The organism is Paracoccus angustae (genome assembly GCF_042648745.1).
GTDB lineage: Bacteria > Pseudomonadota > Alphaproteobacteria > Rhodobacterales > Rhodobacteraceae > Paracoccus > Paracoccus angustae.
Window position 1 is genome coordinate 111,860 of the sequence record NZ_JBHRXY010000007.1, and the last position, 53,764, is coordinate 165,623.

The 53,764-nt window shown below is 65.4% G+C and carries 63 protein-coding genes and 1 tRNA gene (1 of these 64 only partly in view); 7 read left to right on the forward strand and 57 right to left on the reverse strand.

Annotated elements, in window-relative coordinates; translation table 11 throughout:
* The 3 genes from yihA to ACFOM8_RS11025 form a co-directional block, all read left to right on the forward strand.
* A protein-coding gene (gene yihA / locus ACFOM8_RS11015) for a ribosome biogenesis GTP-binding protein YihA/YsxC (RefSeq protein WP_377761405.1) crosses the window boundary here: on the forward strand, positions 1–615 show its 3' portion. 36 nt of this gene lie to the left of the window's left edge; the window shows 615 of its 651 coding nt (coding positions 37–651); the start codon falls outside the window, past its left edge; the stop codon is at positions 613–615.
* A gap of 76 nt (positions 616–691) precedes the next feature.
* On the forward strand, positions 692–1,591 hold the full coding sequence (gene argB, locus ACFOM8_RS11020; protein ID WP_377761469.1) for an acetylglutamate kinase: 900 nt from the start codon (positions 692–694) through the stop codon (positions 1,589–1,591).
* A gap of 79 nt (positions 1,592–1,670) precedes the next feature.
* The gene (locus ACFOM8_RS11025) at positions 1,671–2,189 is read left to right on the forward strand and encodes a SixA phosphatase family protein (protein WP_377761406.1); all 519 of its coding nucleotides are present in this window, start codon (positions 1,671–1,673) and stop codon (positions 2,187–2,189) included.
* A gap of 63 nt (positions 2,190–2,252) precedes the next feature.
* Here the strand turns inward: ACFOM8_RS11025 and ACFOM8_RS11030 are convergent, their stop codons facing one another.
* The 11 genes from ACFOM8_RS11030 to ACFOM8_RS11080 all read right to left on the reverse strand — a co-directional run bounded on the left by ACFOM8_RS11030 (position 2,253) and on the right by ACFOM8_RS11080 (position 12,493).
* Complete coding sequence (locus tag ACFOM8_RS11030; protein ID WP_377761407.1) at positions 2,253–3,041, reverse strand: amino acid ABC transporter ATP-binding protein; 789 nt, start codon at positions 3,039–3,041, stop codon at positions 2,253–2,255.
* A gap of 12 nt (positions 3,042–3,053) precedes the next feature.
* Complete coding sequence (locus tag ACFOM8_RS11035) at positions 3,054–4,508, reverse strand: amino acid ABC transporter permease (protein WP_377761408.1); 1,455 nt, start codon at positions 4,506–4,508, stop codon at positions 3,054–3,056.
* A gap of 1 nt (position 4,509) precedes the next feature.
* The gene (locus tag ACFOM8_RS11040; protein ID WP_377761409.1) at positions 4,510–5,766 is read right to left on the reverse strand and encodes an amino acid ABC transporter permease; all 1,257 of its coding nucleotides are present in this window, start codon (positions 5,764–5,766) and stop codon (positions 4,510–4,512) included.
* Positions 5,767–5,873: 107 nt separating this feature from the next.
* A complete protein-coding gene (locus ACFOM8_RS11045) occupies positions 5,874–6,890 on the reverse strand; it encodes an amino acid ABC transporter substrate-binding protein (protein WP_377761410.1) in 1,017 nt (338 codons plus the stop codon).
* A gap of 163 nt (positions 6,891–7,053) precedes the next feature.
* Positions 7,054–7,767, reverse strand: a complete 714-nt coding sequence (locus ACFOM8_RS11050) for an ATP12 family chaperone protein (RefSeq protein ID WP_377761411.1) — start codon at positions 7,765–7,767, stop codon at positions 7,054–7,056.
* Positions 7,764–8,420, reverse strand: coding sequence for an HAD-IA family hydrolase (locus ACFOM8_RS11055; RefSeq protein WP_377761412.1), 657 nt, complete (start codon positions 8,418–8,420; stop codon positions 7,764–7,766). Before ACFOM8_RS11055 ends, ACFOM8_RS11050 begins: the two co-directional genes overlap by 4 nt.
* Positions 8,417–9,469, reverse strand: a complete 1,053-nt coding sequence (locus tag ACFOM8_RS11060; protein WP_377761413.1) for an RluA family pseudouridine synthase — start codon at positions 9,467–9,469, stop codon at positions 8,417–8,419. Before ACFOM8_RS11060 ends, ACFOM8_RS11055 begins: the two co-directional genes overlap by 4 nt.
* Positions 9,466–9,831 carry a fluoride efflux transporter FluC gene (locus tag ACFOM8_RS11065; protein WP_377761414.1) on the reverse strand — a complete coding sequence of 122 codons (366 nt, stop codon included), beginning with the start codon at positions 9,829–9,831 and terminating at the stop codon, positions 9,466–9,468. Before ACFOM8_RS11065 ends, ACFOM8_RS11060 begins: the two co-directional genes overlap by 4 nt.
* 31 nt (positions 9,832–9,862) lie before the next feature.
* The gene (locus tag ACFOM8_RS11070; RefSeq protein WP_377761415.1) at positions 9,863–11,179 is read right to left on the reverse strand and encodes a replication-associated recombination protein A; all 1,317 of its coding nucleotides are present in this window, start codon (positions 11,177–11,179) and stop codon (positions 9,863–9,865) included.
* A gap of 48 nt (positions 11,180–11,227) precedes the next feature.
* Entirely contained in the window at positions 11,228–11,818 is a 591-nt protein-coding gene (locus ACFOM8_RS11075) for an acyl-homoserine-lactone synthase (protein WP_377761470.1), read from the reverse strand.
* A gap of 63 nt (positions 11,819–11,881) precedes the next feature.
* On the reverse strand, positions 11,882–12,493 hold the full coding sequence (locus ACFOM8_RS11080) for a helix-turn-helix transcriptional regulator (RefSeq protein ID WP_377761416.1): 612 nt from the start codon (positions 12,491–12,493) through the stop codon (positions 11,882–11,884).
* A 97-nt stretch (positions 12,494–12,590) separates the two neighbouring features.
* On the opposite strand from ACFOM8_RS11080, the gene ACFOM8_RS11085 reads away from it, so the two are divergent.
* On the forward strand, positions 12,591–12,767 hold the full coding sequence (locus ACFOM8_RS11085) for a hypothetical protein (RefSeq protein ID WP_377761417.1): 177 nt from the start codon (positions 12,591–12,593) through the stop codon (positions 12,765–12,767).
* Positions 12,768–12,803: 36 nt separating this feature from the next.
* Here ACFOM8_RS11085 and rplQ read toward each other — a convergent pair whose 3' ends face one another.
* The 7 genes from rplQ to rplO all read right to left on the reverse strand — a co-directional run bounded on the left by rplQ (position 12,804) and on the right by rplO (position 18,050).
* The gene (gene rplQ, locus ACFOM8_RS11090; protein WP_377761418.1) at positions 12,804–13,217 is read right to left on the reverse strand and encodes a 50S ribosomal protein L17; all 414 of its coding nucleotides are present in this window, start codon (positions 13,215–13,217) and stop codon (positions 12,804–12,806) included.
* Positions 13,218–13,325: 108 nt separating this feature from the next.
* Positions 13,326–14,342: a DNA-directed RNA polymerase subunit alpha gene (locus ACFOM8_RS11095; RefSeq protein WP_377761419.1), complete on the reverse strand. Its 1,017-nt coding sequence runs from the start codon at positions 14,340–14,342 to the stop codon at positions 13,326–13,328.
* Between the two features lie 116 nt (positions 14,343–14,458).
* Positions 14,459–14,848, reverse strand: a complete 390-nt coding sequence (rpsK, locus tag ACFOM8_RS11100; protein WP_089386342.1) for a 30S ribosomal protein S11 — start codon at positions 14,846–14,848, stop codon at positions 14,459–14,461.
* A 12-nt stretch (positions 14,849–14,860) separates the two neighbouring features.
* On the reverse strand, positions 14,861–15,229 hold the full coding sequence (rpsM, locus tag ACFOM8_RS11105) for a 30S ribosomal protein S13 (protein ID WP_103173012.1): 369 nt from the start codon (positions 15,227–15,229) through the stop codon (positions 14,861–14,863).
* A 157-nt stretch (positions 15,230–15,386) separates the two neighbouring features.
* On the reverse strand, positions 15,387–16,058 hold the full coding sequence (locus ACFOM8_RS11110; protein ID WP_377761420.1) for an adenylate kinase: 672 nt from the start codon (positions 16,056–16,058) through the stop codon (positions 15,387–15,389).
* A gap of 35 nt (positions 16,059–16,093) precedes the next feature.
* Positions 16,094–17,464, reverse strand: a complete 1,371-nt coding sequence (gene secY, locus ACFOM8_RS11115; protein WP_377761421.1) for a preprotein translocase subunit SecY — start codon at positions 17,462–17,464, stop codon at positions 16,094–16,096.
* Positions 17,465–17,573: 109 nt separating this feature from the next.
* A complete protein-coding gene (rplO, locus tag ACFOM8_RS11120; RefSeq protein ID WP_377761422.1) occupies positions 17,574–18,050 on the reverse strand; it encodes a 50S ribosomal protein L15 in 477 nt (158 codons plus the stop codon).
* 216 nt (positions 18,051–18,266) lie between these two features.
* Between rplO and ACFOM8_RS11125 the strand changes: the two genes are divergently transcribed.
* A complete protein-coding gene (locus ACFOM8_RS11125) occupies positions 18,267–18,875 on the forward strand; it encodes a hypothetical protein (RefSeq protein ID WP_377761423.1) in 609 nt (202 codons plus the stop codon).
* A gap of 2 nt (positions 18,876–18,877) precedes the next feature.
* Here ACFOM8_RS11125 and ACFOM8_RS11130 read toward each other — a convergent pair whose 3' ends face one another.
* From ACFOM8_RS11130 to ACFOM8_RS11260, 27 genes are all read right to left on the reverse strand, one after another.
* Positions 18,878–19,588, reverse strand: a complete 711-nt coding sequence (locus tag ACFOM8_RS11130; protein ID WP_377761424.1) for a hypothetical protein — start codon at positions 19,586–19,588, stop codon at positions 18,878–18,880.
* A gap of 141 nt (positions 19,589–19,729) precedes the next feature.
* Positions 19,730–19,915 (reverse strand): 50S ribosomal protein L30, encoded by a 186-nt coding sequence (gene rpmD, locus ACFOM8_RS11135; protein WP_207101248.1) that lies wholly within the window; start codon positions 19,913–19,915, stop codon positions 19,730–19,732.
* A 12-nt stretch (positions 19,916–19,927) separates the two neighbouring features.
* The gene (gene rpsE / locus ACFOM8_RS11140; protein WP_377761425.1) at positions 19,928–20,506 is read right to left on the reverse strand and encodes a 30S ribosomal protein S5; all 579 of its coding nucleotides are present in this window, start codon (positions 20,504–20,506) and stop codon (positions 19,928–19,930) included.
* Positions 20,507–20,616: 110 nt separating this feature from the next.
* Positions 20,617–20,976, reverse strand: a complete 360-nt coding sequence (gene rplR, locus ACFOM8_RS11145) for a 50S ribosomal protein L18 (RefSeq protein ID WP_207469473.1) — start codon at positions 20,974–20,976, stop codon at positions 20,617–20,619.
* Positions 20,977–20,988: 12 nt separating this feature from the next.
* On the reverse strand, positions 20,989–21,522 hold the full coding sequence (gene rplF, locus ACFOM8_RS11150; protein ID WP_377761426.1) for a 50S ribosomal protein L6: 534 nt from the start codon (positions 21,520–21,522) through the stop codon (positions 20,989–20,991).
* A 12-nt stretch (positions 21,523–21,534) separates the two neighbouring features.
* Positions 21,535–21,933, reverse strand: coding sequence for a 30S ribosomal protein S8 (rpsH, locus tag ACFOM8_RS11155; protein WP_207469478.1), 399 nt, complete (start codon positions 21,931–21,933; stop codon positions 21,535–21,537).
* 9 nt (positions 21,934–21,942) lie between these two features.
* Positions 21,943–22,248, reverse strand: coding sequence for a 30S ribosomal protein S14 (gene rpsN, locus ACFOM8_RS11160; RefSeq protein ID WP_207101251.1), 306 nt, complete (start codon positions 22,246–22,248; stop codon positions 21,943–21,945).
* A 17-nt stretch (positions 22,249–22,265) separates the two neighbouring features.
* Entirely contained in the window at positions 22,266–22,826 is a 561-nt protein-coding gene (rplE, locus tag ACFOM8_RS11165; protein ID WP_377761427.1) for a 50S ribosomal protein L5, read from the reverse strand.
* Positions 22,826–23,131 carry a 50S ribosomal protein L24 gene (gene rplX, locus ACFOM8_RS11170; RefSeq protein WP_377761428.1) on the reverse strand — a complete coding sequence of 102 codons (306 nt, stop codon included), beginning with the start codon at positions 23,129–23,131 and terminating at the stop codon, positions 22,826–22,828. The genes rplE and rplX overlap by 1 nt, the downstream gene beginning before the upstream one ends.
* Positions 23,131–23,499 carry a 50S ribosomal protein L14 gene (rplN, locus tag ACFOM8_RS11175; RefSeq protein WP_010400243.1) on the reverse strand — a complete coding sequence of 123 codons (369 nt, stop codon included), beginning with the start codon at positions 23,497–23,499 and terminating at the stop codon, positions 23,131–23,133. The genes rplX and rplN overlap by 1 nt, the downstream gene beginning before the upstream one ends.
* A gap of 76 nt (positions 23,500–23,575) precedes the next feature.
* The gene (gene rpsQ, locus ACFOM8_RS11180) at positions 23,576–23,821 is read right to left on the reverse strand and encodes a 30S ribosomal protein S17 (protein WP_377761429.1); all 246 of its coding nucleotides are present in this window, start codon (positions 23,819–23,821) and stop codon (positions 23,576–23,578) included.
* A gap of 12 nt (positions 23,822–23,833) precedes the next feature.
* The gene (rpmC, locus tag ACFOM8_RS11185; protein ID WP_377761430.1) at positions 23,834–24,040 is read right to left on the reverse strand and encodes a 50S ribosomal protein L29; all 207 of its coding nucleotides are present in this window, start codon (positions 24,038–24,040) and stop codon (positions 23,834–23,836) included.
* A 191-nt stretch (positions 24,041–24,231) separates the two neighbouring features.
* Complete coding sequence (rplP, locus tag ACFOM8_RS11190; protein ID WP_268941449.1) at positions 24,232–24,645, reverse strand: 50S ribosomal protein L16; 414 nt, start codon at positions 24,643–24,645, stop codon at positions 24,232–24,234.
* A gap of 12 nt (positions 24,646–24,657) precedes the next feature.
* Complete coding sequence (rpsC, locus tag ACFOM8_RS11195; RefSeq protein ID WP_377761431.1) at positions 24,658–25,374, reverse strand: 30S ribosomal protein S3; 717 nt, start codon at positions 25,372–25,374, stop codon at positions 24,658–24,660.
* A complete protein-coding gene (gene rplV / locus ACFOM8_RS11200) occupies positions 25,374–25,754 on the reverse strand; it encodes a 50S ribosomal protein L22 (RefSeq protein WP_154763378.1) in 381 nt (126 codons plus the stop codon). The genes rpsC and rplV overlap by 1 nt, the downstream gene beginning before the upstream one ends.
* 5 nt (positions 25,755–25,759) lie before the next feature.
* Positions 25,760–26,038, reverse strand: coding sequence for a 30S ribosomal protein S19 (gene rpsS, locus ACFOM8_RS11205; RefSeq protein ID WP_142664074.1), 279 nt, complete (start codon positions 26,036–26,038; stop codon positions 25,760–25,762).
* 3 nt (positions 26,039–26,041) lie between these two features.
* Positions 26,042–26,881, reverse strand: coding sequence for a 50S ribosomal protein L2 (gene rplB, locus ACFOM8_RS11210; RefSeq protein ID WP_377761432.1), 840 nt, complete (start codon positions 26,879–26,881; stop codon positions 26,042–26,044).
* Between the two features lie 96 nt (positions 26,882–26,977).
* A complete protein-coding gene (locus ACFOM8_RS11215; protein ID WP_207469503.1) occupies positions 26,978–27,274 on the reverse strand; it encodes a 50S ribosomal protein L23 in 297 nt (98 codons plus the stop codon).
* Entirely contained in the window at positions 27,271–27,891 is a 621-nt protein-coding gene (rplD, locus tag ACFOM8_RS11220) for a 50S ribosomal protein L4 (protein ID WP_377761433.1), read from the reverse strand. Before rplD ends, ACFOM8_RS11215 begins: the two co-directional genes overlap by 4 nt.
* A complete protein-coding gene (gene rplC, locus ACFOM8_RS11225; protein ID WP_377761434.1) occupies positions 27,891–28,754 on the reverse strand; it encodes a 50S ribosomal protein L3 in 864 nt (287 codons plus the stop codon). Before rplC ends, rplD begins: the two co-directional genes overlap by 1 nt.
* A 10-nt stretch (positions 28,755–28,764) precedes the next feature.
* Positions 28,765–29,073 carry a 30S ribosomal protein S10 gene (rpsJ, locus tag ACFOM8_RS11230; RefSeq protein WP_089386317.1) on the reverse strand — a complete coding sequence of 103 codons (309 nt, stop codon included), beginning with the start codon at positions 29,071–29,073 and terminating at the stop codon, positions 28,765–28,767.
* A gap of 296 nt (positions 29,074–29,369) precedes the next feature.
* Positions 29,370–30,545, reverse strand: a complete 1,176-nt coding sequence (gene tuf / locus ACFOM8_RS11235) for an elongation factor Tu (RefSeq protein WP_377761435.1) — start codon at positions 30,543–30,545, stop codon at positions 29,370–29,372.
* A 64-nt stretch (positions 30,546–30,609) separates the two neighbouring features.
* Entirely contained in the window at positions 30,610–32,733 is a 2,124-nt protein-coding gene (gene fusA, locus ACFOM8_RS11240; RefSeq protein WP_377761436.1) for an elongation factor G, read from the reverse strand.
* Between the two features lie 18 nt (positions 32,734–32,751).
* Positions 32,752–33,222, reverse strand: a complete 471-nt coding sequence (gene rpsG, locus ACFOM8_RS11245; RefSeq protein ID WP_377761437.1) for a 30S ribosomal protein S7 — start codon at positions 33,220–33,222, stop codon at positions 32,752–32,754.
* A gap of 12 nt (positions 33,223–33,234) precedes the next feature.
* Positions 33,235–33,606 carry a 30S ribosomal protein S12 gene (gene rpsL, locus ACFOM8_RS11250; RefSeq protein ID WP_022705687.1) on the reverse strand — a complete coding sequence of 124 codons (372 nt, stop codon included), beginning with the start codon at positions 33,604–33,606 and terminating at the stop codon, positions 33,235–33,237.
* Positions 33,607–33,856: 250 nt separating this feature from the next.
* Positions 33,857–34,672 carry a glycosyltransferase gene (locus ACFOM8_RS11255; RefSeq protein ID WP_377761438.1) on the reverse strand — a complete coding sequence of 272 codons (816 nt, stop codon included), beginning with the start codon at positions 34,670–34,672 and terminating at the stop codon, positions 33,857–33,859.
* The gene (locus ACFOM8_RS11260) at positions 34,672–35,610 is read right to left on the reverse strand and encodes a DMT family transporter (protein ID WP_377761439.1); all 939 of its coding nucleotides are present in this window, start codon (positions 35,608–35,610) and stop codon (positions 34,672–34,674) included. The genes ACFOM8_RS11255 and ACFOM8_RS11260 overlap by 1 nt, the downstream gene beginning before the upstream one ends.
* Before the next feature lie 223 nt (positions 35,611–35,833).
* Here ACFOM8_RS11260 and ACFOM8_RS11265 point away from each other — a divergent pair, with 223 nt between their 5' ends.
* Positions 35,834–36,343 carry an AmiS/UreI family transporter gene (locus ACFOM8_RS11265; RefSeq protein ID WP_377761440.1) on the forward strand — a complete coding sequence of 170 codons (510 nt, stop codon included), beginning with the start codon at positions 35,834–35,836 and terminating at the stop codon, positions 36,341–36,343.
* Positions 36,344–36,410: 67 nt separating this feature from the next.
* On the opposite strand, the gene rpoC is transcribed toward ACFOM8_RS11265, so the two are convergent.
* From rpoC to secE, 9 genes are all read right to left on the reverse strand, one after another.
* Positions 36,411–40,622: a DNA-directed RNA polymerase subunit beta' gene (gene rpoC, locus ACFOM8_RS11270; protein ID WP_377761441.1), complete on the reverse strand. Its 4,212-nt coding sequence runs from the start codon at positions 40,620–40,622 to the stop codon at positions 36,411–36,413.
* A 49-nt stretch (positions 40,623–40,671) separates the two neighbouring features.
* The gene (rpoB, locus tag ACFOM8_RS11275) at positions 40,672–44,817 is read right to left on the reverse strand and encodes a DNA-directed RNA polymerase subunit beta (RefSeq protein WP_377761442.1); all 4,146 of its coding nucleotides are present in this window, start codon (positions 44,815–44,817) and stop codon (positions 40,672–40,674) included.
* A 230-nt stretch (positions 44,818–45,047) separates the two neighbouring features.
* Positions 45,048–45,422 carry a 50S ribosomal protein L7/L12 gene (gene rplL, locus ACFOM8_RS11280; RefSeq protein ID WP_207468144.1) on the reverse strand — a complete coding sequence of 125 codons (375 nt, stop codon included), beginning with the start codon at positions 45,420–45,422 and terminating at the stop codon, positions 45,048–45,050.
* Between the two features lie 64 nt (positions 45,423–45,486).
* Positions 45,487–46,002, reverse strand: a complete 516-nt coding sequence (gene rplJ, locus ACFOM8_RS11285; protein ID WP_275105599.1) for a 50S ribosomal protein L10 — start codon at positions 46,000–46,002, stop codon at positions 45,487–45,489.
* Between the two features lie 307 nt (positions 46,003–46,309).
* Positions 46,310–47,416, reverse strand: a complete 1,107-nt coding sequence (locus tag ACFOM8_RS11290; protein ID WP_377761443.1) for a glycosyltransferase family 8 protein — start codon at positions 47,414–47,416, stop codon at positions 46,310–46,312.
* Between the two features lie 107 nt (positions 47,417–47,523).
* Positions 47,524–48,222, reverse strand: a complete 699-nt coding sequence (rplA, locus tag ACFOM8_RS11295) for a 50S ribosomal protein L1 (protein ID WP_377761444.1) — start codon at positions 48,220–48,222, stop codon at positions 47,524–47,526.
* 3 nt (positions 48,223–48,225) lie between these two features.
* Positions 48,226–48,678 (reverse strand): 50S ribosomal protein L11, encoded by a 453-nt coding sequence (rplK, locus tag ACFOM8_RS11300; RefSeq protein ID WP_377761445.1) that lies wholly within the window; start codon positions 48,676–48,678, stop codon positions 48,226–48,228.
* An 89-nt stretch (positions 48,679–48,767) separates the two neighbouring features.
* Positions 48,768–49,304: a transcription termination/antitermination protein NusG gene (gene nusG / locus ACFOM8_RS11305; RefSeq protein WP_377761446.1), complete on the reverse strand. Its 537-nt coding sequence runs from the start codon at positions 49,302–49,304 to the stop codon at positions 48,768–48,770.
* 174 nt (positions 49,305–49,478) lie between these two features.
* Positions 49,479–49,673: a preprotein translocase subunit SecE gene (gene secE / locus ACFOM8_RS11310; RefSeq protein ID WP_377761447.1), complete on the reverse strand. Its 195-nt coding sequence runs from the start codon at positions 49,671–49,673 to the stop codon at positions 49,479–49,481.
* A gap of 150 nt (positions 49,674–49,823) precedes the next feature.
* On the opposite strand from secE, the gene ACFOM8_RS11315 reads away from it, so the two are divergent.
* On the forward strand, positions 49,824–50,972 hold the full coding sequence (locus tag ACFOM8_RS11315) for an HPP family protein (protein WP_377761448.1): 1,149 nt from the start codon (positions 49,824–49,826) through the stop codon (positions 50,970–50,972).
* A gap of 25 nt (positions 50,973–50,997) precedes the next feature.
* On the opposite strand, the gene ACFOM8_RS11320 is transcribed toward ACFOM8_RS11315, so the two are convergent.
* From ACFOM8_RS11320 to ACFOM8_RS11330, 3 genes are all read right to left on the reverse strand, one after another.
* Positions 50,998–51,073 (reverse strand) — tRNA-Trp (locus tag ACFOM8_RS11320).
* Positions 51,074–51,128: 55 nt separating this feature from the next.
* Positions 51,129–51,674 carry an outer membrane protein gene (locus tag ACFOM8_RS11325; RefSeq protein ID WP_377761449.1) on the reverse strand — a complete coding sequence of 182 codons (546 nt, stop codon included), beginning with the start codon at positions 51,672–51,674 and terminating at the stop codon, positions 51,129–51,131.
* Positions 51,675–51,781: 107 nt separating this feature from the next.
* Positions 51,782–53,632, reverse strand: a complete 1,851-nt coding sequence (locus ACFOM8_RS11330; RefSeq protein ID WP_377761450.1) for an ABC transporter ATP-binding protein — start codon at positions 53,630–53,632, stop codon at positions 51,782–51,784.
* Between the last annotated feature and the right edge of the window lie 132 nt (positions 53,633–53,764).

A 53,764-nucleotide genomic window follows, 5' to 3' on the forward strand; every position in this document is an offset into this window, starting at 1 on the left:
GCCGACGCCGCCGAGGCCGCGCGCCTGCTGTTCGCCGGTCCCGTCGAATTCCTGAAAGGGGTCGTCGCCATGGACGGCCTGCCCCCCGCCGACCGCCCCGAGGTCTGCTTCGCGGGCCGTAGCAATGTCGGAAAGTCCAGCCTGATCAATGCGCTGACCGGCCGCAAGGGCATCGCGCGGGCGTCCAACACGCCGGGCCGCACGCAGGAAATCAACTATTTCACCCTGGGCGAGCGCAGCTATCTGGTGGACCTGCCCGGCTACGGCTTTGCCAAGGCCCCGGTCGCGGTTGTCGCCAAATGGCAGGCCTTGCTGAAATCCTATCTGGCGGGCCGCCCGACCCTGCGCCGCGCCTTCTGCCTGATCGATTCGCGCCACGGCGTGAAGCCGGTGGACCACGAGATCATGACCCTTCTGGACAAGTCCGCCGTTCCCTTCCAGGCGGTGCTGACCAAGGCCGACAAGCTGGGGCCGAACGCCATCCAGCCCGTGATCGCCCAGGTCGAGGCGGAATTGCAGAAACATCCTGCCGCCTTTCCGCAGATCGTCGTCACCTCCTCGGACAAGGGCCAGGGCATCGCGACCTTGCGCGCGATCATCGCCGGGCTGGACTAAACGCGTCTGGACTGATCCGCCGATGCGCCCTAGGGTCCCCCGCGTCGACAAGGGGCCAAGGATGAGAAAGCAGAACATGAACCGGGACTGGACCGCCACCGCTCGCACCCTTTCCGAAGCCCTTCCCTATCTGCAACGCTATTCCGGCGCGGTGGTCGTCGTGAAGTTCGGCGGCAACGCCATGGGCGACGACGAGGCCATGGCGGAATTCGCCCGCGACATGGTGCTGATGAAGCAGGTCGGCATGAACCCGGTCGTGTGCCACGGCGGCGGCCCGATGATCAACGACCTGCTGGCCAGGCTGGGCATCGAAAGCACCTTCGTGCGCGGCAAGCGCGTCACCACCAAGGAAACCGTGGAAGTGGTCGAGATGGTGCTGTCCGGCCTGGTCAACAAGCGCATCGTCCAGGCCATCAACGACGCGGGCGGACGCGCCGTGGGCATCAGCGGCAAGGACGACGACCTGATGGTCTGCGAGGCGGACGATCCCGAACTGGGCTTTGTCGGCCGCCCGGTCGAGATGAACGTCCAGATCATCCGCGACCTTTACAAGGCGGGCATGATCCCGGTCATCGCCCCCGTCGCCACCGGCATGAACGACAACGAGACCTTCAACGTCAACGGCGACACCGCCGCCGGCGCCATCGCGGGCGCCCTGCGCGCCGACCGGCTGCTGCTGTTGACCGACGTGGCCGGCGTCAAGAACAAGAACGGCGAGGTTCTGACCCAGCTCCACCCCGATCAGGTGCGCGAGATGATCGCGGACGGCACCATCGCGGGCGGCATGATCCCCAAGACGGAAACCGCTCTCAAGGCGCTGCAAGACGGGGTGCGCGCGGTGGTGATCCTGGACGGGCGCGTTCCCAATGCCAGCCTTCTGGAACTGTTCACCGAACACGGCGCGGGCAGCCTGATCCGGTCCACCCCGCCCTCCACCCGGCCGCGCGGACTGCGCCAGGGCGACGCGTCGCTGTAATGCCACGCATCGCCTTGCCGAAGGCGCGGGGGAATGGCAGGCTGCGTTCACATCGGCTTGCAACGGGGGCTGCCTGCACATGACACCGCTTGGACACCGACGGCTGATCCTGACGCGCCATGCCAAGTCGGCCTGGGATGATCCGGCACTGGCCGATCACGACCGTCCGCTGAACGACCGCGGCCGCCGCTCGGCCCGGGCGCTTGGCGACTGGATGGCCTCGCGCGGCTACGAGCCCGAGGAGGTCCTGTGCTCCTCGGCGGCGCGCACGCAGGAAACCTGGGCCATGGTCGCGGGTGCGCCGCTGGAGGTGCGCCCCGTGATCAGGATCGAGCCGGGCCTTTATCAGGCAAGCCCCGAAAAGATGCTGACGATCCTGAAAACCGCCACCTATCCGACGGTGATGATGCTGGGCCACAACCCCGGCATTTCCGAATTGGCGGCGCTGCTGCCCGCGCGCCTGCCGCACGACCCCGACTTCCGCCGCTACCCGACCGGCGCCACCCTGGTGGTCGACTTCCAAGTGGACACCTGGTCGCAGATCGAGCCCGGCCAGGGCAGCGTGATGGATTTCGTCCGCCTCGACGGGCGGCACTAGGCCTTCATCTTCGCGCAAATATCCCACGGGGGACCGGGGGTGTGAAACCCCCGGCCTTGTTGCCTAGTGTCCCAGGATCTGGCTCAGGAACAGCTTGGTCCGTTCCGACCGGGGGTTGTTGAAGAATTCTTGGGGCTCGTTCTGCTCGACGATCTGGCCCTGGTCCATGAAGATCACGCGGTTGGCCACGGCCTGGGCAAAGCCCATCTCGTGCGTGACGCAGATCATGGTCATGCCTTCCTCGGCCAGCTCGATCATCGTGTCCAGAACCTCCTTGATCATCTCGGGGTCCAGCGCCGAGGTGGGTTCGTCGAACAGCATGATCTTGGGCTGCATGCACAGCGACCGGGCAATCGCCACGCGCTGCTGCTGGCCACCCGACAACTGGCCCGGGTACTTGTGCGCCTGGTCGGGGATCTTGACCTTTTCCAGGTATTTCATGGCCGTCGCCTCGGCCTGCTTTTTCGGCACCTTGCGCACCCAGATCGGAGCCAGCGTGCAGTTTTCCAGCACCGTCAGATGCGGGAACAGGTTGAAGTGCTGGAACACCATGCCGACTTCGGAGCGAACCTTGTCGATGTTCTTGATGTCGTTGGTCAGTTCGATCCCGTCCACGACGATGTGGCCGGACTGATGCTCCTCAAGCCGGTTGATGCAGCGGATCAGCGTGGACTTGCCCGAACCCGAAGGCCCGGCGATCACGATCCGCTCGCCCCGGTGGACGGTCAGGTCGATGTCGCGCAGGACGTGAAAGGTGCCGTACCACTTGTTCATGTTGCGGATGTCGATCGCGACCTCGTCGCTGACCCGCATCTGGCTGCGGTTGATGGGGCGGGTGGGGTTGTCGCTCATGCGCGGTGGTCCTTACCTGTGATCGCGTGCCAGGCGGCGTTCGAGATACATCGAATATCGCGACATGCCGAAGCAGATCAGAAAGAAGATGAAGCCGACGAAGATGTAGGGCTCCCAGTAGATGCCCTTCCAGCTTGTGGAGGCCCGTACCGCGTCGGACATGGATTTCAGCGGATCGTAAAGGCCCACAAAGGTCACAAGCGTGGTGTCCTTGAACATGCCGATAAAGGTGGACACGATGCCGGGGATCGAGATCTTCAAGGCCTGCGGCAGCACGATCAGCCGCTGCGCCTTCCAGTAGTCCAGGCCCAGGGCATCCGCCGCCTCGTATTGCCCGCGCGGCAGGGCGGCCAGACCGCCCCGGATCACCTCGGCCATGTAGGCGGCGGAAAACAGCGTGACCATGATGATCACGCGCAGGATGATGTCGAAGGTGGTGCCCGGCGGCAGGAAATAGTTCAGCAGCAGGGACGCCACGAACAGCAGCGCGATCAGCGGCACGCCCCGGATGAACTCGATGAAGATCACCGCCAGCGTCTTGACCAGGAACATGTCCGACCGCCGCGCCAGGGCCAGCACGATCCCCAGGGGAAGCGACATGGCGATGCCCGACACGCCGATGGTGATCGACAGCAGAAAGCCCCCGAAGCGGTCGGAATCCACCGCCGGGATCGACAGCGAGACGATGCTTTCCGCGTCCCGCGCGGCCTCTCCGGCCAGGACGATCCACCAGACCAGCGGCACAACCAGGGCCGCGACAACCGCCACCATGCCGGAAACGGGAACAAGCAGGCGCCAGGCGATCCAGCCCAGCACCGGCCCGGCCAGAACCATGATCGGCCCCCAGGCCGAGCCGCCCCACAGAAACCAGACGCCCATCAGCGGGTAAAGGACCGAAAACACCAGCAGCCAGGCCGGATGGCGCTCGGACACCAGGATCGCGCCGACCAGCACGACGGCGGCAAAGACCAGCCAGGCGGCGGGGGCGCCAAGCGCCACCATCAGCGCCAGCGTCAGCACGGTGGTCAGAACCAGGACCACGCGCCGGATCCCCGGCGCTTCCGAGAACAACACCGGCGCCAGAGCCACGAACAGCAGGCCGAAGGCCATGGTCGGGCGCCAGTAGAGTTCCGCCGGATAGAAGCCGTAAACGTATTGGTTCCAGCGTTCCCGGATCACCGCCCAGCAGGCGCCGCGCGCGCCTTCGCCCCAGGTTTCCGCGATGATCCGGCGGCAGTCGGCCAGGCTGTCCGCGTTCCAGACCGAATGGGCGAACCAGTCCCAGAAATGGCTGACCAGAAACCAGACGATCATTATTCCCAGGATCGTCAGAACCGTGTTCAGCGGCCCCGAGAACAGGTTTTCCCGCAGCCAGCGCACGGCCCCGGCCTCGCGCACGGGGGGATCGGCGGGCGGCAGCATGGTGTCGCGCACAAAGGAAACGGTCTGGGCGTGGGTGTCGCTCATCTCACCGCTCCTTCAGCTTGACGCGGGAATTGAACAGGTTCATGCCCGCCGAAATGATCAGGCTGAGCACCAGATAGACCCCCATCATCAGCACGATGGATTCCAGTTCCCGCCCCGTCTGGTTCAGCGTGGTGCCGCCCAGCGTGCCCTTGATGTCCATGTAGCCCACGGCGATCGCCAGAGAGCTGTTCTTGGTCAGGTTCAGGTATTGCGAGATCAGCGGCGGGATGATCACCCGCAGCGCCTGCGGCAGGATCACCAGGTTCATGGTGCGGCCCGGGCGCAGGCCCAGGGCAAAGGCCGCCTCGGACTGCCCGCGGCTGATGGCCAGGATCCCCGCGCGCACGATTTCCGCAATAAAGGCCCCGGTATACAGCGTCAGCGCCAGCCACAGCGCGACCAGCCCGTTCTGGACGTTGATGCCGCCGGTGAAGTTGAAGCCGCGCAGTTCCGGCGGGATCAGGTGCAGGCCGAAATACCAGATCAGCAGCAGGGACGGCACCGTCATCACCCCCAGGCTCATCCACCAGGTGGTGGGGCGGCTGCCGGTCTGGTCCTGGATCCGCTGCGCCCAGGCACCGATCATCCGCCGGACGATCCAGCCTGCGACCAGAACCGCCACGAAGGCCAGCGTGGCCCAGTTGATCGTGATGCGCGCGCCCAGATCCAGGCTGTCCGGGTCGTTGGTCATCCCCAGGGTGGGAATGGCGGTGTAGCGGTTCGTCAGCGCCACGTTGTCGAACAGGATCATGCTGGCCGTGGGATTGTCGCCCCGGAAGGCGTTCGGCGGCGGCATGACCTCGGTGAAGATCGCAAAAACGATCAGGATCCACAAAAGCAGGGGAACGTTGCGGAAGGCCTCGACATAAACGGTCATCAGCCGGGCGATCAGCCAGTTCTTCGACAGCCGCGCCACGCCCGCGACGATGCCCACCACCGTTGCCGCGATGCAGCCCAGGATCGACACGATCAGCGTGTTCAGCAGGCCCACGACGGCTGCGCGCAGATGCGTGTCGTTCGAGGTATAGGGGATCGGCGTCTGCGGGATGTCGTATCCCGCGCGCTGCCACAAGAAGCCGAAGTCGAAATCCTTGCCCAGGGCCGCAAGGTTGCGGATGGTGTTGTTGACCAGCCACCAGGCCAGCGCCATCACCAGGATGAACACGATCACCTGAAAGGTCATCGACCGATAGCGCCGATCATAGATCAGCATGCTTGGCCGAAACGGCGGATTCGCCGACGCCATAACGTCCGTCATTCTTCTACCCCTGCAGCCGGTCGTGCCTTGCTCTGGCGGCGTTTGCGGCACCCGGTCTTGTTATGCAAAGGGGGCGCATCCGCGCCCCCAAGCGTCGCGGCGATGCCTCAGCGGAAGGGCATCGCGTACATCAGCCCGCCCTGCGTCCACTGGGCGTTCAGGCCGCGGGCCAGGCCGATCGGGGTCTGCTCGCCGATGTTGGCCGCGAAGATCTCGCCATAGTTGCCGCTGGCGGAAATGGCGCGCTTGGCCCAGTCCTTGTCCAGCCCGATCATCGCGCCCAGATCGTCGGTCACGCCCAGAAGGCGCTGCACCTCGGGGTTCTGCGAGGATTTGGTCAGTTCCTCGATGTTCTTCGAGGTGACGCCGTATTCCTCGGCCGCGATCAGCGCGTAAAGCGTCCAGCGGACGATGTCGCCCCAGTTGTTGTCGCCGTGGCGCACGGCCGGCCCCAGCGGTTCCTTTGAGATGATCTCGGGCAGGATGATGTGGTTTTCGGGGTCCGCGAAGGCCGCGCGGGTCGCCGCCAGGCCGGAGGCGTCGGTGGTGTAGGCGTCGCAGGCGCCCGCCATGTATTGCTGCTCGCCCTCGGCATTGCTGTCGATGTTGACCGGCTGGTAGGCCATGTTGTTGGCCGTGAAGTAATCGGCCAGGTTCAGTTCCGTGGTGGTGCCGGTCTGGATGCAGACGGTCGCCCCGTCCAGTTCCTTGGCCGAGGTCACGCCCAGATCCTTGCGGACCATGAAGCCCTGGCCGTCATAATAGTTGACGCCGATGAAATCCAGCTTGAGGTCGGTGTCGCGCGAGAAGGTCCAGGTCGAGTTGCGGGCCAGGACGTCCACCTCGCCCGAGGACAGCGCCGTGAAGCGCGTCTGGCCGGTGGTGGGCACGTATTTCACCTTGGCCGGGTCGCCCAGAACGGCGGCCGCGACGGCCTTGCAGATATCGACGTCGAAGCCCGTCCAGTTGCCGTTCGCATCCGGCGCCGCAAAGCCGACGAGACCCGTGTTGACGCCGCAGTTCAGTTCACCGCGCGCCTTCACATCGGCCAGCGTGTCGGCCATGCCCGCCCCCGCCATCAGCGTGACGGCAGCGGCCGAGCCCAGAAAAACCGAAGTCTTCATGTCTACCCCTTTGTTGGTGCCGCCCTTGCGGGCATCCCGCGGACGGCGCCCGGACCTTGGCGCCCGGGCTTGTCTTGCGAAAGCCCCGGCAGGGCTTCCCATAGGCAACATAGTGCCGATCCTTCCCGGTGCGTCAAGCGCGCAGCCTAGCGGCCGGGCAGTTTCAACCGCGGCGGGACAGGTGCCAAAGCCGTTCGGCAAGCAGCATCGCCGCCTTGCGGCTTTCGGCGGCATCCCGCGCCTCGTCGTCCTGGCCCCAGCGTTCGATCTGGAAATCCTCGTCGATGCGGGACAGGCGAAAGGCGGTTTCCGCGTCGATCCGGCCGCGCACGACCGCCAGCCCCAGGATCAGCGATCCGGGCAGGGTCACAAGATCGTGCAAAGCCGTCAGGCCGAAAACGTCCAGGTCCGCAAGGTGCCGACGCAGCCGTGCCAGCGACTGCTCGTCCTGGTCCACCGGAATGACGCCATGGGTGATGCGCAGGGGCGCCCGCAGATCGGTTGCGGCCCAGTCCACCAGGGGATCCCAGGCTTCGGCCTGGCGGCGGGCCAGTTCCGCCGGCTGGTCGGCGCGATAGGACAGCAGATCCGTGCCGCCATATTCGGCAAGCATGTCCGCCACCCCGGCAAACTGAGGAGCGACCTTTTCCACCGCCGAATTGGCGGCGCGGGTCAGCGGCATGGTGCGCGGGTCGATCACGTCGGCCTGCGCGTCCCATTCCGCCGCGACGGCCTGCGCCAGGGCCGATGTCGGCAGCAGCAGCGGCAGCTTGCCGGGCGTGCGCAAGGGCCGGTCGTCCAAAGCCACCTCGAACTCCTCGCCCACCGGCCGGACCAGGGACGCCTTCCAGAACCGCCGCGCCTTCCATTCGCTCATGATGCCCACCTTGCCAGTGCCTGGCCCAAATCCATGAAATCCGCCGCCACAAGGGCCGCGCCCGAGGCGCACAGTGCCGCGGGCGCGTGATAGCCCCAGGCGACGCCGAAGCCCGCCATCCCCGCGGCGCGCGCCATCTCCATGTCGAAGCTGGTGTCGCCCACCATCACCGCGTCGCTGGCGTCCACCCCCCCATCGGCAAGGGCCGTCAGCAGCATCCCCGGATGGGGCTTCGAGGGGTGATCGTCCGCCGTCTGCATGCTGACGAACCGGCCGCCCAGGCCATGCGCCTCGATCATCGCCGCAACGCCGCGCCGCGACTTGCCCGTGGCAAGGGCCAGCAGGATGTCGTCGCGCGCGGCCAGACTGTCCAGGCACTCCACCGCGCCGGGATAAAGCGGCGCGGCCTGCACCATCCGGGCCTGCATGAAGGCCGCGCGATAGCCCTCGACGATGCGGGCCTGGATGGCGGCGTCGTGGTCCGGGGCAAGCCGCGCCACCGCAACCGGCAGCGACAACCCGACGATCTGCAACACGGTCTCTCTGGGCAGGGGGTCCAGCCCGGCGCCCTCGAAGGCGGCCGCCATGGCGCCGTGGATATGGTGCTGGCTGTCCACCAGCGTGCCGTCCACGTCAAAGACGACCAGCTTCATTCGGCATCCGCGAAGGGATCGTCGGGCACGTCGTTCTCGTGCCAGCCCAGCGTCTTCCAGGTCCGCGCCATGTGCTCCGGCAAGGGGGCGGTCAGGGTGACGCGCTTCTTGGTGATCGGATGGTCGAAGGACAGGCTGCGGGCATGGAGGTGCAGCTTGCGGCTGATTTCCCCGCCCAGCTGCGCCCCCCAGCCGTCGCCCAGGTTTTCCTGACCCGAGCCGCCGTATTTCCCATCCCCGACGATGGGATGGCCCAGTTCGGCCATATGGGCGCGCAGCTGGTGCGTCCGGCCCGTCACCGGCACCAGGGCGCACCAGCTGGCCCGCGTGCCAAGCGCGTCCAGCACGGCATAGTCGGTGGTCGCGCGCTTGGCCCCTTCGGTCGCGTCGATGTCGCGGGGGTGGACGGCGATCATCTTTTCGTTGTCGCCGCGCCCGCCGCCGCCCTTGACCAGGCCGAAGCGGATCGTGCCCATGCGGGGATGCGGCACGCCCGCCACGGCCGCCCAGTATATCTTGCGCGTGGTCCGCGCCCGAAAGGCCTCGGACAGGGCGCGGGCCACGCGGTCGGTGCGCGCCAACAGCAACACGCCCGAGGTGTCCTTGTCCAGCCGATGCACCAGCTTGGGCCGGTCCTTGTAGCCGAACATCAGCGCGGTGGTCAGCCCGTCCACATGCCGCTCGCCCTGCCCGCTGCCGCCTTGCGACGGCAGGCCCGGCGGCTTGTTCAGCGCGATGACATGTTCGTCCTTCCACAGGACCGCCGCCTGGATCATCTGCCCGTCGCTGTCGGACACGCGCGGTCCCAGCGGGCGGCCGGCCCGCGCGGGAACCGGGGCGGCATCGGGCAGCGGCGGGATGCGGACCTCCTGGCCCGCCTCGATGCGGGTCGCGGGCTTGACCCGCCCGCCATCGACGCGGATCTGCCCTGTGCGGCACAGCTTCTCGATGGCGATCTGGCCAAGCTGGGGAAACTTCTTCTTCAGCCAGCGGTCCAGGCGCTGTTCGCCCTCGTCCCCGCCCACGCGGATGATCCGAACGCCGCTCATGCGAAAATCCCCCGGCCGACGGCCATGCCGACAAACACCGCCGCAAGCGACAGCAGCACCGTTCCCCCGACATAGATCGCGGCCATCGCCCCCTGCCCGCGTTCCCACAAGGTCAGCGCGTCCAGCGAAAAGGCGGAAAAGGTCGTGAAGCCGCCAAGAATGCCGGTCAGCAGCAGCGGCGCCCAGGCCCCGCCCTGCCGCGCCAGCAGCGCAGCCATCAGACCCATGGCAAGGCTGCCCGCGACATTGACGGCGAACGTCGCCAGCGGAAAGCCCTGGGCGGGCATCGCGCGGTAAAGGCCAAGGCGCGCCACCGATCCGATGGCTCCGCCGATGGCGACCTGAAGATATGGGTTCATCATGGCGGCTAACTGTGGCGGCAGGGGGGCAAAGTCAACCGCCGCGCTTCAGCCGCTGCGACACGAACCAGTCCAGCCGCTTCTTCAGCTCCCGTTCGAAGCCGCGTTCCACGGGGGTGTAAAGCACCGGGCGCTTCATGCCCTCGGGGAAATAGTTCTGGCCGGAAAAGCCGTCGGCGGCGTCGTGGTCATAGGCATAGCCCGCGCCATAGCCCTGGTCCTTCATCATCTGCGTGGGGGCGTTCAGGATATGGGCGGGCGGCATCAGGCTGCCGGTGCGCCGCGCCTCGGCCCGGGCGGCCTTGTAGGCCACATAGCCCGCGTTCGATTTCGGGGCGAGCGCAAGATAGATCACCGCCTGCGCCAGGGCCAGCTCGCCCTCGGGCGAACCCAGGCGTTCATACAGCGCCCAGGCGTCCAGGCAATGCCGCTGCGCCGCCGGATCGGCCAGGCCGATGTCCTCGACCGCCATGCGGGTGATGCGGCGGGCGAGATAGCGCGGATCCTCGCCCCCTTCCAGCATCCGGGCCAGCCAGTACAGCGCCGCATCGGGATCGGACCCGCGCACCGATTTGTGCAGGGCCGAGATCAGGTTGTAATGCTCGTCCCCCCCTTTGTCGTATTTCGCGGCCCGCCGCATCAGCCGTTGCGCCATCGCGGGCTGGTCCAGCGGCGCATCCGTCCTCCACGCCGCCACCTGCTCGATCAGGTTGAGGGCGGCGCGGCCGTCGCCGTCGGCCATGTCCAGCAGCGCATCCCGCGCCTCGGCCGTCAGCGGCAGCTTGCGGCCCAGCTCGCGTTCGGCGCGCTGCGCCAGCAGTTCCAGGTCGCGCAGGGACAGGCGTTCCAGCACGATCACCTGGGCCCGCGACATCAGCGCGGCGTTCAGTTCGAAGGACGGGTTCTCGGTCGTCGCACCGACCAGAAGGATCGTCCCGTCCTCCATATGGGGCAGGAAGCTGTCCTGCTGCGCCTTGTTGAAGCGGTGGATCTCGTCCACGAACAGCAGCGTGCCGCGCCCCTGCCGGCGGCGCAGCTTCGCGGTCTCGAAGACCTTGCGCAGTTCGGGGACGCCCGAAAAGATGGCGCTGATCTGCACAAAGGCCAGGTCGGTTTCATCGGCCAGAAGCCGCGCGATGGTGGTCTTGCCGACGCCCGGCGGACCCCACAGGATCAGGGACGACAGGCTGCGGGACGCCAGCATCGAGCCCAACGGCCCGTCCGGGCCAAGCACCTTGTCCTGGCCGATCACGTCGCCCATGCGCACGGGGCGGATGCGGTCGGCCAAGGGTCGCACCGCCGGGGCTGGCGGTGGATCGGACAAGGGGCTGGCGTCGAACAGGTCGGGCATGATGCCATCAATGTAGGACGGTCCGATCGCCGCGAACAGCCCCCGCCGTCAGTGCATCTTCGGCGCCAGGTTGATCGCGACGCATTGGAAATGGCCGTCGTCGATCCACATGACGCGGCCGATCGCCTCGGCGTCAAGGCCGCAGCGGCCATACCAGCGCGGCCAGCTGGCCCCGGTCAGGGCGATCAGCCTGGTGGCGCCCAGTTCGCGGGCCGATCCGGTCATCGCCTCGACCATCTTGAAGTGGACCTTGCGGCGGTACATCTGCGGAATGTCGTGGCTGACGAACACGCGCGAGCATTCCCAAACCTGCTCATCGACCGGCGCCTCGCCGTCCAGCAGATCCTGCGGGATCGACCCGCCCAGGATGCCCTTTTGCGCATCGCGGATCATGTAGCTGTAGATCCCGCAGCGCGCGGTCGTGGGCGTCAGGCGGAAGCCCGCCAGGATCTCGCCCTTGTCGTGAACGGCGATCCAGCGGCTTTGCGGCGTGTCGTACTGGTCGAATTCCATGTCCTCGGCTTCCGGCAGATCCCAGTTCTTCTGGATGATGAAGCTCTGCTTGCGGGCGCGGAACAGCTTGGCGAACAGTTCGCCGTGGTTGTGAAGGTTCGAAAAGGAAAGCGTGGTCGTCTGCATGGTCATAACTCCTGGGGTGCGAGGGCGACCCTTCCCCACATCACGGTTCCCCTGGGCGATGGCCTAGAGCAGACGGTATTCCTTGGCCCTTTGCAGCGCCTCGGCCGTGGTGCGTGCCTTCAGTCTTTCGCGGACCGAAATCAGCCTTGCCTTGAACGCGCTTTCGGTGATGCCAAGTTTGGCTGCCGCTGCCGCATGACGATCGCCCTCCGCGACACAACGAAGGGCCTCTTTTTGAGCCTTTGTCAGGCTCGCCGGCGGCTCCGTTGAATCGTGAAGCCGACGTACCGTGGTCGAGATCTCGGCGATCTCGTCATCCGTGAATTCGCGGTCATCGCGCGCGAAGCTGGCGATGGTGCGTGAATTGATCGGGCCGCAGGACACCGTCAGGCCGAAGGTCAGGCCGTGGTTCGCTGCTTCCTTGAGAATGCTGAACGGATCCGGGATCGGCAGGTTGGACCAGCGGCAGGCGCCGGTTGTCGAGAAACCCCATGCAATCGTCGGGTCGCGCAGTGCATAGCCGTTCTGGGAATAAAAGTCCGACCATTCCTCGGCATAGGTCTGGAACTGCATCAGGGGGGCGGCGAAGCGGATGTGCAGACCGACAAAGTAGCCGGCCGGGGCAAGTTTCCCCAGTTTCCGCAAGCCTGCATTGATATCTGCGCGTGATGACATGACTTTTTAGACAAATTGCGTTCAGTACCGTCAACGTACAATCTAGTAGTGACGAATATTTCTTGCCATATCATTAACGGGATGGGAGATCCCACAGATGCGGCCACCCAGTGGAATTGCCGCGCTGCCAGCCGACCTTCGCCAGCAACTGCTGGCGATGCCCTTGACAGCGGATGAAAAAAGCGATGTCGCCTGGGCCTTGCTGAAGCTGGCGCTTCCCCCCCAAAACATGCGCGATTTGTCACAGCACCACGAAAAACGCCCCGCAGGTTGAAAACCGCGGGGCGTTTGATTCGGGGCCTGGCGCCGCTTATTCGGCGGCTTCGGCCTCGACGCGGGCGCGGTCGGCGGCACCTTTGGCTGACGTGTCGCGGTCGACCAGCTCGATGATCGCCATCGGCGCCATGTCGCCATAACGGAAGCCGGCCTTCAGAACGCGGGCATAGCCGCCCTGGCGGTCCTTGTAGCGGGCGCCCAGAACCTCGAACAGCTTGGCGACGTGCGCGTCCTGCTTCAGCTGGGCGGCCGCCTGACGGCGGGCGTGCAGGTCGCCGCGCTTGGCCAGCGTGATCAGCTTCTCGATGATCGGGCGCAGTTCCTTGGCCTTGGGCAGGGTCGTCTTGATCTGCTCGTGCTCGATCAGGGATCCGGCCATGTTGGCGAACAGCGCCTTGCGGTGTTCGTGGGTGCGGTTGAGGCGGCGATAGCCACGGGCGTGACGCATGATGATCTCCTTTGACGTCTTTTTGCTTTGTCCGGCGGCCCATGCGTGCGGGCCGCTCTCCTTGGGGCGGGATGCCCGATGGACGGGGGCCGGAGCCCCCGCCGAAACTCAGAACTGGTCGTCGAACCGTTTCGCCAGATCCTCGATGTTTTCCGGCGGCCAGTCCACGACATCCATGCCTAGGTGCAGGCCCATGCCCGACAGGACTTCCTTGATCTCGTTCAGCGACTTGCGGCCGAAGTTCGGGGTCCGCAGCATTTCGGCTTCGGTTTTCTGGATCAGATCGCCGATATAGACGATGTTGTCGTTCTTCAGGCAGTTGGCCGAACGCACCGACAGTTCCAGCTCGTCCACCTTTTTCAGCAAGCGCGGATCGAATTCCAGACCCTCGTCGTTGTCCTGGCGGTTGGCCGATTCCGGCTCGTCGAAGTTGACGAACACCGACAGCTGGTCCTGGACGATGCGCGCGGCATAGGCCACGGCGTCTTCCGGGGTCAGCGATCCGTCCGTCTCGATCTTCATCGTCAGCTTGTCGTAGTCCAGCACCTGTCCTTCGCGGGTCGGCGTGACCTCATAGCTGACGCGCTTGACGGGCGAGAAGATCGCGTCGATCGGAATCAAGCCGATGGGCGCGTCCTCGGGGCGGTTCTTGTCGGCGGCGACATAGCCCTTGCCGGTCTGCACCGTCAGTTCCATGTTCAGGTCGGCGCCGTCGTCCAGGTGGCAGATGACGTGATCGCGGTTCAGCACCGTGATCCCGGCGGTTTCCTGGATGTCGCCGGCCTTGACCTCGCCCGGGCCCTTGGCGGACAGGGTCAGGCGCTTGGGCCCTTCCACGTCCATCTTCAGCGTCACGCCCTTGAGGTTCAGGACGATGTCGGTCACGTCCTCGCGGACGCCGGCGACGCTGCTGAATTCATGCAGCACGTTGTCGATCTGGACCGAGGTGATGGCCCCGCCTTGCAGGGACGACAGCAGCACGCGGCGCAGGGCGTTGCCCAGCGTCAGGCCGAAGCCGCGCTCCAGCGGCTCGGCGACCAGGGTGGCGGTGCGGGTGGCATCCGCGCCCGGCTTGACGACCAGCTGCGTCGGCTTGATCAGCTCGGCCCAATTCTTGTGGATCATGCGTTTGCCTCCATTCTTGTCCCCGCCCCATGTCCTTGGCCGGAAACGCCCGAGGTTGAAAACGTAAAGACCGAACCGCGCGATGGGCGCGCGGTCCGGGCAAGTGTCATCTGAAATCAGACGCGGCGGCGCTTCGGAGGGCGGCAGCCGTTATGGGCGATCGGCGTCACGTCGCGGATCGCGGTGATGTTGAAGCCGACCGAGGCCAGCGCGCGCAGCGCCGATTCGCGGCCCGAACCGGGACCCTGGACTTCGACTTCCAGCGTGCGGACGCCGTGTTCCTGCGCCTTGCGGCCCGCGTCTTCGGCGGCCATCTGCGCGGCATAGGGGGTCGACTTGCGCGAGCCCTTGAAGCCCATGGTGCCGGCCGACGACCACGAGATCGCGTTGCCTTGCACGTCGGAAATCAGGATCTTGGTGTTGTTGAAGGAGGAGTTCACATGCGCAACGCCGGTGGCGATGTTCTTGCGTTCCTTGCGCTTCATGCGGGTTTTGTCGCGTGCCATATCCGTTACCCCTTATTTCTTCTTGCCGGCGATGGGCTTCGCCGGACCTTTGCGGGTGCGGGCATTGGTATGGGTGCGCTGGCCACGGACCGGCAGGCCGCGGCGGTGGCGCAGACCGCGATACGAGCCCAGGTCCATCATGCGCTTGATGTTCATCTGGGTTTCGCGGCGCAGGTCGCCTTCGACGGTCAGGTTCGCGTCGATGTATTCGCGGATTTGCAGCACTTCGGCATCCGACAGGTCGTTCACGCGGCGCGCGCGGTCGATGCCGACGGCTTCGCAGATCTGTTCGGCATACATCGGGCCGATGCCGTGGATATAGGTCAGGGCGATCGGGACGCGTTTCCCGGTCGGAATGTTGACGCCAGCAATACGAGCCACGCGTTATCCTTTATCGGTTGCGGTTCCGTAGCGCCGGAACCTTTTTTCACAACGTAAGGCCCGAAAGCCGTGCCTTCGGGCCGATGAATGATCCACCCGCCGAACGGGGGTGATTCTCTTGCGAGATGCCGTGACTTATAGGCGGTCGGCTGCCCCGTCAAGTGCCCGTGGCGATTTCGCTTGACACGGGCAGCACACGCTCGATCTGGGCCGCCACCTGGTCCATGTCGGCCAGCCCGTCCACCGGCGCAAGCTTGCCCTTGGCATAGTAATAGCCGATCAGCGGCGAGGTTTTCTTGTAGTATTCCAGCAGCCGGGTCTTCAGGCTGTCCTCGTTGTCGTCGGCCCGGCGGCGCAGGTCGGTCGATCCGCAGACATCGCAAACCCCGGGCCGGGCCGTGGGCTTCGTCTCGTCGTGATACACCTCGCCGCAGTTGCCGCAGGTGTAGCGGCCGGTGATGCGGCGGACCAGGGCCTGGTCGTCCACCTGCATCTCGATCACGGCGTCCAGCACCATGCCGGTTTCGTCCAGCAATTGCCCAAGCGCGTCGGCCTGGGCCAGCGTGCGCGGAAAGCCGTCGAAGATGAAGCCGTTGCCGCCTTCGGACAGTTTTTCGCGGATCAGGCCGATGACGATCTCATCGGTGACAAGCTGGCCCCGGTCCATCACCTCGGCCACGCGCCTGCCCATCTCGGTCCCCGAGGACCGCGCGGCGCGCAGCATGTCGCCGGTGGACAGCTGCACCAGTCCGCGGTCCTCGACCAGCTTGCGGGCCTGCGTTCCCTTGCCGGCACCGGGCGGCCCCAGCAGAATGATATTGATCGTCATCTTCGGTCTGTCCCCCTCGTCGGCCCGTCGGACCGTTAGCGGCGCGACGGCGCGCGACGCGGCTTTGCGCTTCCCTCTTTGCGTTTACCACGCAACTGGGATTTCTCAATCAGGCCTTCGTATTGATGGGCCAGAAGATGGCTTTGCACCTGGTTGATGGTGTCCATCGTCACCGACACCACGATCAGGACCGAGGTTCCGCCGAAATAGAACGGCACCGACCACTGGCTGCGCAGGATCTCTGGCAGCAGGCAGACCGCCGCCAGATAGGCCGCGCCGATCACCAGCACGCGGTTGACCACATAGTCCAGGTATTCCTCGGTCCGCTTGCCCGGACGGATGCCGGGCACGAAACCGCCCTGGTTCTTCAGGTTCTCGGCCACGTCGTCGGACTTGAAGCTGACATTGTGGGTATAGAAATAGGCGAAAAAGACGATCATCCCCGCGAAGAAGATCAGATACAGCGGCTGGCCCGGCCCGAAATAGGCCAGGATCGTGGACATGACCGGTCCCGTCTGGTTGCCCGAAAAGGTCGAGATGGTGACCGGCAGGAGCAGCAGCGAGGATGCGAAGATCGCCGGGATCACGCCCGCCGGGTTGACCTTGATCGGCAGGTGCGAGGACTGGCCGTCATAGATCTTCATGCCGACCTGGCGCCGGGGATACTGGATGCGGATCTTGCGCAGCGCCCGTTCCATGAAGACCACAAAGGCGATCACGGCCACGACCATCACGATCACGCCCAGGATCACCGGGGTCGAGATCGCGCCCGACCGGCCTTGGGCGAAGAAGTTCGCCAGCGCCGCCGGGATTTCGGCCACAATGCCCACGAAGATGATCAGGCTGATGCCGTTGCCGATGCCGCGGGCGGTGATCTGCTCGCCCAGCCACATCAGGAACATGGTGCCGCCCACCAGCGTGATCACCACGGAGGCCTGGAAGAACAGGCCCGGATCATGCGCCAGGCCGCCCGCCTCCAGCGATTTCGCAAGGCCGTAGGCCTGGAACAGCGCCAGCGCCACGGTGCCGTAGCGGGTGTACTGGTTGATCTTCTTGCGCCCCTGCTCGCCTTCCTTTTTCAGCTGTTCCAGCGACGGCACCATCGAGGTCAGCAACTGCACGATGATCGAGGCCGAGATATAGGGCATGATCCCAAGCGCGAAGACGCCCATCCGGCCAAGCGCGCCGCCGGTGAACATCGACAGGATGCCGCCGATCCCCGCCTGCGCCTGGTCCATGAAGTTGCGCAGCGCCGCGCCGTCGATGCCCGGCACCGGGATATAGGTGCCCAGCCGGTAGATGATCAGCAGACCGATCGTGAACCAGATGCGCTGGCGAAGTTCCGTGGCCTTGCCGAATGCGCTCCATGAAAGGTTCGCGGCCATCTGTTCTGCGGCTGACGCCATGTTTGTCCGTCCCGTGTCATGACAGCGCCGCCGTCTCCGTTTCCGGGGACCGGCGGCGCCAGGAAAACCTGTGGGCTATCTATGGGGCGCGGACGCCCCGATCAACAGCTTATTCCGCCGCCGCGGCCACGACCGGCAGCGTCACCTTGCCGCCCGCCTTCTCGACCGCCTCGACCGCCGATTTCGACGCGCCGGTGACGCGGATCGTCACGGCCGAGGTCAGCTCGCCCTTGCCCAGCAGGCGGACGCCGTCCAGCTTGCGGCGCACCAGGCCCGAGGCGACCAGCGCATCCTCGGTCACTTCCGCGCTGGCGTCGATCTTGCCCGCGTCGATAAAGCTCTGGAGCTGGCCCAGGTTGATCACCGCGAAGGACTTGGCGTTCGGCGCCGTGAAGCCGCGCTTGGGCAGGCGGCGGTACAGCGGCATCTGGCCGCCTTCATAGCCGTTCAGCGCAACGCCCGAACGCGAGGACTGGCCCTTGATGCCGCGGCCGGCGGTCTTGCCCTTGCCCGAACCGGGACCGCGCGCCACGCGCTTCTTCTTGCGGTTCGCGCCTTCGTTGTCGCGGATTTCATGCAGTTTCATGTCGCTTCTCCTAAGCCGGACGCGCCCCCGAAGCGAAAACGGGGCGGACACGGCATGTCGTGTTTCGTGAATCGGTGCCCGACGGCACCCGGCAGGGCGTATAAACGCAACGCCCGCCCGGGACAAGTGCCGCTTTCCCGGCTGGACAAGCGGATGTGAGTTGCCGTCGCCCGCCGTCCCCTTATCAGACGCGGCATCACCTCCCGGACATCCACCATGACCCGCATCGCCCTTTTCCTTGCCGCCCTGATCTGCGCCCCCCTTGCCGCCCGGGCCGAGCCGACCCTTTGCACCGCCCGCATCAACGGCCAGGACGCGCCCCTGGCCTATGACCCTGACGAACCGGGCCTGCGCGACCATTTCAGCCGGCGCGAGATCCTGTTCACCTCCTGGGGCCGCGACACCTGCCCCAGCTATGTCGTGCTGCGCAGCCTGACGCCGGACCTGACCGATCGGCAACGCGGCCCCTTCTGCCTGCGCCACGACAAGGCCAGCGATTCGATCATCGGCTATGACCTGGGACGCCGCGACGCCTATGGCCGCTGCGAGGCGCCCGCCAAGACGGTCTGCCAGCGCGTGAACCAGACCAGGAACGCGGCCGTCGCCATCACCGGCGCGGCGGCCAGGGGCGCGGTCAACGGCGCGCGGGCGCTGCCCGACGGATCCGGCGCGGTGATCCTCAGCGGATCGCAGGGCCATATCGCGGGCGCGCTGTCCTCCATTGGCGGGGCGGCGGCGGCCATGGCCTCCTCGCCCGCGATCGTCGCGGGGGCCGCGGTATCGGTGGTGGCGGTCGGCGGCGCGGTGTATGCCTGCCGCGAATAGGATCAGAACTCCAGCCAGGTGCCAACCTTGATCGCGGCTTCGCCCGGTCCGGTCAACGGGGCGATCAACCCGGCCTCCAGCCGCGCAGGGCCGGTCAGGTCGTAGACCACCGAACCGGCCAGCTTGGCCGAAAAGTCGCCGTCTTTGCGCGTTTCCAGCCGCAATTGATTGACCAAGGCCCAGGACGGCGCAGGGCGAACGCCGACCGTCAGGTCCAGCTTGCCGACGATGTCGGGGGTCAGATAGGCGTATTCGACCTGGCTCAACCCCTCGCGCACCGTCACCTCCTCGGTTTTGCCCGCCACCTTGACCCGCGCCTCGGCGGTCAGCCAGCCTCCGTCCCACAGGCCGGAAAACCCGCGGCCCCACATCAGCGCGGCCTGGCTCAGCGGCAGCAGCTCGCCATTGCGGCGGATGGCCCCGAAGCCCATGGAATAGGACAGCCGGTTCGGTCCATCCCCCCGATCCAGCGATTTCTGATACCACAGCATCGCGCTCGTCTCGCCGACATCGGTATGGCTGATCTCCAGCCCCAGGGTGCGGCGGCGCGACAAGCCGTATTCGGCGTAAAGACCCGTATAGGAATTGCCGTTCCGGTCGTGTTCCCCGGTCAGGGCGACAAAGGAATGCCCCGCTTCACGCGGCCAGGGACCGGCATGGGCGATCGTGGCGGCAAGACACCACGCCAGACATGCCCAGACAATCCGCGCCACCCTGTTTCCCCATCCGGTCGGCCTTGCCGGTCCAGACTTAAGGTCCAGAAGTTACGAAATGGTTAACGTCCGCATTGCCATCTTTGGCAAACGAAAACGCCCCGGATTCCTCCGAGGCGTCTTGTCGGCGATCCCTGCGGATCAGGCCTTTTCCTCGATGATCGTCACCAGATGCGGGATCTTGGCGACCATGCCGCGGATCGCGGGGGTGTCCTGCAATTCGCGGGTGCGGTTCATCTTGTTCAGGCCCAGGCCTTTCAGCGTCTCGCGCTGGATGGCGGGGCGGCGGATCGGGCTGCCGATCTGCTTGACGACGATGGTTGCCATGCGCCTGTCTCCTTACGCTACAGCAGTTTCAGCGGGCGTCTCGGCAGCCGGCTTGTTGTCCTGCGGCAGGATGTCGGCCACCTTCTTGCCGCGACGCTGCGCGACCGAACGGGGGCTGGCTTCCTTCTTCAGGCCGTCCAGCGTCGCGCGGATCATGTTGTAGGGGTTCTGCGATCCCTGCGATTTCGCAACGACGTCCTGAACGCCCAGCATCTCGAACACGGCGCGCATCGGACCGCCGGCGATGATCCCGGTGCCCGGAACGGCGGTGCGCATGATCACCTTGCCGGCGCCGTGGCGGCCTTCGATGTCGTGGTGCAGGGTGCGGCCGTCGCGCAGGGGGACGCGAACCAGCGAACGCTTCGCCTGCTCGGTCGCCTTGCGGATCGCTTCCGGCACTTCCTTGGCCTTGCCCTTGCCGAAGCCGACACGGCCCCGCTGGTCGCCGACAACCACCAGGGCTGCGAAGCCGAAGCGCTTGCCGCCCTTGACGGTCTTCGACACACGGTTGATCGCGACAAGGCGATCCTGGAATTCCGGGGTTTCCTCGCGCTCTTCGCGGCGGCCCCGGCGGTTCTCACGTTCTGCCATATGGCATTCCTTTTCAGGTGGCGCGGCAAGGCGCCGGTTGTGTCAATCCAGGTGGCTCATCCGACGACAGGCCCCGGATCATCGGGGCGGCGCAAACGCCGCCCGCAGGATCAGAACTTCAGGCCACCCTCGCGGGCGGCGTCGGCCAGGGCTTTCACCTTGCCGTGGAAGATGAAGCCGCCGCGGTCGAACACGACCTCCTCGACGCCCGCGGCCTTCGCACGCTCGGCGATCGCGGCGCCGATCTTGGCGGCGGCCTCGACGTTGTTCTTGCCGACCAGGCCGAAGTCCTTCTCCAGCGTGCTGGCCGAAGCCAGCGTCACGCCGTTCAGGTCGTCGATGACCTGGACCGAGATGTTCTTCGACGAACGGTGGACGGACATCCGCGGACGGCCGTTCGACATCGCCCGCAGTTTGTTCCGAACGCGCAGGCGGCGCTTCTGGAACAGCTCTTGCTTTTTCAGTGCCATTTCATGCGCCCCTTACTTCTTCTTGCCGTCCTTGCGGAAGACGAATTCGCCCTTGTAGCGGATGCCCTTGCCCTTGTAGGGCTCGGGGCGGCGCCACTCGCGGATGTTCGCGGCCACCTGACCAACAAGCTGCTGGTCGATGCCTTCCACAACGATTTCGGTCTGCTTCGGCGCCGTGATCGTCACGCCGTCCGGCGTTTCGAAGTTCACGTCGTGCGAATAGCCCAGAGCCAGCTTCAGGGTCTTGCCCTGCATGGTGGCGCGGTAGCCCACGCCCTGAATTTCCAGCTCTTTCTTGAAGCCTTCAGACACGCCGACCGTCAGGTTTTCCACCATCGAGCGGGTCATGCCCCACTGCTGGCGCGCGCGCTTCGAGGTGCCGCGCGGCTTGACCGACACGGCGCCTTCGTCCAGCACCAGATCCACATCATCGGTCGCCGTGAAGCTGCGGGTGCCTTTCGGCCCCTTCACCTCGATGGTCTGACCCTTGATCTCGGCCGTCACGCCCTTGGGCAGAGCGACCGGCTTTTTACCAATCCGAGACATCTGCTGCCCTCCTTAGAACACGGTGCAGAGGACTTCGCCGCCGACATTGGCATTGCGAGCCGCTGCATCCGACATGACGCCCTTGGGGGTCGAGACGATGGACACGCCCAAACCCTGACGGACCTGCGGGATTTCCTTGGCGCCGGCGTAAACGCGGCGGCCAGGCTTGGATACGCGCGACAGTTCCCGGATGACCGGGGCGCCGTCGTGATACTTCAGGCCGATTTCCAGCTCGGAATGGCCGGCATCGGTGGTCACTTCTTCATAGCCGCGGATGTAGCCTTCGGCTTTCAGCACGTCCAGAACCCAAGCGCGCAGCTTGGAGGCCGGGGTGCGCACGGTCGATTTGCCACGCATCTGCGCATTGCGGATGCGGGTCAGCATATCGCCGAGAGGATCGTTCATCGACATGGTGCCCCCTTACCAGCTGGACTTGACGAGACCGGGGATCTGACCGTTCGAGCCAAGCTCGCGCAGCATGATCCGCGACAGTTTCAGTTTGCGGTAATACGCGTGCGGACGGCCGGTCAGTTGGCACCGGTTGTGCAGACGCGTTTCCGACGAATTGCGCGGCAGTTCGGCCAGCTTGAGGCTTGCCTTGAACCGCTCCTCCATCGGACGGGACTGGTCGTTGATGACCTCCTTGAGGGAGGCGCGCTTGGCGGCGTATTTCGCGACCAGCTGCTGGCGCTTCTTTTCGCGCTCGACCATGGATTTCTTTGCCATATCTCTTACCTCCGCGATCAGCTGTTGAAGGGCATGTTGAAATGCTTCAACAGCGCTTTCGCTTCCGCGTCGGTCGGCGCGGTGGTGCAGATGATGATGTCCATCCCCAGAACTTCGTCGACCTTGTCGAAGTTGATTTCCGGGAACACGATGTGCTCCTTCAGGCCCATGGCATAGTTGCCGCGGCCGTCGAAGGAGGTGCCCTTCACGCCGCGGAAGTCGCGGACGCGCGGCAGCGCGATGTTGATCAGGCGGTCCAGGAATTCGTACATCCGGTCGCCGCGCAGCGTGACCTTGGCGCCCAGGGGCATTTCCTCGCGGACGCGGAAGCCCGCGATCGAGGTCTTGGCCTTGGTGATGACGGCCTTCTGGCCGGCGATCAGCGACAGTTCCTCGGCGCCCTGCTTGACCTTCTTGGTGTCCTTTACGGCCTCGCCGATGCCCATGTTCAGGACGATCTTGTCCAGACGCGGGATCTGCATGTCGTTCTTGTAGCCGAATTCCTCTTTCAGGGCGGCGCGGATCGACTCGCGATAGACCGCCTTCAGGCGCGGCGTGTACTTGGTTGCGTCCAGCATCAGATCACGTCTCCCGTGGTCTTGGCGAAACGGACCTTCTTGTCGCCTTCCATGCGGAAACCGACGCGGGTCGCCTTGCCGTTCTTGTCCAGCAGCGCCAGGTTCGACAGGTCGATCGGCATCGCCTTCGGCGTGCGGCCGCCCTGGGTGGTCTGGGTCTGGCGCTGGTGACGGATCGCGATGTTGATGCCGTCAACGATGGCCTTGTTGTCCTTGGGCATCACGGCGGTGATCTCGCCCTGCTTGCCCTTGTCCTTGCCGGTCAGCACGACGACCTTGTCGCCTTTTTTCAGCTTGGCAGCCATCACAGCACCTCCGGCGCAAGCGAGATGATCTTCATGAAGTTCTTCGCGCGCAGCTCACGGACGACCGGCCCGAAGATCCGGGTGCCGACCGGCTCGCCCTGGTTGTTCAGGATAACGGCGGCGTTGCGGTCGAAGCGGATGGACGTGCCATCCTCGCGCTTCACTTCCTTGGCGGTCCGAACGACCACGGCCTTGCGGACGTCGCCCTTCTTGACCCGGCCCCGCGGGATGGCTTCCTTGACGGACACGACAATGATGTCGCCCACCGACGCATAGCGACGGTGCGAACCACCCAGGACCTTGATGCACTGAACCCGGCGCGCGCCGGAGTTGTCAGCGACATCCAGATTGGTCTGCATCTGGATCATTTGGTTTCTCCCGACCTTTGGGGACCGCCACACGCGGCCCCAGGGTTTCGATCATTTCTGATCTGTGATGATGGACTTACGCGGAAACCGCTTCGTCCGTCAGGACAGTCCAGCGTTTCGTCTTCGAGATCGGCGCGCATTCGATGATGCGAACGACATCGCCGACCTTGAACTGGTTGTTCGCGTCATGCGCCCGGTATTTCTTGGACGAGCGAACGGTCTTGTGCAGAAGCGGGTGCTTGAAGCGACGCTCGACCAGAACGGTGACGGTTTGTTCGTTCTTGTCGCTGGTGACGCGGCCTTGCAGGATGCGTTTGGGCATGGGCCAGGCTCCTTAGTTCGAGGCCGCGGCGGCTGCCGCTTTCTGGTTCAGAATGGTCTTCACACGGGCCACGTCGCGGCGAACGGCACGCATCCGGGCGGTGCTTTCAAGCTGGCCGGTGGCCTGCTGGAAGCGGAGGTTGAAGGCCTCCTTTTTCAGCGCGATCAGCTGTTCCTTCAGCTGATCGGGCGTCTTCGACGTCAGATCCTGCGCTTTCATGGCGCTTTCCTTTCAACATCACCGGAGAGCCCCTGCATCGCAGGGCCACCCTGATTCCCGGTGGAGTTTCATGATGAAGGCCTGCCCATACAGGCAACGGCCCCGTCGTGCAACCCTTTTCCCGCCGGGAAAAGGAAAACCCCGCCAGTCACCCGGCGGGGCCATGCGCAGGGCGGGCTCGACCCCGCCGCTTACCAGTCTTCGCGCGCCACGATGCGGGTCAGCACCGGCAGCTTGTTGGCGCCGAGCCGCAGGGCCTCACGCGCGATCTCGTCGGACACGCCGTCGATCTCGAACATGATGCGGCCGGGATGGACACGGGCGGCCCAGAAATCAACCGAACCCTTGCCCTTGCCCATCCGCACTTCCGTCGGCTTCGAGGACACCGGCACGTCCGGGAACACCCGGATCCAGACCCGGCCCTGACGCTTCATGTGGCGGGTGATCGCGCGGCGTGCCGCTTCGATCTGGCGGGCGGTCACGCGCTCGGGCTCGGTGGCCTTCAGCGCGTAGGAGCCGAAGTTCAGGGCGAAACCGCCCTTGGCCTCGCCGTGAATCCGGCCCTTGTGCTGTTTGCGGAACTTGGTCCGTTTCGGTTGCAGCATCTTGTTTGCTCCTTAGCGCGCGTCGCGGTCACGGCGCGGACCACGGGGGGCCGGACCTTCCTGAGCCTCGGCGGCCTTGCGGTCGCGGGCCTGGGGGTCGTGCTCCATGATCTCGCCCTTGAAGATCCACACCTTCACCCCGATGATCCCGTAGGGGGTCGTGGCTTCGGCCAGCGCATAGTCGATGTCGGCGCGCAGGGTGTGCAGGGGCACACGGCCTTCGCGATACCATTCCGTCCGCGCGATCTCGGCGCCGCCAAGACGGCCCGACACGTTCACGCGGATGCCCAGGGCACCCATGCGCATCGCGTTCTGCACCGCCCGCTTCATGGCGCGGCGGAACGATACCCGGCGCTCCAGCTGCTGGGCGATCGATTCCGCGACCAGCGCGGCATCGACTTCCGGCTTGCGGACCTCGACGATGTTCAGGTGAACTTCCGACTTCGTCAGGTTCGCCAGCTTGTTGCGCAGCACCTCGATGTCGGCGCCCTTCTTGCCGATGATCACGCCCGGACGCGCGGCATGGATCGTCACGCGGCACTTCTTGTGCGGACGTTCGATGATCACGCGGCTGATGCCGGCCTGCTTGGCTTCCGTCTTGATGAAGTCCCGGATCTTCAGGTCTTCAAGCAGCAGATTGCCATAGTCCTTGTCGTCGGCGTACCAGCGGCTGTCCCAGGTGCGGTTGACCTGGAGGCGCATGCCGATCGGATTGACCTTCTGACCCATTACGCTTGCTCCTCGACTTGGCGCACCTTGATGGTGATCTCCGAAAACGGCTTCATGATCTTGCCATAACGGCCGCGCGCCCGCGGACGGCCGCGCTTCATCACCAGGTTCTTGCCGACCCAGGCTTCGGCGACGACCAGGTTGTCGACATCCAGCCCGTGGTTGTTTTCAGCGTTCGCGATCGCCGATTGCAGGCACTTCTTTACGTCGCCCGCGATCCGCTTGTGCGAGAAGGTCAGGTCGGCCAGGGCCTTGTCCACCTTCTTGCCGCGGATCAACTGCGCGACCAGGTTCAGCTTCTGCGGCGAGGTGCGAAGCATCTTGGTCTTCGCGAACGCCTCGTTCTCCGCCACGCGGCGCGGATTGTTTTCCTTACCCATGACGATTACTTCCTCTTGGCTTTCTTGTCCGCCGCGTGGCCGTAATAGGTCCGCGTGGGCGAATATTCACCGAATTTCTGACCGATCATCTCCTCGGTGACGGCAACGGGAATGTGCTTCTGCCCGTTGTAGACGCCGAAGGTCAGGCCGACGAATTGCGGCAGGATGGTCGAACGACGCGACCAGATCTTGATGACGTCGGATTTCCCCGACTCGCGGGCCTTTTCCGCCTTGCGAAGCACATAGGCGTCAACAAAGGGGCCCTTCCAGATAGAACGTGCCATGGATCAGCGGCCCTTCTTCTTCGCGTGACGCGAACGCAAGATGTACTTGTCGGTCGCCTTGTTCGAGCGGGTCTTTTTGCCCTTGGTGTCCTTGCCCCAGGGCGTGACCGGCGTGCGGCCGCCCGAAGTCCGGCCCTCGCCACCGCCATGGGGGTGGTCGATCGGGTTCATGGCGACACCGCGGACGCTCGGGCGGATGCCCTTGTGGCGGTTGCGGCCGGCTTTCCCGAGATTCTGGTTCGAGTGGTCCGCGTTCGACACGGCGCCGATGGTCGCCATGCATTCCTGCCGCACCAGGCGCAGTTCGCCCGAGGACAGGCGGATCTGGGCATAACCGCCGTCGCGGCCGACGAACTGGGCATAGGTGCCCGCTGAACGGGCGATCTGGCCGCCCTTGCCGGGCTTCAGCTCGACGTTGTGGACGATGGTGCCGATGGGCATGCCGCTGAAGGGCATGGCGTTGCCCGGCTTCACGTCCACCTTGGCGCCGGCGACGACCTTGTCGCCCACGGCCAGACGCTGCGGCGCGATGATATAGGCGCGCTCGCCGTCCTCATAGGAGATCAGCGCGATAAAGGCGGTGCGGTTGGGATCGTATTCGATCCGCTCGACCGTGGCGGCCATGTCGAACTTGGTGCGCTTGAAATCGACGATGCGATACAGGCGCTTCGCCCCGCCGCCCTTGCGGCGCATGGTGATCCGTCCGGTGTTGTTCCGACCGCCGTTCTTGGTCAGGCCTTCCGTAAGGGCCTTGACCGGGCGACCTTTCCAAAGCTCCGAACGGTCGATCAGAACCAGCCCGCGCTGGCCAGGCGTCGTCGGTTTGTACGACTTCAATGCCATCTTTCTGTCTTCCGTTGCTTTGGACCAGGGTGGTCCGTTGTCGTCCAAAAGATCAGCGGCCCCGGATGAACCGAGGCCGCGGATGCGCGCCTACTATCAGAGTCCGGTGGACACGTCGATAGTGTTACCCTCTTCCAGGGTGACATAGGCCTTCTTGACATCGCTGCGGCGGCCGAGGATGCCCCGGAACCGCTTCTGCTTGCCCTTGGTGATGGTCGTGTTGATGGCCTTCACCTTGACGCCGAACAGCGCCTCGACCGCTTGCTTGATCTGCGGCTTGCTGGCGTCCTTCGCCACCTGGAACACCACGCCGTTGTTTTCGGACGTCATGGTGGCTTTCTCGGTGATGATCGGCTTGACGATCACGTCGTAATGTTCAGCTTTCGCGCTCATTTCAAACGAGCCTCCAGAGCTTCGACACCCGACCGCGTGATCACCAGCGTGTCGCGCTTGAGGATGTCATACACGTTGGCGCCGATCGACGGCAGGATGTCCACGCCCTCGATGTTGCGGGCGGCGCGGGCGAAGCCTTCGTTGACCTCGGCCCCGTCGATCACCAGCACGCGCTTCCAGCCGTTTTCCTTGACGGCCTTGGCGACGGCGGCGGTCTTGGCGTCCGTCAGGTTCAGATCCTCGACGATCACCAGTTCACCGGCGGTCGCCTTGGCGGACAGGGCGTGGCGCAGGCCCAGGGCGCGCACCTTCTTCGGCAGGTCGAAGGCGTGCGAACGCGGGGTCGGACCCTTGTAGGTGCCGCCGTGACGGAAGGTCGGCGCCTTGCGGGAACCGTGACGCGCGCCGCCGGTGCCCTTCTGGCGATAGATCTTCTTGGTCGAATAGCTGACATCCGACTTGCCCAGCACCGAATGGGTGCCCGCCTGCGCTTTGGCGCGCTGCCAGCGAACGACGCGTTGCAGGATGTCGCCGCGCGGCTCCAGCCCGAAGATCTCGTCCGCCAGCTCGATTTCACCGGCCTTGCCGGTATCCAGCTTGATCACATCGAGTTTCATCACTTGTCTCCTTCGGGCGCGGCATCGCCATCCGAAGCCTTGTCGGCCTCGATCGAAGCCTGGGCTTCGGCCAGCGCGGCCTCCTCGGCGGCGGCGGCCTCGGCGGCGGCGGCCTCGCGGGCGGCTTCCTCGGCGGCGGCGGCTTCGGCGGCGGCGGCTTCGGCCAGACGCTTGGCTTCCTCGGCGGCGGACTTCAGCGCGGCGGGATAGATCACGTTTTCAGGCGCCGCCTTTTTCACGGCGTCCTTGATCGTGACCCAGCCACCCTTCGAGCCGGGGACCGAGCCCTTGACCATGATCAGGCCGCGGTCGGCATCGGTGCGCACGACTTGCAGGTTCTGCGTGGTGACGCGAACGGCACCCAGGTGACCTGCCATCTTCTTGCCCTTGAACACCTTGCCGGGGTCCTGGCACTGGCCGGTCGAGCCGTGCGAACGGTGAGAGATCGACACGCCGTGCGAGGCGCGCAGACCGCCAAAGTTGTGACGCTTCATGGCGCCCGCAAAGCCCTTGCCGATCGAGGTGCCGGCGATGTCCACGAACTGACCCGCGAAATAGTGGTCGGCCGTGATTTCCTCGCCCACGTTGATCAGGTTTTCTTCGGCCACCCGGAATTCCGCGATCTTGCGCTTGGGCGCGACCGAGGCCTTGGCGAAGTGGCCGCGCATCGCGGCGGTCGTGCGCTTTGCCTTCGCGACGCCGGCGCCCAGCTGGACGGCGGTATAGCCGTCGCGCGCGGCGGTGCGCTGATCGACGACCTGAAGGTTGTCCAGTTGCAGGACGGTCACGGGAACCTGACGGCCGTCTTCCAGGAACAGCCGGGTCATGCCCAGTTTCTTGGCGATAACACCAGTACGCAGCATGGTCGCCTCCTTACACCTTGATCTCGACATCCACGCCGGCGGCGAGGTCGAGCTTCATCAGCGCGTCAACGGTCTGCGGCGTCGGATCGACGATGTCCAGCAGGCGCTTGTGCGTGCGGATTTCCCACTGGTCGCGCGACTTCTTGTCGATGTGCGGGCCGCGCAGGACGGTGAACTTCTCGATCTTGTTCGGCAGCGGAATCGGGCCGCGAACGGTCGCGCCGGTGCGCTTGGCGGTGTTGACGATTTCCTGGGTGCTGGCTTCCAGCACGCGGTAATCGAACGCCTTCAGCCGGATGCGGATATTCTGACTTTGCATAGTCATCCCTCTGACGGGGAGTTTCAGTCGAGAGGCTGACAACGCACCATGCGGCGCCAGCGTCGGACCGTATAAAAAAAGTGCAGGCCGCCTTTGGATGGCGGCCATGCGCAAGGCAGGCGAATCTCGGCACGCGGCGGATTCGACGGCGATGCGGGCCTATAGCGCCTTTGGAAGGCAGGCGTCAAGCCCGATCAGCCATGCGGAGCTCCCCATTCAAAAAGCCGCCCCCTTTTCGGAGGCGGCTCTTTGTCTTGCGGCGGAGCGGAGCGGAAGCCCGGCCCGGCCTTTTCCGATCACTTCAGGATCTTCGACACCACGCCGGCGCCGACGGTGCGGCCGCCTTCGCGGATCGCGAAGCGCAGCTTTTCCTCCATCGCGATCGGCGCGATCAGCTCCACCGTGAACTTCAGGTTGTCGCCCGGCATCACCATCTCGGTGCCCTCGGGCAGCTTGACGGTGCCGGTCACGTCCGTGGTCCGGAAGTAGAACTGCGGACGGTAGTTCGCGAAGAACGGCGTGTGGCGGCCGCCTTCCTCCTTGGTCAGGATATAGGCCTCGGCCTCGAACTCGGTGTGCGGCTTGACCGAACCGGGCTTGCACAGAACCTGGCCGCGCTCCACCCCGTCGCGGTCCACGCCGCGCAAAAGCGCGCCGATGTTGTCGCCCGCCTCGCCGCGGTCCAGCAGCTTGCGGAACATCTCGACGCCCGTGCAGGTGGTCTTGCGGGTGTCGCGGATGCCCACGATCTCAAGCTCGTCGCCGACGTTCACCGCGCCGCGCTCGACCCGCCCGGTCACAACCGTGCCCCGGCCCGAGATCGAGAACACGTCCTCGATCGGCATCAGGAACGGCTGGTCGATGGCGCGCTCGGGGGTCGGGATGTATTCGTCCACGGCCTTGATCAGCGCCCGGATCGAATCCTCGCCGATCTCCTTGTCGCGGCCTTCCAAAGCCGCCAGCGCCGAGCCCTTGATGATCGGAATGTCGTCGCCCGGATAGTCGTAGGAGGACAGAAGCTCGCGCACCTCCATCTCGACCAGTTCCAGCAGCTCCTCGTCGTCGACCTGATCGACCTTGTTCAGATACACGACCATGTAGGGAATGCCCACCTGGCGGCCCAGAAGGATGTGCTCGCGCGTTTGCGGCATCGGCCCGTCGGCGGCGTTCACCACCAGGATCGCGCCGTCCATCTGCGCCGCCCCGGTGATCATGTTCTTGACGTAGTCGGCGTGGCCCGGGCAGTCCACGTGCGCGTAATGGCGCGCCTCCGATTCGTATTCAACATGCGCCGTCGAGATGGTGATCCCGCGCGCCCGCTCCTCGGGGGCGCCGTCGATCTGGTCATAGGCGCGGAATTCGCCGAAATACTTCGTGATCGCAGCCGTCAGCGTCGTCTTGCCGTGGTCAACGTGACCAATCGTGCCAATGTTGACGTGCGGTTTCGTCCGTTCAAACTTTGCCTTTGCCATAAGCTCGGCTCCCTAAGTCAATGGTGTCGTGGAATGGGCAGGGCTTTCGCCCCGCCCGCGCCGATCAGGCGTATTTCTTCTGGATCTCGTCCGAGATGTTCTGCGGCACGGCCTCGTAATGGTCGAACTGCATCGTGAACACCGCGCGGCCCGAGGACATCGAACGCAGGTTGTTGATGTAGCCGAACATGTTGGCCAGCGGCACAAAGGCGTCGATGACGTTGGCGTTGCCGCGCGAGTCCTGCCCGCGGACCATGCCGCGGCGGCTGGTCAGATCGCCGATGATCGAGCCGGTGTATTCCTCGGGCGTCACCACCTCGACCTTCATGATCGGCTCCAGCAGCTTGGCACCGGCCTTGCGCAGGCCTTCGCGCATGGCAGCACGCGCGGCGATCTCGAAAGCCAGAACCGAGGAGTCGACGTCGTGGAACGCACCGTCCAGCAGCGCCACCTTGAAGTCGATCACCGGGAAGCCTGCCAGCGGACCGCTGTCCATGACCGACTTGATGCCCTTTTCGACGCCGGGAATGTATTCCTTGGGCACCGCGCCGCCGACGATCTTGGACTCGAACGAATAGCCTTCGCCCGGTTCGGTCGGGGTGATCGCCAGCTTGACGCGGGCGAACTGGCCCGTGCCGCCGGTCTGCTTCTTGTGGGTATAGTCGATCTCGGCCGGCTGGCTGATCGTTTCGCGGTAAGCGACCTGCGGAGCGCCGATATTCGCCTCGACCTTGAACTCGCGCTTCATGCGGTCAACGAGGATGTCGAGATGAAGTTCGCCCATGCCCTTCATGATGGTCTGGCCCGATTCCAGATCGGTCTCGACGCGGAACGAAGGGTCTTCGGCAGCCAGGCGCTGAAGGGCAAGGCCCATCTTTTCCTGGTCGGCCTTCGACTTGGGCTCCACGGCGATCTCGATCACCGGCTCGGGGAAGGTCATGGTTTCCAGAACCACCGGCTTGGCGGGATCGCACAGCGTGTCGCCCGTGGTGGTTTCCTTCAGGCCCGCCAGCGCGATGATGTCGCCCGCGAAGGCTTCCTCGATCTCTTCGCGGTTGATCGAGTGCATCATCATCATCCGGCCGACGCGCTCGCGCTTGCCCTTGGTCGCGTTCAGCATCTGGTCACCCTTCTTGAGCTGGCCAGAATAGATCCGCGTGAAGGTCAGCGAGCCCACGAAGGGGTCGTTCATGATCTTGAACGCCAGGCCCGCAAAGGGCTGCGAGTCATCGGCGGTCCGCTCGATGTTGCGGGTTTCGGTCTCGTCGCCCGGGGCGAAGCCCAGATAGGCGGGCACGTCCAGCGGCGAAGGCAGGTAATCGATCACGGCGTTCAGCAGCGGCTGCACGCCCTTGTTCTTGAACGACGAACCAGCGGTAACGGGGAAGAACGACAGCGACAGCGTGCCCTTGCGGATCAGGCTGCGCAGGGTCGCCTCGTCGGGCTCGTTGCCCTCGAGATAGGCCTCCATGGCGGCGTCATCCTGTTCGACCGCCAGCTCGATCAGGTTCGAACGCCATTCCTCGGCCACGTCCTTCAGGTCGTCGCGGACAGGCTGGCGGACCCAGCTTGCGCCCAGGTCTTCGCCCTTCCAGACCCATTCCTCCATCTTCACCAGATCGATGATGCCTTCCAGCTTGTCCTCGGCGCCGATCGGCAGGGCGATCGGGCAGGGGATGCCGCCGGTGCGGTCCTTGATCATCTTCACACAGTTGAAGAAGTCGGCGCCGATCTTGTCCATCTTGTTGACGAACACGATCCGCGGAACCTTGTAGCGGTCGGCCTGGCGCCACACGGTCTCGGTCTGCGGCTCGACGCCCGCGTTGGCGTCAAGCAGGCAGATCGCGCCGTCCAGAACGGCCAGCGAGCGTTCCACCTCGATGGTGAAGTCCACGTGGCCCGGCGTGTCGATGATGTTGAAGCGGTACTTGGTGTCCGAAGTCCCTTCCGAGGTCGGGTCTTCCTGGCGCTGCCAGAACGTGGTGGTCGCGGCAGACGTGATCGTGATGCCGCGTTCCTGTTCCTGCTCCATCCAGTCCATGGTCGCGGCGCCGTCATGCACTTCGCCCAGCTTGTGCGACTTGCCGGTGTAGAAAAGGATACGCTCGGTCGTTGTCGTCTTGCCGGCGTCGATATGGGCCATGATGCCGAAGTTGCGGTAACGCTGCAGCGGATATTCGCGTGCCATGGTGGGGATCCTTTCGCCTTACCAGCGGTAGTGGCTGAACGCCTTGTTGGCGTCGGCCATCTTGTGCGTGTCTTCGCGCTTCTTCACGGCGGTGCCGCGGCCGTTCACGGCATCGGCCAGCTCGCCGGCAAGACGCTCTTCCATGGTGTTCTCGTTGCGCTTCTTGGACGCATCGATCAGCCAGCGGATCGCCAGGGCCTCGCGGCGGGTCGGACGCACCTCGACCGGAACCTGGTAGGTGGCGCCGCCGACGCGGCGCGAGCGCACCTCGACCGAGGGCTTCACGTTGTCGAGGGCTTCGTGGAACACCTCGATCGGTTCGCGCTTCAGGCGGTTCTGGACGCGGTCCAGGGCCGAATACACGATGCGTTCGGCAACCGATTTCTTGCCGTCAACCATCAGGTTGTTCATGAATTTGGTCAGCACGCGATCGCCATACTTGGCGTCGGGCAGGACTTCGCGCTTTTCAGCGGCGTGACGACGGGACATGGATGCCTCTCCTTACTTCGGACGCTTGGCGCCGTATTTCGACCGGCGCTGGCGACGGTCCTTGACGCCCTGCGTATCCAGCACGCCGCGCAGGATGTGGTAACGGACACCCGGAAGGTCTTTCACGCGGCCGCCGCGGATCAGCACGACGCTGTGTTCCTGGAGGTTGTGCTTTTCGCCCGGAATATAGGAAATGACCTCGAAGCCGTTGGTCAGCCGCACCTTGGCGACCTTCCGCATGGCGGAGTTCGGTTTCTTCGGCGTCGTGGTGTAGACGCGCGTGCAGACGCCGCGCTTCTGCGGGCATCCCTGAAGGTGCTGCGACTTCGAGCGCTGCACCTTGGGCTGCCGCGGTTTGCGGATCAGCTGTTGGATCGTCGGCATTCGGTTCCCCGTCTTGCTCTGTCAATACTCGCAGCAGGCCTGCTGCGCCGCTTCTCGACGGCATTCCGCGCGAATCACGAAATGCCAAACCCATCCGGCCCCGGTTTTCCGAGGAGGAGGGGAAATTCCAGAGGATCGGGGCGGATAGATGGCCCGGATCGTGACCGTGAAAAGGTTCTGGTCCCGAACGGTTTCCCGCCGGGTGTGCGGCATATATGGGGAATCGGCGAAGCTGTCAACACGACGCCCGTCAGGCGGCGGCGTGGGCCAGGCGGTCCAGATCCGCCCGAACCAGCCCGAAGCGGCGGGACAGCTGGCGGTCCAGTTCGGCCTTCTCGATCTGCCAGGGAACGCCCGGCCCCATGTCGCCGGAATCGCTGTCGGCATGGACCCCGCGGATGAACATCAGGGGCCGCGTGACCGCCACCCCCGGCATCCACAAGGGCAGCTTCGTGTGGTTGAAATGCAGCGCGGTCTGCGGCTGGTCCGGGCGCAGGAAAATCGTCAGGGCCACGCCCATGTTGTGGGCGATGCGCGGGACGAACTGCGCCTCCCCTGCCCCGGCCCGCAGCATCAGCCCGCGCGAATGATCCAGCGACAGGCACCCTTCGCTGCGCCACAGCCCCTCGACCCGCGTGAAATCCCGGCGGGCCGCCGCGACATAGTCCAGCGCCACCGCGTCGTCGTCGTCATGGCGGAAATGGCCCACGACATCCGCCCCGGAATCGACATGGGGCGCGATGGCGGCGCGGCAGGCCTCCAGGTGGCGCTCCATCGGCGGGACCAGTTCCAGCCGCAGCTGCGGCGTTCCGGCCGCCAGGTCGCGCAGCCGCGACAGATAGGGTTCGGGCAGGTCGGGGCCGGTCATGATGACAAGCGCGAAGTCGGGATCGGTCTGCGCCAGCCAGCCCGGCAGCGCCAGCGTCGTGAACCACAGCCATCGCCGTGCCAGCCGCCGGGGGTCGTAAAGAAAGGCGCGGCGTTCCTCGATGCTGGCGTGGTCCTTCTGATAGCCGCGCAGGCCGACATAGGAAAACCGGCACAGGCCCAGCATCTGCACGCGCATCAGCGGACCTTTCCGATCTGCGCCTCGCGCCAGATGGTATAGGTTCCCGCCGCGATCACCATGGCCGACCCCGCCCAGGTCCACAGGTCGGGCCATTCGCCGAAGACCACGAGCCCCATGGCGATGGCGACCAGCAGCGAGGTATAGCGGAACGGCGCGACATAGGAAATCTCTCCCACCCGCATCGAGGCGACGGCGGTCACATAGCCCACGGTCAGAAAGGCGCTGCCCAGCAGAAGCAGCAGGATTTGCGAAACGCTTGGCATCGTCCAACCTTGCCACAGGCTGACGGCAAGCCCGGCGATCGTCACGCCGGTCGCTGCATAAAAGGCGATGGTGGCGGAACTGATGTCGCCGTCGAACTTGCGGGTCGCAAGATCGCGCAGCGCCACCATTGCCATCGCGGCGACCGCGACGACGGCCCAGGGGCCGAAGACCTCTCCGCCCGGCCGCAGGATCAGCAGCACGCCCAGAAAGCCCGCGATCACCGCGCCGATCCGCCGCCAGCCCAGCGATTCGCCAAAGAACAGCGCGGCGGCAACCATCACCACCAGCGGAAGCGCCTGCATGATCGCGGACAGGTCGCCCATGGCCATGTTCTGAAGCGCGTTCAAAAACAGCGCCGTCGAGGCGATCTCTCCGATCATGCGCCAGGCCATCGGTCCCCGCGCGCCCGCCGGGATCCGCAGGCGCAACCCGCCCAGCCACGGAGCTACGGCGGCGATGAACGCCATCACGAACAGCCCGCGCAGCGTGATCGCCTGATACAGCGGCATGTCCTGGGCCACGAACTTCATCACCGTGTCGTTCAGGCCGAAAGCCACCATGCACAGCGTCATGATGGTCGCGCCGCGCAGGTTGTCGCCCGGCTGATGCACCAGCGGACGGACCGAGGCAGGCCGGACACGCCGGATCGGGGACAGGATGGGGGTGCGCATGGCCTGGCTCACCAAGGGAACGGTTCTTCCCCGTTAGGCATTGGCACCCCGCCGGGCAAGCGGATTTTGCAGGATGCGCAAAGGATATGCCGCGGCGGATTTTAAACCGCCGCGATATTCTGCTTGGCGGCGTTTTCCATAACCCGTCCCTGCGCCTTGCCCTAGGGCAAGGGCCGGCGGTCTGCCACGGGCAGGCCGGCCGGACAGATTTTCGGGAATTCAGATGCTGCTTCCGCTTTCGCTTCTTTTCGTTGGCGCGGTCCTGACACTCAACGGTCTGTGGATGATGAACCGCATCGCCGACAAGGATGCCGTGGTCATCAACCTTGCGGCGGCGTTCATTACCGGAACGGTGGCGATCCTGTCCATGGCCAAGGCCGACGCCCCCGACGCCGTCAAGGCGGCGACTCTGACACTGCTGTTCAGCGTCACCTATCTTTGGGTCGGGACAAATCGTCTGACCGGCTCGGATGGGCGCGGATTGGGCTGGTTCAGCCTTTTCGTCGCGATTTCGGTGCTGCCGGAAGCCGTGGTCGCGCTGCGCCGGGCCGACGGTGGAATGGCGATGTGGCTGGGCCTGAGCTGGGCTTGCTGGGCGGCGCTGTGGCTTCTTTACTTTCTTCTGCTGGCGCTTCGCCTGCCTCTTGAAAGGACCGCCGCCGCCGCCACCCTTGCCAGCGGCGTCCTTACCGCCTGGATGCCTGCCCTGGCGATGCTCTACGCCGCGGGCTGAACGCTCCGCCCCGGAAATGCGGAAAGCCCGGCATCGCTGCCGGGCTTCGTCTGTCGTTCAGCGGCAATCACTCGCCGCCGTTTTCCGGTGCGGCCTCGTCCATCGCGGGCGCGATCAGGGCGGCGGTGGCCTCGGCCTCGGCGCGCCGGGCCTCGATCACCTGGTTGTCGCGCTCGGTCGCGATGCGGCGGACGCGGGCGGTGGCGCCGCCCGTCCCGGCCGGGATCAGCCTGCCGACGATGACGTTCTCCTTCAGGCCAAGCAGCTTGTCGCGCTTGCCCTGAACGGCCGCCTCGGTCAGCACGCGGGTCGTTTCCTGGAAGGACGCGGCCGAGATGAAGCTGCGGGTCTGCAAGCTGGCCTTGGTGATGCCCAGCAGCACCGGCTCGCCCTGGGCCGGACGGCCCCCCTTGGCTTCGATCTTGGCGTTTTCCTCCTCGAACTCGTCGCGCTCGACATGCTCGCCCTTCAGCAGCGTCGTGTCGCCGCTGTCGGTGATCTCGATCTTTTGCAGCATCTGGCGGACGATGACCTCGATGTGCTTGTCGTTGATCTTCACGCCTTGCAGCCGGTAGACGTCCTGCACCTCGTCGATCAGGTAATCCGCAAGCGCCTCGATCCCCATGATCCGCAGGATGTCGTGCGGAGCCGGGTTGCCGTCCATGATGTAGTCGCCCTTCTGCACGAAGTCGCCTTCCTGCACCGGGATGTGCTTGCCTTTCGGCACCATGTATTCGACGGGCGCGGCACCGTCTTCCGACGGCTCGATGGTGATGCGGCGCTTGTTCTTGTAGTCCTTGCCGAAGCGGACATAGCCGTCGATCTCGGCGATGATCGCGTGGTCCTTGGGACGGCGGGCCTCGAACAGTTCGGCCACGCGGGGCAGACCCCCGGTGATGTCCTTGGTCCGTGCGCCTTCCCGCGGAATGCGCGCCACCACGTCGCCCGCGCGGATTTCCTGGCCGTCCTCGACCGACAGGATCGCATCCACCGACATTGGATAGCTGATCGGGTTGCCTTGCTCGTTGCGGACCGGCTCGCCGTTCTCATCCATGATGATGATCTCGGGCTTCAGGTCGTTGCCTTTCGGCGCGGAACGCCAATCGGTCACGATCTTCTGCGTCATGCCGGTCGCATCGTCCGTCTCGTCGCGGACCGAAATCCCCGACAGAAGGTCGACGAACTTCGTCACCCCCGCCTTTTCGGCGATGATCGGCAGGGTATAGGGATCCCATTCGAACAGCTTGGCGCCGCGGATGACCCGTTCCCCTTCCTTCACGAACAGCTTCGAGCCGTAGAACAGCTTGTGGCTGGCGCGTTCCTGCCCCTGGTCGTCCAGGATCAGCAACTGCATGTTGCGCGACATCACGACCTGCTCGCCATTGGCGTTGGTCAGGATGTTCTCGTTGCGGAACTGGACGGTCCCCTCGTGAGAGGCCGCCTGGAACGACTGCTGGCCGCCCTGCGCGATGCCGCCGATGTGGAAGGTCCGCATCGTCAGCTGGGTGCCGGGTTCGCCGATCGACTGCGCGGCGATGATGCCCACCGCCTCGCCGATATTGACCAGCGTCCCGCGGGCAAGGTCGCGGCCATAGCACAGCGCGCAGATCCCGTCCTCGGATTCGCAGGTCAGGGCCGACCGGATGCGGACCGCCTGGACGCCCGCCTGCTCGATGGCGTCGGCCTTGCGTTCGTCGATCACCTCGTTCTTGCGGACGATGATCTCGTCCCCGCCCGGCACCAGCACGTCCTCGGCGGCGGTCCGGCCCAGCACGCGTTCGGACAGCGGGCTGATCACCTCGCCATCGTTGACCGCCGCGGAAGCGGTGATCGCCTGATCGGTCCCGCAGTCATGTTCGCGGATGATGCAGTCCTGCGCCACGTCCACCAGACGCCGCGTCAGATAGCCCGAGTTCGCGGTCTTCAACGCGGTGTCCGACAGGCCCTTCCGGGCGCCGTGGGTCGAGTTGAAGTATTCAAGAACGGTCAGGCCTTCCTTGAAGTTCGAGATGATCGGCGTCTCGATGATCTCGCCCGAGGGCTTGGCCATCAGCCCGCGCATGCCGCCCAGCTGCTTCATCTGGTTGGTCGAACCGCGCGCGCCCGAATGGGCCATCATGTAGACCGAATTCGGCTCCATCTCGGCGCCGTTCTCGTCCTTCTTGGTGGCCGAGATCGTCGCCATCATGGCCTCGGTCACGCGGTCGTTGCATTTCGACCAGGCGTCCACGACCTTGTTGTACTTCTCGCCCTGGGTGATCAGGCCGTCGAGATACTGCTGCTCGAACTCCTTCACCTGTTCCTGGACCTCCTCGACGATGGTCCATTTGTTGTCGGGCACCACCATGTCGTCCTTGCCGAAGCTGATGCCGGCACGGAACGCCTCGCGGAAACCAAGGCCCATGATCTGGTCGCAGAAGATCACCGATTCCTTCTGCCCGCAGTAGCGGTAAACGGTGTCGATGACGTGCTGCACGTCCTTCTTGCGCAGCAGGCGGTTGACCAGTTCGAACGGCGCCTTGGCGTTCATCGGCAGCAGCGCGCCCAGCCGGACGCGGCCCGGCGTGGTGTCGAAACGCTTGACCACCTCGTTGCCGTTCTCGTCGATCTGCTTGATGCGCGCGGTGATGCGCGCGTGCAGATGCACCTCGCCCGCGGCAAGGGCGTGTTCCACCTCGTTCACGGTGGCGAAGGCCATGCCCTCGCCCTTCATGCCCTCGCGCATCATCGAGGTGTAGTAAAGGCCCAGAACCATGTCTTGGCTCGGCACGATGATCGGCGCGCCGTTGGCGGGCGACAGCACGTTGTTCGTGGACATCATCAGGACGCGCGCTTCCAGCTGCGCTTCCAGCGACAGCGGAACGTGCACGGCCATCTGGTCGCCGTCGAAGTCGGCGTTGAAGGCCGAGCAGACCAGCGGGTGAAGCTGGATCGCCTTGCCCTCGATCAGGATCGGCTCAAAGGCCTGGATGCCCAGGCGGTGCAGCGTCGGGGCGCGGTTCAGCAGCACCGGATGTTCGCGGATCACCTCGTCCAGGATGTCCCAGACCTCGGGACGTTCCTTTTCGACCAGCTTCTTGGCCTGCTTGACGGTGGAGGACAGCCCCTTCGCTTCAAGCCGCGAATAGATGAACGGCTTGAACAGCTCCAAGGCCATCTTCTTGGGCAGCCCGCACTGGTGCAGCTTCAGCTCCGGCCCGGTCACGATGACCGAACGGCCCGAAAAGTCCACCCGCTTGCCCAAAAGGTTCTGCCGGAAGCGACCCTGCTTGCCCTTCAGCATGTCGGACAGCGATTTCAGCGGGCGACGGTTGTTGCCCGTGATGACGCGGCCGCGGCGACCGTTGTCGAACAGCGCATCGACCGACTCCTGCAACATGCGCTTTTCGTTGCGCACGATGATGTCGGGCGCGCGAAGCTCGATCAGGCGCTTCAGGCGGTTGTTGCGGTTGATGACGCGGCGATACAGGTCGTTCAGGTCGGACGTGGCGAAGCGGCCGCCGTCCAGCGGCACCAGCGGGCGCAGTTCCGGCGGAATGACCGGGATCACGGTCAGCACCATCCATTCCGGACGGTTGCCCGACTCCAGGAAGGATTCGACGATCTTCAGCCGCTTGATGATCTTCTTGGGCTTCAGCTCGCCCGTGGCTTCCTTCAGATCCTCGCGCAGCTGGTCGGCGGTCGCCGCCAGGTCGATGTTGGCCAGCATCGCGCGGATCGCCTCGGCCCCGATGTCGGCGCTGAAAGCGTCGGCGCCGTACTGGTCCTGCGCGTCGAGGAACTCCTCCTCGGTCAGCAACTGGCCATAGGTCAGATCCGTCAGGCCCGGCTCGATGACGACATAGTTCTCGAAATACAGAATCCGTTCCAGATCGCGCAGCGTCATGTCCAGCATCAGGCCGATGCGGCTTGGCAGCGATTTCAGGAACCAGATGTGGGCCACGGGCGCGGCCAGTTCGATATGGCCCATGCGCTCGCGGCGGACCTTTTGCAGGGTCACCTCCACGCCGCATTTCTCGCAGACAAGGCCGCGATACTTCATGCGCTTGTATTTGCCGCACAGGCATTCGTAGTCCTTGATCGGACCGAAGATGCGCGCGCAGAACAGCCCGTCACGCTCGGGCTTGAACGTACGGTAGTTGATCGTCTCGGGCTTTTTCACCTCGCCGTAGGACCAGGCGAGGATTTCCTCGGGCGAGGCCAGCGAGATCTTGATCTCGTCGAACTGCCGCGGCGGGGCCAGCGGGTTCAGGGGATTGGTGGCAAGTTCCTGGTTCATCTTTTTTCCTAAATGAAGGGCACGGGGAAGGTGATGAGGGCCAAGGCCCTCATTCCTCCTCCTCCGCATCCAGGAGTTCCATGTTGAGGCCCAGACCCCGGACCTCCTTGACCAGCACGTTGAACGATTCCGGCACGCCGGCCTCGAAGTTGTCGTCGCCCTTGACGATGGATTCGTAGACCTTGGTCCGGCCCGCGACGTCGTCCGACTTGACCGTCAGCATCTCCTGCAAGGTATAGGCGGCGCCATAGGCTTCAAGGGCCCAGACCTCCATCTCGCCCAGACGCTGACCGCCGAACTGCGCCTTGCCGCCCAGCGGCTGCTGGGTGACCAGGCTGTAGGGGCCGGTCGAACGGGCGTGCATCTTGTCGTCGACAAGGTGGTGCAGCTTGAGGACGTATTTCATCCCCACCGTCACCTTGCGCGAGAACTGCTCGCCCGTGCGGCCGTCGAAGACGACCGACTGGCCCGAGGTGTCGAAGCCCGCACGACGCAGCGCGTCGTTCACGTCCGCCTCCTTCGCGCCGTCGAAGACGGGCGTGGCGATCGGAACGCCGCTGCGCACGGTGCCCGCGTGCTCGACCAGCAGATCGTCGTCCATGCCTTCAAAGGTCTCGGCATACATGTCGTCGCCATAGCCGATGCGCATCGCCTCGCGGACCGGAGCCATGTCGCCGCTGCGGCGATACTCCTCCAGAGCCTCGTCGATCTTGATGCCAAGGCCGCGCGATGCCCAACCCATGTGGGTTTCCAGGATCTGGCCGACGTTCATGCGCGACGGCACGCCCAGCGGGTTCAGAACCAGATCGACCGGGGTGCCGTCCGCCAGGAACGGCATGTCCTCGATGGGCACCACCTTGGACACCACGCCCTTGTTGCCGTGACGCCCGGCCATCTTGTCCCCGGCCTGAAGCTTGCGCTTCACCGCGACGAAGACCTTGACCATCTTCATCACGCCCGGCGGCAGGTCGTCGCCCTGGCGGACCTTTTCGACCTTGTCCTCGAAGCGGGCCTCCAGGGCCTTTTTCTGAGCGTCGTACTGGTGGTTCAGCGCCTCGACCTCCTTGGCGGTGTCTTCCTCGCTGACGGCAAGCTGCCACCACTGGCCGCGCGACAGCGTGCCCAGCAGATCCTCGGTGATCTCGCTGTTGGCCTTGATCCCCTTCGGACCCTTGACGGCGGTCTTGCCCAGGATCAGCGACTTCAGACGCGCATAAATGTTGCGGTCCAGGATCGCCTGTTCGTCGTCGCGGTCGCGGGCCAGACGCTCGACTTCTTCGCGCTCGATCTGGAGCGCGCGTTCGTCCTTGTCCACGCCGTGGCGGTTGAACACGCGGACCTCGACAATGGTGCCGTAAGCCCCCGGCGGCAGGCGCAAGGAGGTGTCGCGCACGTCGGACGCCTTTTCGCCGAAGATGGCGCGCAGAAGCTTTTCTTCCGGCGTCATCGGGCTTTCGCCCTTGGGCGTGATCTTGCCCACAAGGATGTCGCCCGGGCCCACCTCGGCGCCGATATAGACGATGCCGGCCTCATCGAGGTTGCGCAGCGCCTCTTCGCCCACGTTCGGGATGTCGCGGGTGATCTCCTCGGGCCCCAGCTTGGTGTCGCGGGCCGCGACCTCGTATTCGTCGATATGGATCGAGGTGAACACGTCGTCGCGGTGGATCCGCTCGGAAATCAGGATCGAGTCCTCGTAGTTGTAGCCGTTCCAGGGCATGAAGGCCACGACCACGTTCCGGCCGATGGCGAGTTCGCCCTGGTCGGTCGAGGGACCGTCCGCGATCACCTGGCCGCCCACGACCTTTTCGCCCACCTTGACCAGCGGACGCTGGTTGATGGTCGAGGACTGGTTGGACCGCTTGAACTTGCGCAGGCGATAGATGTCCACGCCCGCATCGCCCGCGCCCAGGCCTTCGGTCGCGCGCACGACGATCCGCTGCGCGTCCACCTGGTCGATGACGCCGCCCCGGCGCGCCATGATGGCGGCGCCCGAGTCGCGGGCAACGGTGGCTTCCATGCCGGTGCCGACGAACGGCGCCTCGGCCCGCAGCAGCGGAACCGCCTGGCGCTGCATGTTGGAACCCATCAGCGCGCGGTTGGCGTCGTCGTTCTCCAGGAACGGGATCAGCGCGGCCGCGACCGACACCAGCTGCTTGGGCGACACGTCGATCAGATCGACGGCATCGACCGGGTTCAGCATGAAGTCGCCCGCCTGGCGGGTCGAAACCAGTTCATCGACGAAGCGGCCTTCGGCGTCCAGCGTCGCGTTGGCCTGGGCCACGGTGTGGCGCATCTCCTCGGTCGCGGACATGTAGACCACGTCGTCGGTCACGCGGCCGTCCACCACCTTGCGGTAAGGGGTTTCGATGAAGCCGTACTTGTTCACGCGGGCAAAGGTCGCGAGGCTGTTGATCAGGCCGATGTTCTGGCCTTCCGGCGTCTCGATCGGGCACATCCGGCCGTAATGGGTCGGGTGAACGTCGCGCACCTCGAAGCCCGCGCGCTCGCGCGTCAGACCGCCCGGCCCAAGCGCCGACAGGCGGCGCTTGTGCGTCACTTCGGACAGCGGGTTGGTCTGGTCCATGAACTGCGACAGCTGGCTGCTGCCGAAGAATTCACGCACCGCGGCCGCCGCGGGCTTGGCGTTGATCAGGTCCTGCGGCATCACGGTGTCGATCTCGACGCCCGACATCCGCTCGCGGATGGCGCGCTCCATGCGCAGCAGGCCGACGCGGTACTGGTTTTCCATCAGCTCGCCCACCGAACGCACCCGGCGGTTGCCCAGGTGGTCGATGTCGTCGATCTCGCCCTTGCCGTCGCGCAGTTCCACCAGGCCGCGCACGCAGGCCACGATGTCGGCGGGGCGCAGCGTCCGCTGGGTGTCGGGCGCGTCCAGATCCAGGCGCATGTTCATCTTGACCCGGCCGACGGCGGACAGGTCGTAACGCTCGCTGTCGAAGAACAGGCTGTTGAACAGCGTCTGCGCGGCTTCCACGGTGGGGGGCTCGCCCGGACGCATGACGCGATAGATGTCCATGAGCGCGCCTTCGCGGCCCATGTTCTTGTCGGCGGCCATGGTGTTGCGGATATAGGGGCCGACATTGACATGGTCGATGTCCAGCACCGGGATCTGGGTAATGTCGTTGTCCAGCAGCACCTTGAGCAGGCCGCCGCTCAGGTCGCCGTCGCGGTTGTATTCCGCAGTGATCTCGTCTCCGGCCTCGGCATAGATGAAGCCGGTGGCGTCGTTGACGATGTCCTTGGCGACAAAGCGGCCGACGATCCGTTCGAACGGAACCAGCAGGTTCAGCGCCTCGCCCGATTCCTGCAACTTCTTGACCAGGCGCGGCGTCACCTTGTCGCCCGCCTTGGTGATGACCTCGCCCGTGTCGGCGTTCACCAGGTCATAGGACGGACGGGTGCCGCGCACGCGTTCGGGGAAGAAGCGCGTGACCCAGCCTTGCGACCGGCCCTCGCGGCGCAGGGTATAGTCCACGGTCTGGTAGAAGGCATCCATGATGCCCTCCTGGTCCATGCCGAGCGCATAAAGCAGCGTCGTGACCGGCAGCTTGCGGCGGCGGTCGATGCGCGCGAAGACCAGATCCTTGGCGTCGAATTCGAAGTCCAGCCAGGATCCGCGATAGGGAATGATGCGGCAGGCGAACAAGAGCTTGCCCGAGGAATGGGTCTTGCCGCGGTCATGGTCGAAGAACACGCCGGGCGAGCGGTGCATCTGCGACACGACGACACGCTCGGTCCCGTTCACGATGAACGTCCCGTTCTGGGTCATCAAGGGCATGTCGCCCATGAACACGTCCTGTTCCTTGATGTCCTTGACCGACTTGGCGCCGGTGTTTTCATCGACATCGAACACGATCAGGCGCAGCGTGACCTTCAGCGGCGCGGCATAGGTCATGTCGCGCTGCTGGCATTCGTCCACGTCGTATTTCGGACGCTCAAGCTCGTACTTGACGAATTCCAGCGTGGCGGTCTCGTTGAAGTCCTTGATCGGAAAGACCGACTGGAACACGCCCTGGATGCCCTCGCCGTCGTGGTGGCCCTCGCCCTCACCCGAGTTCAGGAACAGGTCGTAGGAGGATTTCTGAACCTCGATGAGGTTCGGCATCTCCAGGACTTCGCGGATATTGCCGTAATAGCGCCGGATACGCTTCTGGCCGACATAAGCTTGCGCCATGGGGTCTCGTCACCTTTCGTCTTCGCGCGCGGTCCGGGTCGGGGCACCCAGGACACGGGCCTACGAATGCAGGGGGTAAGGTTCCATTCGTGCCGCGCGTCCCACCGCCCGGCTCCCGAACCTTGAACATGCCCTGAAGGATTGTCTGATACAGACCGCCCTTCAAGACAGGTTCGGCAGGGACCGGGAAACCCCGGACCCTGCCCCGTCTCAACCAGCCCGACGGCCGATTACTTCAGCTCGACCTTGGCGCCGGCCGCTTCGAGCTTCTTCTTCATTTCCTCGGCGTCGGCCTTGGAAGCGCCTTCCTTGACCTTGCCGCCGGCTTCGACCAGATCCTTGGCTTCCTTCAGGCCCAGGCCGGTGATGCCGCGCACTTCCTTGATCACGTTGATCTTGTTGGCGCCGGCTTCGACCAGGACGACGTCGAATTCGGTCTTTTCCTCGGCGGCTTCGGCCGGGCCGGCGGCCGGGCCAGCCATCATGACGGCGCCGCCGGCGGCGGGCTCGATGCCGTACTTGTCCTTCAGGATGGTTTTCAGTTCCTGGGCTTCCAGCAGGGTCAGGCCCACGATTTGTTCGGCGAGTTGGTTCAGATCAGCCATTTTTCCGTTCTTTCAGTTAGGGTTCCAACGTCGGGTTTTCAACCACACGCGGGATGGGGGTTGCTTACGCAGCCTCACGTTCCTCAAGGGTCGTGAGGATGCTCGCGATGTTCGAGGCAGGCGCGCCAATGGCGCCGGCGATGCTGGAAGCAGGCGCACCGAGGCAGGACACGATCTGAGCGATGAGCTCCTCACGCGACGGCATCGAGGCGACGGCTTTCACACCGGCCGGATCCAGGGCCGAATCACCCATCGCACCGCCCAGGATCACGAAACGATCGTTGTCCTTGGCGTATTTGTCGGCGATCCGCGCGGCAGCGGTCGGATCTTCCGAATAGGTGATCACGGTCATGCCCGTCAGGTAGTCGGCGATGCTTGCGCAAGGCTTACCTTCCAGGGCGATCTTGGCGAGCTTGTTCTTGGCCACGCGAACCGAACCGCCGGCTTCGCGCATGCGCGAGCGGAGGTCCTGCATATGTGCAACCGTCATCCCCTCGTAGTGGGCAACCACCACGACGCCAGAGCTTTCAAAGATCTGGCCGAGTTCTTCGACCACCTGTTCTTTTTGCGCTCTATCCACGGTTTCACTCCAAGTTGGGGGTTTCCCCCCGGCTCTCTTTGTCCCGGCCATGACTGACCGGGGCGAGTCCGCTAAGGGACAAGATCGCCCGAAGGTGCTCCTTCGGAAAAATGCTTGTTCCCATCTCAGGCAGGACATTAAGCTGAACGGGTCAGCACCCACCGTCTCGGACGAATCGATCAACGCGCAGGAGAACCTGCGCGCGGATCAGGCGAACTCAATATGCGGAAACATCCGCAATGTGAAGCCCGAAAACCACGATCCTTGACGGATGCGGCCAGGCCGCGCCGCCCGAAGGGCCGCGGCGCTAAAGAAGACCCGCCTGTTTCAGCGCATCCGCCATGCGCCGTTCGGCCAGCGGCGCGATGCGGGCATGGCTGGGCGTCCGCGCGCAGATGTCCCACCAGCGGCGCAGATAGGGGACATGGGCCGCACGCATCTGGCGGATCCTGTCCAACCTCAACACGTCCGACGCCGAGTCCCGGATCCGCCGGATCACCAGATCCTCCTGCCAGGGCAGAAGGCGGAAGCGCGCGGGCTTGATCACCTTTCCGGCATAATGGATCACGGCAGGGCGCTTCATCGGGCGGTCCGCCGCTTCGTCTGCGAAGCGGTGATTGTACCGGTCATGCGCCCGCGCGTAGTGGCTGCCGTGGGTCAGCGAGAAAAGCCCCTGGTCGCCGAACTTCAGGCCCAGCGTGCCCTGCGCCCATTCGGCGACCTCCACATACTGGCCGATGCGGATGCCGTCGCGGCGGAACTTGCGCAGGTTCAGCACGATCACGCCGCTGTTGATCAGCCCGCGGGAAACATGCTCAACCAGTGCGGCGGGCAGGCCGCGGCGATGCGCCCGCGGCGCCGGTCCGACCAGCAGCGGCGGCACGTCCAGCGCCTCGCGGCAGGCGACCAGATACCGGCCCATGAAGGGATGGCGCAGCAGCGGCACGAGGTCGTCCATCACGATCACGTCCAGCGCGTCGAGATAGATGATCCGGTCAAGTTCCGGGGGCAGATGGCGATGCGCGACGAACCACAGGAACCGGGCGCTGTCCGGCTTGCCGCCCAGGGCCTTCAGCCGTTCGAAATCCGCGTCCAGAGGGACGTTGATCGGGCGCAGGGTGATATTGCCCAGCGTGGCGCAGAAATCGGCAAGCCCGGCGATCTGGTCCTTGGGCGCCGTCTGCTCGAACAGCCAGAAGTCGATATGGTCCCGGGGATGCGCCTCGGACAGCGACAGCAGCAGAACCTGCACCACGTCAAGGTCGGGACCGGCCAGAGACGTCATCACGTTCAGCCGGGCGGGGGGCCGTTCTGCGCATCTGCGGCGCAGGTACAGGTCCATGCCGCCCGGCCAGACGCCGGGCAGCGACCGGTAGAACCGTTTGGCATGAAGCAGGGAACGGCTTGGCGACATGATCCTTGAACACCCGATCCGGCAAGAACGGTCGCTTGCACCGGCGGGATAAAACGAAAAAAGGCGGGCCTGCAAGGCCCGCCTTTCGTCTTGCAATCGGGCGGGGATCAGGCCTGTGTCGCCGAGGCCACGTCCACCGACACGCCCGGCCCCATGGTCGAGCTGATCGAGACCTTCTTCATGTAGGTCCCTTTCGCGCCCGACGGCTTGGCCCGGCTGACCGCGTCCACGAAGGCGCGCAGGTTTTGAGCCAGCTTGTCGGTGTCGAAGCTGACCTTGCCGATCCCGGCATGGACCACGCCCGCCTTTTCGGCCTTGAACTGGACCTCGCCGCCCTTGGCGGCTTCGACGGCCGACTTCACGTCCATCGTCACCGTGCCGACCTTGGGGTTCGGCATCAGGTTGCGCGGGCCCAGGATCTTGCCCAGGCGGCCGACCAGCGGCATCATGTCCGGCGTCGCGATGCAACGGTCGAACTCGATCTTGCCGGACTGGATCGTTTCCATCAGATCTTCGGCGCCGACGATGTCCGCACCAGCGGCGCGGGCTTCGTCAGCCTTGGGGCCGCGGGCGAACACGGCGACGCGCACGTCCTTGCCGGTGCCGGCGGGCAGCGTCACGACGCCGCGGACCATCTGGTCGGCATGGCGCGGATCGACGCCCAGGTTCAGCGCGATCTCGACCGTTTCGTCGAACCTGGCCGAGGCGGCGCCCTTCACCAGGGTGATCGCGTCCTCGACGGACAGGTTGGCCTTGCCTTCGAACTGGGCGCGGGCGGCGGCCTTTTTCTTGGAAATCTTCGCCATGGCTTAGCCTTTCACCTCGATACCGATCGACCGGGCCGAGCCGAGGATGATCTTCATCGCCTGATCGACATCGTTGGCCGACAGATCCTTCATCTTGGCTTCCGCGATCTCGCGCACCTGCTTGACGGTCACGGTGCCCGCGACCGTGCGGCCCGGCTTGTCCGAACCCTTGGCGCGGTTGCGCTTGCCGACCGGCTTCAGGCCGGCGGCCTTTTTCAGCAGAAAGGACGCGGGGGGCGTCTTGGTCTCGAAGCTGAACGACTTGTCGGCGTAATAGGTGATCACGACGGGAACGGGCGAGCCCTGCTCCATTTCCTGCGTGCGAGCGTTGAACTCCTTGCAGAACGCCATGATGTTGATGCCGCGCTGACCCAGGGCCGGGCCGACGGGGGGCGACGGGTTCGCCTGACCCGCCTTGATTTGCAGCTTGAGGCTGCCGACGACTTTCTTGGCCATGGGGCCTTCTCCTTTGTCATCACGCCCGCGATGCGGGCCGACTTAGCGGTGCGGCCCGGTCCCGAGGAACCGGCACCTCCCGCGCATGCTCACGAGGCCTTGGAAACCTGCGTGAATTCCAGCTCGACCGGCGTGGGCCGGCCGAAGATCGACACCGTGACCTTGAGACGGGACGAAATCTCGTCCACCTCCTCGACCATGCCCGAGAAGCCGTCGAAGGGGCCGTCGGTCACGTTGACCTTTTCGCCGATCTCGAAGCGGATCAGATTGCGCGGGGCCACGGCCTCGCCCGTTCCGCTGCGGTTCAGCATCGCGTTCACCTCGTCGTCGCGCATCGGCATCGGCTTGCCATGCGCGCCGAGAAACCCGGTGACCCGGTTGATCGAGTTCACCAGGTGATAGGTCCGGTCCGACATCTCCATGTGGACCAGCACATAGCCCGGCATGAAGCGGCGTTCCGAGGTCACCTTCTTGCCGCGGCGGATCTCGATCACTTCCTCGGTCGGAACCAGCACCTCGTCGATCTGGTCCTCCAGACCCTTTTCGGCGACGGCCTGCCGGATCGCCTCGGCGACCTTCTTTTCGAAGTTCGACAGGACGCTGACCGAATACCAACGCTTTGCCATGTTCGATCCAACCCCTGTTCCGTCGGAAGGGAATCACCGGGCCCAACCCGGCAACCCCTTGGATTTTCGCGCGTCCGTCAAAATCGAAATCGGCGCGCACGCGGATTCGATGCACGCCGTCTGCCGGACAGTCGGGGGCAAATACCCCCATGCGCCCGGAAATGCAAGGCCCGATCAGTTGCTGATCAGCCGCAGCCCTTCGGTGATCCCGAAGCGGATCGTCAGGTCCACCAGCGAAAAGAACACGCTGAACAGCGCGGCCAGGATCAGCACCATGATGGTCGTGGTGACGACCTCGCGGCGAGTGGGCCAGGTGATCTTGGCGGCCTCGGCGCGGACCTGGTTGATGAACTGGACGGGATTGGCCACGGCAGGCTCCTTGACAGATGCAGCGCGGCACATAGCGCGCCGGGCGCTGCAATTCAAGCGCCAGCCGAAGGGACGGGCCGCGGCGCAGACCGCTTGCAGGCCCCGCCCCATCTTCCTAGTGATCGCGTCATCAGCAGAAGGGGACAGGACTTGCGCAGCCCAACCGACTTGCACGGCCATTCGCGCCTTCGCGCGCTTGGTCCATCCTCCGCCGCCATTCCCCCGTCCGAGGCGCTGCGCGCGGGGATCGGCGCGGGGATCGGGATGGCCGCGGCGGCGGGACTGGCGCTGCTGGTCGCGCCCGAGCTGTGGCTGGGCATCTATCTGATCGCCCCTTTCGGCGCGACCTCGGTGCTGATCTTCGCCGCGCCCAACAGTCCGCTGGCGCAGCCCTGGCCCGCGATCGTCGGCAACACCGTGTCGGCCCTGGCGGCCCTGCTGGTCTGCCGCCTGGTGGCGAACCCCCTGGCGGCGGTGCCCGCCGCCGTGGGCCTTGCCATCACGGTGATGGCGCTGTGCCGGGCGACGCATCCGCCGGGGGGCGCGGTGGCGATGACGGTGGCCATCGGCGCCGACCGGATCGCGCCTCTGGGTCCGGGCTTCGCCTTTCTGCCGGTGATGGCGGGGACCGCGCTGCTGGTGGGAATCGCCGTTCTTTACGCCCATGCCACGGGGCGGCGCTATCCCTTCCGCCAGTTCGGGGAACCCAACGCCCACGGCACGGCCGATCCCGAAGCGCCCGAACGGCTTGGCCTGACCGAGGAGGAACTGTCCGGCATTCTGGTCCGCTACAATCAGTCGCTGAACCTGGGGGTCGAGGATCTGGCCCGCCTGATCGCCGCCGCCGAGATGCAGGCGGCCAGCCACCACGCCCGGGCGCAGACGGTCCGGGACATCATGTCGCGCGACCTGGTGACGGTGGCGCCGGATGCGCCGCTGCGCGACGTGGCGGGCCTGTTCGTGCGCCACGGCTTCACTTCGCTGCCCGTGGTGGACAGGAACGACCGCTTTCTGGGCGTGATCTTCCAGCTTCACCTGATCAAAAAGGCCCATGCCGATTTCCGGCCGGACGGCAGGCTGTCGCGCGCCGACAGCGACCTTCGGGCCGCCGATGTCATGCAGGACCGCCTGCCGGTGGCCGCGCCCGATTCGCCGATCGCCGCCCTTCTGCCGCATCTGGCGGCCAGCGACACCGACGCCGTGCCGGTGCTGGAGGATGAACGCATCATCGGCATCGTCACGCGCACCGACCTGATCGCGGCCCTGGCGCGCGAAAGCCTGCGCGCCGCGGATCAATGATGTCTGGATGGATGTCCGGATGGACTGGCAGGGGTTGGGGGACTCGAACCCACGACCCTCGGTTTTGGAGACCGATGCTCTACCAACTGAGCTAAACCCCTGCGGTGAGCGTCTGATAGGATCCGGCGGCTCCGCCGTCAAGCGGGGAAACGCCCTTCAGAACCGCCAGGACGCGCGCAGATGCGCCAGCTCCATCTCGAGATCATAGCCCGCGACGCCTGTCTCGTCCTCCAGCACGTCGTCGAATTCCTGATAGGTGTATTCGATGCCGACGGTCAGGCGGTCCGTCACCGTCCAGTCGCCGCCCGCGCCGAACACGGGCGCGGTTTCCGTCAGCCCGTCGCCCGACAGGCGGGACAGGCCCATCACCAGATAGGGCTGAAAGCGCCCCAGATCGACGCCCGCCTTGCCCTTGATGCGCAGCAGGTCGGCGTTGCCGCCCCGGAAGCGGTTGAGGTCGGCCTCGGCCCCCAGGACATGCGGACCGAAATCATGGGCATATCCCGCGTGCAGGCCCCAGGTGTCGGTGCCGCCCGACAGAAAGGTCCGGCCCCGAAAGGCAAGGGCGTTGTCCATCCGGCCCACCTGGATCCCGGCGTGAAATCCGGTCCAGTCGGATCCCGCCGACAGGGGCGCCGCCGCATCGGCGGCAAGAACGGGCTGCGCCGCAAGGACGCCAAGAGCAAGAAACAGGATTTTCAAGGCATTCTCCGAAAGCGCGAATGCCTGTCCTTATCACGACGCCGCCAGGGTCCGCGCCGGGGGCACGCCAAGAATTGCGACCCTGTGGCGCGGGCACCACGGGGCGGTCAGGCGGGTTCGTCCACCAGGAACCCGCCCGACTGCCGCGCCCAGAGCCGCGCATAAAGCCCGCCGCGCGCCAGCAGCTCGGCATGGCTGCCCTGCTCGATGATCCGGCCCGCGTCCATCACGATCAGCCGGTCCATCGCGGCGATGGTGGACAGGCGATGCGCGATGGCGATCACCGTCTTGCCCGCCATCAGCACGTCCAGGCGCGACTGGATCGCGGCCTCGGCCTCGCTGTCCAGGGCGCTTGTGGCTTCGTCCAGGATCAGGATCGGCGCGTCCTTCAGCGCCACCCGGGCGATGGCGATGCGCTGGCGCTGCCCGCCCGAAAGCTTCACCCCCCGTTCGCCGACATGGGCGTCCAGGCCGCGCCGGCCGTGGCTGTCCGACAGCAGGGGCACGAAATCCTGCGCCTCGGCCATGCGCAGGGCGGCCTCGATCTCGGCGTCGGACGCATCCGGACGGCCATAGGCGATGTTGTCGCGCACGGAGCGGTGCAGAAGCGAACTGTCCTGCGTCACCACCCCGATGGCCGCGCGCAGGCTGTCCTGCGTGACGGCGGACACCTCCTGGCCGTCGATGGTGATGCTGCCCCGTTCGATGTCGTGAAAGCGCAGAAGCAGGTTGATCAGCGTCGATTTGCCCGCGCCGGAACGGCCCACCAGGCCCACCCTTTCGCCGGGCGCGACATGCAGGGTCAGGTCGTCCAGCACCGCCATGGGCCGCGCGCCCTCGACTCCGCGATAGCGGAAGGTCACATTGTCGAAGCGCACCGCGCCCGGTCCCCGGACCAGGGGTTTCGCGTCCGGGGCGTCTCGCACCTCGCGCGGCAGGGCAAGGGAGGCGATGCCGTCGCGGACGGTGCCGATGTTCTCGAACAGGGCGGCGAATTCCCACATGATCCAATGGGCCATGTTGTTCAGCCGCAGCGCCAGGGGCACGGCCACGGCGACCGCTCCCACCTCGACCAGGCCCTCGGTCCAGAGCCACAGGCCCAGGCCCGCCACCGCGGCGACCAGCGCCACGTTCATCGTGTTCAGCGCGATGTCCTGGATCGAGGACAGCCGCATCTGCCGGTAAACCGTTTGCAGGAAAGCGTCCATCCCCTCGCGCATCCAGGACTCCTCGCGCGAGGAATGCGAGAACAGCTTGACGGTGGCGATGTTGGTGTAGCTGTCCACGACCCGGCCCGTCATCTGCGCCCGCGCATCCGCCTGCTCCTCGGCCACGCGGCCCAGGCGGGGCACGATCTGCCACAGCATCACGCCATAGGCCGCGGCCCAGGCCAGGAAGGGCAGCGCCAGCCGCCAGTCCTGGCTGGCCGCCAGGATCAGCGCGCCCAGGAAATAGATCACGACATAGCTGCCGACATCCATGGCCTTCATCGCGACCTCGCGCACGGCCAGCGCCGTCTGCATCAGCCGCTGCGCGATCCGGCCCGCGAACTCGTCCTGGAAATAGCCCACCGACTGGCGCAGCAGATAGCGATGCGCCCGCCAGCGGATGCGCTGCGGGAAATTGCCCATCAGACCCTGGTACAGCACCAGGGACGCCAAAAGGTGCAAGGCGGGCAGCAAGACCAGCAGCACGGCGGCCATGAAGGCCAGCCGCCCGCCCTGCTGCGCCCAGAACAGGTCGCGCGGCACCTGCGACAACTGGTCGATCAGTTCGCCCAGCCAGCCGAACAGCACGACCTCGACAATCGCGATCAGGGCCGAGGTGAGGCCCACCACCAGCAGCCAGGGGATCGCGCCCCTGCTGTAATACAGCACAAAGCGGACCAGCGTCCGGGGCGGCATGTCCGGCGTCTCGGTCGGATAGGGGTCGATGCGTCGCTCGAACCACGAAAACATGGTGTCACCGCAATGTCGTGAACGGAATGGGCAAGGGTGCGTTTGCTGGACCCTGGCGCGGGCCGTGTCAAGCGCCGCCGCCTGGAACGATGCGGCAACCAGCACGTTGCACGAGGTGAAACGGCCTGCCAC

Coding starts and splice junctions, on each gene's coding strand:
- argB (WP_377761469.1), top strand. CDS start 692: ATGAACCGGGACTGGACCGCCACCGCTCGCACCCTTTCCGAAGCCCTT.
- ACFOM8_RS11025 (WP_377761406.1), top strand. CDS start 1,671: ATGACACCGCTTGGACACCGACGGCTGATCCTGACGCGCCATGCCAAG.
- ACFOM8_RS11030 (WP_377761407.1), bottom strand. CDS start 3,041: ATGAGCGACAACCCCACCCGCCCCATCAACCGCAGCCAGATGCGGGTC.
- ACFOM8_RS11035 (WP_377761408.1), bottom strand. CDS start 4,508: ATGAGCGACACCCACGCCCAGACCGTTTCCTTTGTGCGCGACACCATG.
- ACFOM8_RS11040 (WP_377761409.1), bottom strand. CDS start 5,766: ATGACGGACGTTATGGCGTCGGCGAATCCGCCGTTTCGGCCAAGCATG.
- ACFOM8_RS11045 (WP_377761410.1), bottom strand. CDS start 6,890: ATGAAGACTTCGGTTTTTCTGGGCTCGGCCGCTGCCGTCACGCTGATG.
- ACFOM8_RS11050 (WP_377761411.1), bottom strand. CDS start 7,767: ATGAGCGAATGGAAGGCGCGGCGGTTCTGGAAGGCGTCCCTGGTCCGG.
- ACFOM8_RS11055 (WP_377761412.1), bottom strand. CDS start 8,420: ATGAAGCTGGTCGTCTTTGACGTGGACGGCACGCTGGTGGACAGCCAG.
- ACFOM8_RS11060 (WP_377761413.1), bottom strand. CDS start 9,469: ATGAGCGGCGTTCGGATCATCCGCGTGGGCGGGGACGAGGGCGAACAG.
- ACFOM8_RS11065 (WP_377761414.1), bottom strand. CDS start 9,831: ATGATGAACCCATATCTTCAGGTCGCCATCGGCGGAGCCATCGGATCG.
- ACFOM8_RS11070 (WP_377761415.1), bottom strand. CDS start 11,179: ATGCCCGACCTGTTCGACGCCAGCCCCTTGTCCGATCCACCGCCAGCC.
- ACFOM8_RS11075 (WP_377761470.1), bottom strand. CDS start 11,818: ATGCAGACGACCACGCTTTCCTTTTCGAACCTTCACAACCACGGCGAA.
- ACFOM8_RS11080 (WP_377761416.1), bottom strand. CDS start 12,493: ATGTCATCACGCGCAGATATCAATGCAGGCTTGCGGAAACTGGGGAAA.
- ACFOM8_RS11085 (WP_377761417.1), top strand. CDS start 12,591: ATGCGGCCACCCAGTGGAATTGCCGCGCTGCCAGCCGACCTTCGCCAG.
- rplQ (WP_377761418.1), bottom strand. CDS start 13,217: ATGCGTCACGCCCGTGGCTATCGCCGCCTCAACCGCACCCACGAACAC.
- ACFOM8_RS11095 (WP_377761419.1), bottom strand. CDS start 14,342: ATGATCCACAAGAATTGGGCCGAGCTGATCAAGCCGACGCAGCTGGTC.
- rpsK (WP_089386342.1), bottom strand. CDS start 14,848: ATGGCACGCGACAAAACCCGCATGAAGCGCAAGGAACGCAAGAACATC.
- ACFOM8_RS11110 (WP_377761420.1), bottom strand. CDS start 16,058: ATGACGATCAATATCATTCTGCTGGGGCCGCCCGGTGCCGGCAAGGGA.
- secY (WP_377761421.1), bottom strand. CDS start 17,464: ATGGCGTCAGCCGCAGAACAGATGGCCGCGAACCTTTCATGGAGCGCA.
- rplO (WP_377761422.1), bottom strand. CDS start 18,050: ATGAAACTGCATGAAATCCGCGACAACGAAGGCGCGAACCGCAAGAAG.
- ACFOM8_RS11125 (WP_377761423.1), top strand. CDS start 18,267: ATGACCCGCATCGCCCTTTTCCTTGCCGCCCTGATCTGCGCCCCCCTT.
- rpmD (WP_207101248.1), bottom strand. CDS start 19,915: ATGGCAACCATCGTCGTCAAGCAGATCGGCAGCCCGATCCGCCGCCCC.
- rpsE (WP_377761425.1), bottom strand. CDS start 20,506: ATGGCAGAACGTGAGAACCGCCGGGGCCGCCGCGAAGAGCGCGAGGAA.
- rplR (WP_207469473.1), bottom strand. CDS start 20,976: ATGGCACTGAAAAAGCAAGAGCTGTTCCAGAAGCGCCGCCTGCGCGTT.
- rplF (WP_377761426.1), bottom strand. CDS start 21,522: ATGTCTCGGATTGGTAAAAAGCCGGTCGCTCTGCCCAAGGGCGTGACG.
- rpsH (WP_207469478.1), bottom strand. CDS start 21,933: ATGTCGATGAACGATCCTCTCGGCGATATGCTGACCCGCATCCGCAAT.
- rpsN (WP_207101251.1), bottom strand. CDS start 22,248: ATGGCAAAGAAATCCATGGTCGAGCGCGAAAAGAAGCGCCAGCAGCTG.
- rplE (WP_377761427.1), bottom strand. CDS start 22,826: ATGCTGGACGCAACCAAGTACACGCCGCGCCTGAAGGCGGTCTATCGC.
- rplX (WP_377761428.1), bottom strand. CDS start 23,131: ATGGCTGCCAAGCTGAAAAAAGGCGACAAGGTCGTCGTGCTGACCGGC.
- rplN (WP_010400243.1), bottom strand. CDS start 23,499: ATGATCCAGATGCAGACCAATCTGGATGTCGCTGACAACTCCGGCGCG.
- rpsQ (WP_377761429.1), bottom strand. CDS start 23,821: ATGCCCAAACGCATCCTGCAAGGCCGCGTCACCAGCGACAAGAACGAA.
- rpmC (WP_377761430.1), bottom strand. CDS start 24,040: ATGAAAGCGCAGGATCTGACGTCGAAGACGCCCGATCAGCTGAAGGAA.
- rplP (WP_268941449.1), bottom strand. CDS start 24,645: ATGCTGCAACCGAAACGGACCAAGTTCCGCAAACAGCACAAGGGCCGG.
- rpsC (WP_377761431.1), bottom strand. CDS start 25,374: ATGGGTCAGAAGGTCAATCCGATCGGCATGCGCCTCCAGGTCAACCGC.
- rplV (WP_154763378.1), bottom strand. CDS start 25,754: ATGGGTAAGGAAAACAATCCGCGCCGCGTGGCGGAGAACGAGGCGTTC.
- rpsS (WP_142664074.1), bottom strand. CDS start 26,038: ATGGCACGTTCTATCTGGAAGGGCCCCTTTGTTGACGCCTATGTGCTT.
- rplB (WP_377761432.1), bottom strand. CDS start 26,881: ATGGCATTGAAGTCGTACAAACCGACGACGCCTGGCCAGCGCGGGCTG.
- ACFOM8_RS11215 (WP_207469503.1), bottom strand. CDS start 27,274: ATGAGCGCGAAAGCTGAACATTACGACGTGATCGTCAAGCCGATCATC.
- rplD (WP_377761433.1), bottom strand. CDS start 27,891: ATGAAACTCGATGTGATCAAGCTGGATACCGGCAAGGCCGGTGAAATC.
- rplC (WP_377761434.1), bottom strand. CDS start 28,754: ATGCTGCGTACTGGTGTTATCGCCAAGAAACTGGGCATGACCCGGCTG.
- rpsJ (WP_089386317.1), bottom strand. CDS start 29,073: ATGCAAAGTCAGAATATCCGCATCCGGCTGAAGGCGTTCGATTACCGC.
- tuf (WP_377761435.1), bottom strand. CDS start 30,545: ATGGCAAAGGCAAAGTTTGAACGGACGAAACCGCACGTCAACATTGGC.
- fusA (WP_377761436.1), bottom strand. CDS start 32,733: ATGGCACGCGAATATCCGCTGCAGCGTTACCGCAACTTCGGCATCATG.
- rpsG (WP_377761437.1), bottom strand. CDS start 33,222: ATGTCCCGTCGTCACGCCGCTGAAAAGCGCGAAGTCCTGCCCGACGCC.
- rpsL (WP_022705687.1), bottom strand. CDS start 33,606: ATGCCGACGATCCAACAGCTGATCCGCAAACCGCGGCAGCCCAAGGTG.
- ACFOM8_RS11255 (WP_377761438.1), bottom strand. CDS start 34,672: ATGCGCGTGCAGATGCTGGGCCTGTGCCGGTTTTCCTATGTCGGCCTG.
- ACFOM8_RS11260 (WP_377761439.1), bottom strand. CDS start 35,610: ATGCGCACCCCCATCCTGTCCCCGATCCGGCGTGTCCGGCCTGCCTCG.
- ACFOM8_RS11265 (WP_377761440.1), top strand. CDS start 35,834: ATGCTGCTTCCGCTTTCGCTTCTTTTCGTTGGCGCGGTCCTGACACTC.
- rpoC (WP_377761441.1), bottom strand. CDS start 40,622: ATGAACCAGGAACTTGCCACCAATCCCCTGAACCCGCTGGCCCCGCCG.
- rpoB (WP_377761442.1), bottom strand. CDS start 44,817: ATGGCGCAAGCTTATGTCGGCCAGAAGCGTATCCGGCGCTATTACGGC.
- rplL (WP_207468144.1), bottom strand. CDS start 45,422: ATGGCTGATCTGAACCAACTCGCCGAACAAATCGTGGGCCTGACCCTG.
- ACFOM8_RS11290 (WP_377761443.1), bottom strand. CDS start 47,416: ATGTCGCCAAGCCGTTCCCTGCTTCATGCCAAACGGTTCTACCGGTCG.
- rplA (WP_377761444.1), bottom strand. CDS start 48,222: ATGGCGAAGATTTCCAAGAAAAAGGCCGCCGCCCGCGCCCAGTTCGAA.
- rplK (WP_377761445.1), bottom strand. CDS start 48,678: ATGGCCAAGAAAGTCGTCGGCAGCCTCAAGCTGCAAATCAAGGCGGGT.
- nusG (WP_377761446.1), bottom strand. CDS start 49,304: ATGGCAAAGCGTTGGTATTCGGTCAGCGTCCTGTCGAACTTCGAAAAG.
- ACFOM8_RS11330 (WP_377761450.1), bottom strand. CDS start 53,632: ATGTTTTCGTGGTTCGAGCGACGCATCGACCCCTATCCGACCGAGACG.